Annotated in this window: 39 protein-coding genes, 1 pseudogene and 1 riboswitch (2 of these 41 cut by a window edge); of the genes and pseudogenes, 24 read left to right on the forward strand and 16 right to left on the reverse strand. The window is 65.1% G+C overall.

From position 1 onward, the window contains the following. On the forward strand, nt 1-146 hold the end of the coding sequence (gene leuB / locus XARJCFBP2528_RS11135) for a 3-isopropylmalate dehydrogenase (RefSeq protein WP_016902569.1). 928 nt of this gene lie to the left of the window's left edge; the window shows 146 of its 1,074 coding nt (coding positions 929-1,074); its start codon lies off the left edge, out of view; the stop codon is at nt 144-146. A 1,157-nt stretch (nt 147-1,303) separates the two neighbouring features. Here the strand turns inward: leuB and XARJCFBP2528_RS11140 are convergent. From XARJCFBP2528_RS11140 to ilvC, 5 genes are all read right to left on the reverse strand, one after another. Further along, nucleotides 1,304-2,866 carry a 2-isopropylmalate synthase gene (locus XARJCFBP2528_RS11140; RefSeq protein WP_024940104.1) on the reverse strand — a complete coding sequence of 521 codons (1,563 nt, stop codon included), beginning with the start codon at nt 2,864-2,866 and terminating at the stop codon, nt 1,304-1,306. Then, a complete protein-coding gene (locus tag XARJCFBP2528_RS11145) occupies nt 2,863-3,933 on the reverse strand; it encodes a threonine dehydratase (RefSeq protein ID WP_016902669.1) in 1,071 nt (356 codons plus the stop codon). The genes XARJCFBP2528_RS11140 and XARJCFBP2528_RS11145 overlap by 4 nt, the downstream gene beginning before the upstream one ends. Before the next feature lie 123 nt (nt 3,934-4,056). After that, the gene (locus XARJCFBP2528_RS11150) at nt 4,057-4,314 is read right to left on the reverse strand and encodes an ACT domain-containing protein (RefSeq protein WP_016902670.1); all 258 of its coding nucleotides are present in this window, start codon (nt 4,312-4,314) and stop codon (nt 4,057-4,059) included. Next, the gene (ilvG, locus tag XARJCFBP2528_RS11155; protein WP_016902671.1) at nt 4,298-6,019 is read right to left on the reverse strand and encodes an acetolactate synthase 2 catalytic subunit; all 1,722 of its coding nucleotides are present in this window, start codon (nt 6,017-6,019) and stop codon (nt 4,298-4,300) included. Before ilvG ends, XARJCFBP2528_RS11150 begins: the two co-directional genes overlap by 17 nt. Nucleotides 6,020-6,061: 42 nt before the next feature. Next, a complete protein-coding gene (gene ilvC / locus XARJCFBP2528_RS11160; RefSeq protein ID WP_016902672.1) occupies nt 6,062-7,063 on the reverse strand; it encodes a ketol-acid reductoisomerase in 1,002 nt (333 codons plus the stop codon). 642 nt (nt 7,064-7,705) lie between these two features. Between ilvC and ggt the strand changes: the two genes are divergently transcribed. Together ggt and XARJCFBP2528_RS11170 are read left to right on the forward strand one after the other, a co-directional pair. Beyond that, nucleotides 7,706-9,415, forward strand: coding sequence for a gamma-glutamyltransferase (gene ggt / locus XARJCFBP2528_RS11165; RefSeq protein ID WP_026064361.1), 1,710 nt, complete (start codon nt 7,706-7,708; stop codon nt 9,413-9,415). 79 nt (nt 9,416-9,494) lie between these two features. Next, complete coding sequence (locus XARJCFBP2528_RS11170) at nt 9,495-11,333, forward strand: methyl-accepting chemotaxis protein (RefSeq protein WP_016902674.1); 1,839 nt, start codon at nt 9,495-9,497, stop codon at nt 11,331-11,333. A 9-nt stretch (nt 11,334-11,342) separates the two neighbouring features. Here the strand turns inward: XARJCFBP2528_RS11170 and XARJCFBP2528_RS11175 are convergent, their stop codons facing one another. After that, a complete protein-coding gene (locus tag XARJCFBP2528_RS11175) occupies nt 11,343-13,283 on the reverse strand; it encodes a prolyl oligopeptidase family serine peptidase (RefSeq protein WP_016902675.1) in 1,941 nt (646 codons plus the stop codon). A gap of 336 nt (nt 13,284-13,619) precedes the next feature. Further along, nucleotides 13,620-16,391 carry a TonB-dependent receptor gene (locus XARJCFBP2528_RS11180; RefSeq protein ID WP_026064362.1) on the reverse strand — a complete coding sequence of 924 codons (2,772 nt, stop codon included), beginning with the start codon at nt 16,389-16,391 and terminating at the stop codon, nt 13,620-13,622. 425 nt (nt 16,392-16,816) lie between these two features. Beyond that, nucleotides 16,817-16,914: riboswitch (TPP riboswitch) on the forward strand. Nucleotides 16,915-17,028: 114 nt separating this feature from the next. Here XARJCFBP2528_RS11180 and thiC point away from each other — a divergent pair. The 4 genes from thiC (at nt 17,029) to XARJCFBP2528_RS11200 (ending at nt 25,560) form a co-directional block, all read left to right on the forward strand. Further along, nucleotides 17,029-18,906, forward strand: a complete 1,878-nt coding sequence (gene thiC / locus XARJCFBP2528_RS11185; protein WP_016902677.1) for a phosphomethylpyrimidine synthase ThiC — start codon at nt 17,029-17,031, stop codon at nt 18,904-18,906. 424 nt (nt 18,907-19,330) lie between these two features. Further along, the gene (locus XARJCFBP2528_RS11190) at nt 19,331-21,664 is read left to right on the forward strand and encodes a winged helix-turn-helix transcriptional regulator (RefSeq protein ID WP_047124710.1); all 2,334 of its coding nucleotides are present in this window, start codon (nt 19,331-19,333) and stop codon (nt 21,662-21,664) included. A 110-nt stretch (nt 21,665-21,774) separates the two neighbouring features. Next, nucleotides 21,775-22,668: a helix-turn-helix domain-containing protein gene (locus tag XARJCFBP2528_RS11195; protein ID WP_016902679.1), complete on the forward strand. Its 894-nt coding sequence runs from the start codon at nt 21,775-21,777 to the stop codon at nt 22,666-22,668. 48 nt (nt 22,669-22,716) lie between these two features. Beyond that, nucleotides 22,717-25,560, forward strand: a complete 2,844-nt coding sequence (locus tag XARJCFBP2528_RS11200; RefSeq protein WP_026064364.1) for a TonB-dependent receptor plug domain-containing protein — start codon at nt 22,717-22,719, stop codon at nt 25,558-25,560. Between the two features lie 291 nt (nt 25,561-25,851). On the opposite strand, the gene XARJCFBP2528_RS11205 is transcribed toward XARJCFBP2528_RS11200, so the two are convergent. Further along, the gene (locus tag XARJCFBP2528_RS11205; RefSeq protein WP_026064365.1) at nt 25,852-27,000 is read right to left on the reverse strand and encodes an HDOD domain-containing protein; all 1,149 of its coding nucleotides are present in this window, start codon (nt 26,998-27,000) and stop codon (nt 25,852-25,854) included. 113 nt (nt 27,001-27,113) lie between these two features. Next, nucleotides 27,114-27,650, reverse strand: coding sequence for an inorganic diphosphatase (ppa, locus tag XARJCFBP2528_RS11210; protein WP_002804918.1), 537 nt, complete (start codon nt 27,648-27,650; stop codon nt 27,114-27,116). A 198-nt stretch (nt 27,651-27,848) separates the two neighbouring features. On the opposite strand from ppa, the gene XARJCFBP2528_RS11215 reads away from it, so the two are divergent. After that, nucleotides 27,849-28,331 carry a hypothetical protein gene (locus XARJCFBP2528_RS11215; protein ID WP_016902682.1) on the forward strand — a complete coding sequence of 161 codons (483 nt, stop codon included), beginning with the start codon at nt 27,849-27,851 and terminating at the stop codon, nt 28,329-28,331. Nucleotides 28,332-28,604: 273 nt separating this feature from the next. Here XARJCFBP2528_RS11215 and XARJCFBP2528_RS11220 read toward each other — a convergent pair whose 3' ends face one another. Further along, complete coding sequence (locus tag XARJCFBP2528_RS11220; RefSeq protein WP_047124711.1) at nt 28,605-30,632, reverse strand: sodium-translocating pyrophosphatase; 2,028 nt, start codon at nt 30,630-30,632, stop codon at nt 28,605-28,607. A 249-nt stretch (nt 30,633-30,881) separates the two neighbouring features. Here XARJCFBP2528_RS11220 and XARJCFBP2528_RS11225 point away from each other — a divergent pair, with 249 nt between their 5' ends. Next, nucleotides 30,882-31,406, forward strand: a complete 525-nt coding sequence (locus tag XARJCFBP2528_RS11225) for a hypothetical protein (protein ID WP_016902684.1) — start codon at nt 30,882-30,884, stop codon at nt 31,404-31,406. A gap of 261 nt (nt 31,407-31,667) precedes the next feature. Here the strand turns inward: XARJCFBP2528_RS11225 and XARJCFBP2528_RS11230 are convergent, their stop codons facing one another. Beyond that, a complete protein-coding gene (locus XARJCFBP2528_RS11230; RefSeq protein ID WP_026064367.1) occupies nt 31,668-32,924 on the reverse strand; it encodes a 6-phosphofructokinase in 1,257 nt (418 codons plus the stop codon). 157 nt (nt 32,925-33,081) lie between these two features. Between XARJCFBP2528_RS11230 and XARJCFBP2528_RS11235 the strand changes: the two genes are divergently transcribed. The 4 genes from XARJCFBP2528_RS11235 (at nt 33,082) to XARJCFBP2528_RS11250 (ending at nt 36,985) form a co-directional block, all read left to right on the forward strand. Beyond that, complete coding sequence (locus XARJCFBP2528_RS11235) at nt 33,082-33,645, forward strand: adenylate kinase (RefSeq protein WP_016902686.1); 564 nt, start codon at nt 33,082-33,084, stop codon at nt 33,643-33,645. 345 nt (nt 33,646-33,990) lie between these two features. Beyond that, entirely contained in the window at nt 33,991-35,361 is a 1,371-nt protein-coding gene (mpl, locus tag XARJCFBP2528_RS11240; RefSeq protein ID WP_026064368.1) for a UDP-N-acetylmuramate:L-alanyl-gamma-D-glutamyl-meso-diaminopimelate ligase, read from the forward strand. Beyond that, a complete protein-coding gene (locus tag XARJCFBP2528_RS11245; RefSeq protein WP_016902688.1) occupies nt 35,358-35,954 on the forward strand; it encodes an LON peptidase substrate-binding domain-containing protein in 597 nt (198 codons plus the stop codon). The genes mpl and XARJCFBP2528_RS11245 overlap by 4 nt, the downstream gene beginning before the upstream one ends. Before the next feature lie 146 nt (nt 35,955-36,100). Beyond that, nucleotides 36,101-36,985, forward strand: coding sequence for a bestrophin family protein (locus XARJCFBP2528_RS11250; protein ID WP_026064438.1), 885 nt, complete (start codon nt 36,101-36,103; stop codon nt 36,983-36,985). A gap of 368 nt (nt 36,986-37,353) precedes the next feature. Here XARJCFBP2528_RS11250 and XARJCFBP2528_RS11255 read toward each other — a convergent pair whose 3' ends face one another. Next, nucleotides 37,354-39,429, reverse strand: coding sequence for a bifunctional DedA family/phosphatase PAP2 family protein (locus tag XARJCFBP2528_RS11255; RefSeq protein WP_016903009.1), 2,076 nt, complete (start codon nt 39,427-39,429; stop codon nt 37,354-37,356). A 158-nt stretch (nt 39,430-39,587) separates the two neighbouring features. On the opposite strand from XARJCFBP2528_RS11255, the gene XARJCFBP2528_RS11260 reads away from it, so the two are divergent. The 4 genes from XARJCFBP2528_RS11260 (at nt 39,588) to XARJCFBP2528_RS11275 (ending at nt 43,435) form a co-directional block, all read left to right on the forward strand. Continuing rightward, nucleotides 39,588-40,247, forward strand: a complete 660-nt coding sequence (locus XARJCFBP2528_RS11260) for a serine/threonine-protein kinase (protein ID WP_016903010.1) — start codon at nt 39,588-39,590, stop codon at nt 40,245-40,247. Nucleotides 40,248-40,375: 128 nt separating this feature from the next. Then, a complete protein-coding gene (locus tag XARJCFBP2528_RS11265; RefSeq protein WP_016903011.1) occupies nt 40,376-41,191 on the forward strand; it encodes an SDR family oxidoreductase in 816 nt (271 codons plus the stop codon). Between the two features lie 220 nt (nt 41,192-41,411). Further along, nucleotides 41,412-42,386, forward strand: coding sequence for a YiiG family protein (locus XARJCFBP2528_RS11270; protein ID WP_026064439.1), 975 nt, complete (start codon nt 41,412-41,414; stop codon nt 42,384-42,386). A 107-nt stretch (nt 42,387-42,493) separates the two neighbouring features. Further along, nucleotides 42,494-43,435 carry a YiiG family protein gene (locus XARJCFBP2528_RS11275; protein WP_026064440.1) on the forward strand — a complete coding sequence of 314 codons (942 nt, stop codon included), beginning with the start codon at nt 42,494-42,496 and terminating at the stop codon, nt 43,433-43,435. Nucleotides 43,436-44,465: 1,030 nt separating this feature from the next. On the opposite strand, the pseudogene XARJCFBP2528_RS11280 reads toward XARJCFBP2528_RS11275, so the two are convergent. Then, nucleotides 44,466-45,337 (reverse strand): annotated as a pseudogene (locus XARJCFBP2528_RS11280) (ion transporter). 72 nt (nt 45,338-45,409) lie between these two features. On the opposite strand from XARJCFBP2528_RS11280, the gene XARJCFBP2528_RS11285 reads away from it, so the two are divergent. After that, on the forward strand, nt 45,410-46,636 hold the full coding sequence (locus XARJCFBP2528_RS11285) for an acetylornithine transaminase (protein WP_016903015.1): 1,227 nt from the start codon (nt 45,410-45,412) through the stop codon (nt 46,634-46,636). Between the two features lie 219 nt (nt 46,637-46,855). Here the strand turns inward: XARJCFBP2528_RS11285 and XARJCFBP2528_RS11290 are convergent, their stop codons facing one another. After that, the gene (locus XARJCFBP2528_RS11290; protein ID WP_016903016.1) at nt 46,856-47,473 is read right to left on the reverse strand and encodes an HAD-IA family hydrolase; all 618 of its coding nucleotides are present in this window, start codon (nt 47,471-47,473) and stop codon (nt 46,856-46,858) included. 297 nt (nt 47,474-47,770) lie between these two features. On the opposite strand from XARJCFBP2528_RS11290, the gene XARJCFBP2528_RS11295 reads away from it, so the two are divergent. The 6 genes from XARJCFBP2528_RS11295 to azu all read left to right on the forward strand — a co-directional run bounded on the left by XARJCFBP2528_RS11295 (nt 47,771) and on the right by azu (nt 54,479). Beyond that, entirely contained in the window at nt 47,771-50,053 is a 2,283-nt protein-coding gene (locus XARJCFBP2528_RS11295; RefSeq protein WP_026064441.1) for a TonB-dependent receptor, read from the forward strand. 87 nt (nt 50,054-50,140) lie between these two features. Further along, a complete protein-coding gene (locus tag XARJCFBP2528_RS11300; RefSeq protein ID WP_047124713.1) occupies nt 50,141-51,748 on the forward strand; it encodes a flavin monoamine oxidase family protein in 1,608 nt (535 codons plus the stop codon). After that, nucleotides 51,745-52,170, forward strand: coding sequence for a c-type cytochrome (locus XARJCFBP2528_RS11305; protein WP_047124714.1), 426 nt, complete (start codon nt 51,745-51,747; stop codon nt 52,168-52,170). The genes XARJCFBP2528_RS11300 and XARJCFBP2528_RS11305 overlap by 4 nt, the downstream gene beginning before the upstream one ends. 31 nt (nt 52,171-52,201) lie before the next feature. Then, nucleotides 52,202-52,705, forward strand: coding sequence for a RidA family protein (locus XARJCFBP2528_RS11310; protein ID WP_026064444.1), 504 nt, complete (start codon nt 52,202-52,204; stop codon nt 52,703-52,705). Nucleotides 52,706-52,735: 30 nt separating this feature from the next. After that, a complete protein-coding gene (locus tag XARJCFBP2528_RS11315; protein WP_026064445.1) occupies nt 52,736-53,938 on the forward strand; it encodes a pyridoxal phosphate-dependent aminotransferase in 1,203 nt (400 codons plus the stop codon). Between the two features lie 91 nt (nt 53,939-54,029). After that, a complete protein-coding gene (gene azu, locus XARJCFBP2528_RS11320) occupies nt 54,030-54,479 on the forward strand; it encodes an azurin (RefSeq protein ID WP_016903022.1) in 450 nt (149 codons plus the stop codon). A 212-nt stretch (nt 54,480-54,691) separates the two neighbouring features. On the opposite strand, the gene XARJCFBP2528_RS11325 is transcribed toward azu, so the two are convergent. Beyond that, complete coding sequence (locus XARJCFBP2528_RS11325) at nt 54,692-55,900, reverse strand: FAD-dependent monooxygenase (RefSeq protein ID WP_016903023.1); 1,209 nt, start codon at nt 55,898-55,900, stop codon at nt 54,692-54,694. Between the two features lie 75 nt (nt 55,901-55,975). Next, nucleotides 55,976-57,671, reverse strand: partial view of a winged helix-turn-helix domain-containing protein gene (locus tag XARJCFBP2528_RS11330; protein WP_047124715.1) — the 3' portion only. The gene runs 1,076 nt beyond the window's last position; the window shows 1,696 of its 2,772 coding nt (coding positions 1,077-2,772); its start codon lies off the right edge, out of view — the gene reads right to left on this strand; it ends in the stop codon at nt 55,976-55,978.

The raw sequence follows: 57,671 nt of genomic DNA on the forward strand, positions 1-57,671 counted from the left end.
TTGCGCAATCTGCTGCAGCTGATGCGATCGAGCAAGCGGTCGGCAAGGTACTCGACCAAGGTCTGCGCACCGCCGACATCTGGTCGGAAGGCACGACCAAGGTTGGCACGGTGGCAATGGGCGATGCAGTGGTGGCCGCGCTGTAACAGCGCTTGCTTCCCGAGGCGTGGTGGCTGTACTGGCGGCTATCGTTCTTCTGACGATAGCCACTTTCGTTTGGATGACCGATTCGTGATCACATCATTCGACCGAGGCGCTGGCATGAAATCGGCGGCTGTCGTGCGCAGGACTGGTCGGCACGCGGGGTCGGTCGGCGGCGCGGCGCCGCATCCGGTGTCGCAACACGCCGTGAATCCATCCATGAAGGCTCGGTGGCGGCATCCATGCCGCCACACGGTCCCGCCCCCGGACGCGGCACCACCCTCCCAGCATTGCTACTGCTGATCGGCAAGCCATCTATCTGCTCACGTCGCCAGGATGGACGCTACGAAAAGGACCTACAGCCCAGCATGCCCTCTGCATTTCTTTCAGCAACCGACAACAACCGGTGGTGCTTGCGCGTGTGCCGGTGTGGGACCTTGAGCGGCATGGATGCTGTGCCAGAGCCTACACGGACGTACTTGCGGCGTGTCCCACACCGGCACGCGTGCAAGCGCCCGCAGCAAACCGAAGCATTCGCGTGGAGCTCCGGATGTCGTGCACAAGATTGGTCGGTAGGCAGCGCGGCGCCGCATCCGGTGTCGGGACACGCCGTGAATCCGTCCCTGGAGGCTCGGTGGCGGCATCCATGCCGCCACACGGTCCCGCCCCCGGAAGCGACACCACGCTTCCACCATTGCTATTGCTGATCGGCAAGCAATGCTTCAAGCACGTGTTGATGCCTGCAGACTTCCTAGCCGATGTAATCGGCAAGCCATCTATCTGCTCACGTCGCCAGGATGGACGCTTCGAAGGACCTCCAGCCCAACATGCCCTCTGCATTTCTTTCCGCAACCGATAGCAATCGGTGGTGCTTGCGCGGGTGCCAGTGTGGGACCTTGAGCGGCATGGATGCCGCGCCAGAGCCTACATGGACGTACTTGCGGCGTGTCCCACGCCGATACACGTGCAAGTGCCCGCAGCAGACCGAAGCATTCGCACAAAACCGGCAGATCTCGTGTGCGAGGTTGTTCTGTGTCGGTACGAGTGCGCGCGCCCGCAGCAACCCGACGCACCTGCAAGAAAGTTGGAACACCAAAACCAAAACGGCCAGCAGATCACACTGCCGGCCGTCAGGTTTGCATCGTCCAGCGAATGAGCGGTGTTACGCCACCGCAGCCGTCTTGCCGGCGACCACGCCGCGCTCGCGCTGACGCAGCAGGCGATTGGCCACATCCAGCCATGCCAGGGCGCTGGCTTCGATGATGTCCTTGCTGGTACCGGTGCCTTCGTATTCCACACCGTCGTGGCGCACGCTCAGGCTGGCTTCGCCGCGCGCGTCTGCGCCGATGCCCACGCTATGCACCTGGTAGCTGTCCAGCTCCAGCTTCACACCGGTGGCCGACGCCAGCGCGCCGAAGAGCGCATCCACCGGGCCGTTGCCTTGGGCGGTTTCGGCCACGCGATTGCCTTCCGGGTCGGACAGCTCCACCAGCGCATTGGCACGGCTGCCGACATCGCTGATGGTCATCGATGCCAGGCGATAGCCTTCCTGCACGGTGGCGTCCTGCATCAAGGCCTGCAGGTCCGCGTCGGTGACCACGCGCTGCTTTTCGCACAATGCCTTGAACTGCTCGAAGACCAGCTTGACCTCTTCTTCCTCCAGCAGGTACCCCAAGGCACGCAGGCGCTGTTCCACCGCCGCGCGGCCGCTGTGGCGGCCCAGCACCATCTGCGAGGACTCCCAGCCCACGTCTTCCGGACGCATGATTTCGTAGGTGCCGCGATGGCGCAGCATGCCGTGCTGGTGGATGCCCGACTCGTGCGCGAACGCATTGCCGCCGACCACCGCCTTGTTGCGCTGCACCGGCATGCCGACCAGGCGCTGCAGCAACTGCGAGGTGGAGACGATGCGTGGGGTGTTGATGTCGGTATCGATGTTGTAGAACGCACCGCGCACCTTCAGTGCCATGGTGATTTCTTCCAGCGCGCAGTTGCCGGCGCGCTCGCCGATACCGTTGATGGTGCACTCGACCTGCCGTGCGCCGCCTTCGATCGCCGCCAGCGAGTTGGCCACCGCCAGGCCCAGATCGTTGTGGCAGTGCGCGCTGAAGATCACGGTATCGGCACCTTCCACGCTGGCGATCAGGCGCGAGAACATGCCGCGGATCTCCTCCGGCGTGGTAAAGCCTACCGTGTCCGGCAGATTGATCGTGGTGGCACCGGCAGCGATCGCTACGCGCGCCACCTCGGCCAGGAAATCCTCTTCGGTGCGGGTGGCGTCTTCGGCGGAGAACTCGATGTCGTCGATATAGCCGCGCGCCAGCGTCACATGCTTGTGCACCGACTCCAGCACCTGCTCGCGGCTCATGCGCAGCTTGTGCTCGCGGTGCAGCGGGCTGGTGGACAGGAAGACATGCAGGCGCGGATTGGCGGCCGCCTCCAGCGCACGTGCAGAGGTTTCGATGTCGGCCTGCAGGCAGCGCGACAGCACCGCCAGTGTGGGGCGACGCAGCTCGCGGCCGATCATCGCGACGGCCTCGCGGTCCGAATGCGAACTGGCCGGGAAACCGGTTTCGATGATGTCCACGCCGAGTTCGTCCAGCGCGCGCGCCATCACCAGCTTTTGCTGGGGCGTCATGCTGCAGCCGGGGGATTGCTCGCCGTCGCGCAGGGTGGTGTCGAAAATTCGGATACGCGGGGTCTGGTTGGATACGGTCGTGTTCACCAGGAAGACTCCTCTACGGCGATGGCGGTGACAGGCGTTGAAGCGACTGCGGATGGGCGGGAAAGAACGGGTGTTTCGGGAAGTGACTTGGCGCTGCGTTCGTTGCGAAGTCGCTCGGTATTGCGACGACGCGGCTTGCGTGGCGGCCGCGGCCGCACCTCGGACAAGAGTGTGGCCAGAACAGTTGCGTCGATATTACCGCCAGAGACCACCGCACACTTGCGTTTCCCTGAAACGCGGCGGCCGGCGGCCAAGGCCAACGCGCCAGCGCCCTCGGCGATGACGTGTTCTTCCAGGGCCAGGCGCACCAGCGTTTCGCGTAATTCGGCCTCGCGCACGATCACCACATCGTCGAGCAGGCTCGAGCACAGGCGGCGGGTCAGAAAGCCGGGAATCTTGACCTTCACGCCGTCGGCCAGCGTGGGGACGGGAGTGATTTCGCGCAGATCGCCGCGCACGGCGCGCGCCATCGAATCGACGCCTTCCACCTGCGCGCCGACGATGCGCACGCCTTGCGATTTCAGCGCCAGCGCCACCCCGGAGGCCAGCCCGCCGCCGCCGATCGGCACGATCACCACGTCCGGCGCATGCGCGGCCAGCTCGATGCCGACCGTGCCTTGCCCGGCGATCACATCCGGGTCGTCAAAGGCGGACAGAAAACGGTAGCCGTTCTGGTCGGCCAGCTCGCGCGCGAACGCAAACGCCTCGTCGTAGCTGTTGCCATGCTGGCGGACGGTGGCGCCCCAGTGCGCGACGCCGGCGATCTTGGTCTGCGGCGCGCCGTAGGGCATCACCGTGATGGCCTGCACGCCCAGCCGGTACGCCGACCACGCCACGCCTTGCGCATGATTGCCGGCCGAGGCGCAGATCACCGGGCGCTCGTCGCCGCGTTCCAGCCCCGCCAGCAAGGCATTCAATGCACCGCGCACCTTGTAGGAGCCGGTGCGCTGCAGATTTTCCAGCTTCAACCACACACCGAAGCGCTCAGCGTAATGCAGCGGCGTGGGCGACAGATACTTGCGCAGGCGGGCCTGCGCGGCCAGGACGTCGGCCACGCTGACCGCCACGTCGCCTACGTCTGGCTCCTGCGGGGAGGGGCGGCCGGAATCAGGCATTGCGGCACGCGCACGGCCGATCCGGGAGAAGACACCTCCGGACAGCAGTTTCATGCTCGCGCGAGGTCCGGGCGTTCACGCCGCGACCTCGACCGAGTCCAGCGCGGTGATCACCACCGATTCGCAGTCGTACACCTTCTCCAACTGCAGGCGCAGCGTCTCCGGCGGGCGGGTGCTGTCCACGTCCAGTTGCAGATGCCAGCGGCCGGCATCGTCCGGGGCGCTGGCGCCCTGGATGGCGCAGGGGCGGAAGCCGCGTCGCTCGGTCATGCCGAGCACGCGCACCAATGCGCCTTCGGCCGGCTTCAGCACCAGATCAAGCCGGTAACGCATGCGATGTCTCCTTGGCCGCGTGTGCGGGATTGCTGTCCAGCATGGTGCTGTTGGCGTTGTTGGGCGGCACCAGCGGCCACACGTTGGCACGTGCGTCGATGGCCACATGCAGCAGGCCGGGGCCGGGTTGCGCCAGCAGTTCGGCCAGCGCGGCATCGACATCGCCGCGCGCGATGATGCGCTTGGCCGGGATGCCGAAGACCTGCGCCAGGGCAGCAAAATCCGGGTTGTCGGACAGATCGATTTCGCTGTAACGCTCGGCAAAGAACAGTTCCTGCCACTGCCGCACCATGCCCAGCGAGCTGTTGTCCAGCAGCACGATTTTGACCGGCAGCTTGCAGCGCGCGATCGTCACCAGCTCCTGCACGTTCATCATGAAACTGCCGTCGCCGGAGACCAGCACCACGGTGCGGTCGGGGCAGGCGAACTGCGCGCCCATCGCCGCCGGCAGGCCGAAGCCCATCGTGCCGAGCGCGCCGCTGGTGAGGTGATTGCGCGGATCGTTGAAGCGGCAATGCTGGGCCACCCACATCTGATGCTGACCCACGTCGCAAGCGATGATGGTGTCGGCCGGGGCCACTTCGCTCAGGCGCTTGAGCAGCGCCGGCGCGTAGATATCGGTGCCGGGCGCGTCGTAACGCGCGCCGAATTTTTCGCGGTTGGCAAAGCAGCGTGTACGCCATGCCTGGCAATTGCCACGTGCTGCGCTCAATGCCTTCAGACTGACCGCTACATCGCCGGGCACGGCGATGTCGGCCGTACGCAGCTTGGAGATTTCATACGCATCGGCATCCAGATGGATGACGCGCGCAAATGGTGCGAATTCGCTCAACTTGCCGGTGGCACGGTCGTCAAAGCGCGCACCGACCACCACCAACAGATCGCATTCCTGGATCGCCATATTGGCCGCACGGGTGCCGTGCATGCCCAGCATGCCCAGATAATCCGGATGCGCATGCGGCAACGCGCCCAGGCCGCGCAAGGTCAGCGCGGTGGGAATGCCGGTGGCTTCGACAAAGCGCCGAAACGCCTCCACCGCACCGGCCAGGGCGATGCCGCCACCGCCGTACACCACCGGGCGTTCGGCACTGGCGATGGCCGCCAGCGCTTCGGCCAATTTTGCATCTTCCGGAGCCGGAGGTGGCAACACTGCCGCCGGCACATGATCGGGCAGGTGCGAGGCATCGGCGATCTGCACGTCCTTGGGCAGGTCGATCAGCACCGGCCCGGGACGTCCCTCGCGCGCAATGCGGAACGCTTCACGCACCATCTCCGGAAGATCCTCCACACGCCGCACCAGAAAACTGTGCTTGACGATCGGCATGGTCATGCCGAACACGTCCAGTTCCTGGAACGCATCGGTGCCCAGCAGGGGCGTGGCGACCTGGCCGGTCAGGCACACCATCGGGACCGAATCGAGCATCGCATCGGCGATGCCGGTGACCAGATTGGACGCGCCCGGGCCAGAGGTGGCCACGCACACGCCGACCCGGCCGCTGGCACGGGCGTAGCCGTTGGCGGCGAGGGCGGCGCCCTGTTCGTGACGGACCAGGATGTGCTTGAGCCTGGAATCCACCAGGGCGTCGTAGAACGGCATGATGGTGCCGCCCGGATAACCGAACAGCGTTTCCACGCCCTCGGCTTCCAGGGCCTGCGTCAGCCAGCGCGCGCCGTTGCGGGGCGTGCTGTGTGCGGAGGTGTTCATGCGTTGCGGACCTTCGGTGTTAGCGGTGGGGGTGCGGCGGCATTACGCCGCTTGTTGATTCGCAGGTGTGGCGGCGGCTTGCTGCTGCCCGTTGAGCCACACCATCTTGGCGCGCAGCTTCTTGCCCACTTCCTCGATCGGGTGCTCCAGATCGGCCTGCTTGAACTTGTTGTAGTTCGGCAGGCCGGCTTCGTATTCGGCCACCCAGTTCTTGGTGAAGGTGCCGTTCTGGATATCGGTCAGCACGTCCTTCATGCGCGCCTTGGTGCTGGCGTCGATCACGCGCGGGCCGCTGACATAGTCGCCGTATTGCGCGGTTTCCGACACGAATTCCAGCATGCGGGTGATGCCGCCTTCGTAAAACAGGTCCACGATCAACTTCAGTTCGTGCAGCACTTCGTAGTACGCGATCTCCGGCTGGTAGCCGGCTTCCACCAGCACTTCGAAACCGGCCTGCACCAGCGACGAGGCGCCGCCGCACAGCACGGCCTGCTCGCCGAACAGGTCGGTTTCGGTTTCTTCCTTGAAGGTGGTCTTGATGATGTTGGCGCGCGCGCCGCCCAGGCCGCCGGCATAGGTCAGCGCGAACTGCTCGGCCTTGCCGCTGGTGTCCTGGTAGACCGCATAGATGCACGGCACGCCGCGGCCGATCTCATATTCGCGACGCACCAGCGCGCCCGGACCCTTCGGCGCGACCAGCACCACATCCAGGTCGGCGCGCGGGGTGATCATGTCGAAATGCACGTTCAGGCCATGCGCGAACAGCAGGCAGGCGCCTTGCTTCATGTTCGGGGCGATGACTTCCTCGTAGAGCTTCTTCTGCACCATGTCCGGGGTCAGGATCGCGACCAGGTCGGCACTCTTGACCGCCTCGGCCGGCGCCACCACGGTGAAGCCATCGGCCTGGGCCTTGGATTCGGTCGGGCCACCGGCACGCAGGCCGACGGTGACGTCGAAGCCGGAATCGCGCAGGTTCAGCGCATGCGCGCGGCCCTGGCTGCCGTAGCCGATGATCGCGATTTTCGGTTGGGTGTCGTTGCTCATGGAGTAGTCCTTGCGGGGTTGGCAGTAAGAAAAGGATCAGCCGGCAGCGTCAGGGGCTGGCCGGCCGAGCAAAGCGGGGATGGACGACGGCACCGGCCATGCAGGCACTGCACCAGCGCAGTGGTCGGCGCGGGTAGGGCAACTGGTGGCGATGTCGGTGATGTCGTTCATGTCATTCGAAACTTTTGGTGGTCCCTGAAACGCGAAACCCCGCGCCGTTGCCGGTGCGGGGTCTGATCGAAGCCTTGTGTGTCTGTTGCCTACACGAAGTCCCGTCCCGCACCGGTTGGCGAGGTAATAAGTACGAGCACGAGAAGCGACGCTGCCGACGCGCCGATGGGCGCGGACACTGGGGCGTTCGAGGTGGTGTGGCGGTGCGACATGTGACTGAGATAACCATCGCTGCAGGTGGGGTGTCAACCCTTGCGCATGAAACGGCCGCATCAATCGGCGCTGTGTCGCGCGAAACCGCGTGGCAGCAGTATGGTTGCTGTTGAAACCGCATCGCTGCAGACCGGTAACGGGCGATGCGAGTCACTAAATGCGCGGCATTTGTGCTGGCAGACAGTGCTCACCGAGCGAGGCGGCCCGACCCGCTGGTATGGTTGGCCACTCACCTGTGGTGTCCGGGGATCTTCTGTCATGCGTCGCGTACCTGTGTTGTTGATGTCTGCCTTGGCGCTGCTCGCGCCGCCCCTCAGTGCTGCCGACCGGATCACCGGGCAGCCGTTCGCCACCCGCTCGGAAGTCATCGCCCCGCATGCGATGGCGGCGACCTCGCAGCCGTTGGCCACCCAGATCGCGCTGGATGTGATGAAGGACGGCGGGTCGGCGGTGGATGCGGCGATTGCCGCCAATGCCGCGCTGGGCCTGATGGAGCCCACCGGCAACGGCGTCGGCGGGGATCTGTTTGCGATCGTCTGGGACCCCAAGACCAGCAAGCTTTACGGCTACAACGGCTCGGGCCGCTCGCCCAGATCGCTGACCCTGGCCGAGTTCCAGCGCCGTGGGCTGAAGGACATACCGCCGACCGGCCCGTTGCCGGTCTCGGTGCCGGGCGCGGTGGATGGCTGGTTCGCGCTGCACGAGCGCTTCGGGCGCAAGCCGATGGCGCAGAACCTGGCCCCGGCGATCCGCTACGCCCGCGAGGGCCATCCGGTGGCCGAGACCATCGCCTATTACTGGGACCGTTCGGTGCCGCGGCTGTCGCAGTACCCCGGCTTCAAGGAGCAGTTCACCATCGACGGCCATGCCCCGCGCAAGGGCGAGCTGTGGAAGAACCCGAACCTGGCCAACACCTTGCAGCAGATCGCCGACGGCGGCCGCGATGCCTTCTACAAGGGCGACATCGCCCGCACCATCGGCGCCTATTTCAAGGCCAATGGCGGCTACCTGAGTTACCAGGATCTGGCCAGCCACACCGGCGAGTGGGTGGAGCCGGTGTCCACCAACTACCGTGGTTATGACGTCTGGGAGTTGCCGCCCAACAGCCAGGGCATCGCCGCGTTGCAGATGCTCAATATCCTGGAGGGCTACGATTTCTCCAAGATTCCGTACGGCTCGGCCGAGCATGTGCACCTGTTCACCGAAGCCAAGAAGCTGGCCTTCGCCGACCGCGCGCGCTTCTATGCCGACCCCGCCTTCCAGCCGGCGCCGCTGGCCAGGCTGATTTCCAAGGACTACGCCGCGCAGCGTCGCGCGCTGATCTCCATGGACAAGGCGCTCAAGGAAGTACAGCCGGGCACGCCAAAGCAGCTGGAAGAAGGCGACACCATCTACATGACCGTCGCCGATGCCGACGGCATGATGGTGTCGTTGATCCAGTCCAATTACCGCGGCATGGGCAGCGGCATGGCCCCGCCCGGGCTGGGCTTCATCCTGCAGGACCGCGGCGAGATGTTCGTGCTGAAAAAGGATCACCCCAATGGCTACGCGCCGGGCAAGCGGCCGTTCCAGACCATCATTCCCGCCTTCGTCACCAAGGACGGCAAGCCGTGGCTGAGCTTCGGGGTGATGGGCGGGGCGATGCAGCCGCAGGGGCACGTGCAGATCGTGATGAACCTGGTGGACTTCCATATGAATCTGCAGGAAGCCGGCGACGCGCCGCGCATCCAGCATGAAGGCTCCACCGAGCCGACCGGCCAGGCCACCGCGATGAGCGATGGTGGCGAGGTCAACCTGGAAACCGGCTTCTCCTACGACACCATCCGCGCACTGATGCGCAAAGGCCACCGGGTGATCTTTGCCGATGGCCCGTATGGCGGATACCAGGCGATCGCGCGCGATCCGGCCAGCGGGGTGTATTACGGGGCCTCGGAAAGCCGCAAGGACGGGCAGGCCGCCGGCTACTGAGCAAGCGCCTGCGGTGCGGGGCACCGCTCAATTCCAGCTGCAGCGCGCCGTTAATGATCATGATGGATTAGGAATTCCCATGAGCTCGATGCAACAGCCCGATCCGCCGTCGCAAACGCATGCGGCGCTGCTCCCCGATGCACCGGTCGCGCTGTTGCGGCTATCGGCCGAGGCCTGCGTGGTGGCCTGCAATCGCGCGGGCCTGGACGTCCTGGGAAAGACCGCTGGCGAGCTGCAGGGCGCGCCGGCGTCGGTGTTGTGGGGATTGGGCGCAGCCGATCTGGTCGGCGAAGACGGCGTCTGGGCGGCCCCCGGCGACGACCCGGCTCGGCGCGTGCGCTATGTGCGCGACCGCGAGCACGGTGGCTGGATGCTGTCGCTGCCGCATGTGGAAACCGCGATCCTGCTGCGCGAAGCCACCCGCCTGGCCGAAGACAGCCGGCCGGTGCCGATCTCGCCGCTGCTGCAGCCGTTGGTGGCGCGCCTGCAGGCCGAGCACGAAGACCGCACCGTGCTGGAGCGCACCGCCCAGGCGCTGGCCGGCTGCGAGCTGGAACTGCTGCTGCCGCCCGGTCTGGCGGAGACCGACATGGGGCGCCGGCTGCAGGCCGGCTTCGGCAATCTGGCCGAGGCGATCCGCCAGGCAGTGGCGTTGTCGGTGCAGATCGCCGCCGAAGTGCCGCCGCTGGTGGCCGAGAACGACGAGATGGTGCGTCAGTCGCAGGCGCAGACCGAAGCACTGGATGGCGCCCGCACGGCGGTGGAGCGCCTTGCTTCGAGCCTGCACGACGTCAATGCCGATCTGGCACAAGTGATCGCGCTGGCCGCCAGTGCCGACGACAGCGCACGTCAGGGCGTTGCCGCCGCGCACGCGCTGGGCCAGGCGATGCACGAAGTGGAACGCCGCGCCGCGCGTGCCGGCGAGGTCATCGAAGTCATCGACTCGGTGGCGTTCCAGACCAATATCCTGTCGATCAACGCCAGCATTGAAGCTGCGCATGCCGGCGATGCCGGGCGCGGGTTTGCGGTGGTCGCCACCGAGATCCGCCGCCTGGCCGAACGCGCGGCAGCGGCAGCGCGCGACGTGCGCGCGATCCTGGCCGAAACCAGCGCCGCGGTGGGCGAGGGCGCAGCCTCCGCGCGCGGCACCGAAGCGGTGCTCGACGGCATCACCCGTGTGCTCGGCCAGGCCAGCAGCGCGATGACCACGGTGGCCGGGCGGATCCAGGCGCAGGACGGCGAGATTCGCGGCATCGAAAGCGCCGTCGATGGCGTGGTGGCGCTGGGGCGCAGCAACCTGCAGCACGCCGCGCATGTGGCCGAACGCAGCGAGGCGCTGGAGCGCGGTACCGAGACGCTGCGCGACTGCGTGGGCCTGTTCCGTCTGCCGGCCGACCCGCTGACAGTGCCCCGGCACGCGCGCGTCAAGGAACTCGCGGTGGCGACCGCCGCTCGTATCGGCACTGCCCTGGCGCAGGCCATCGCACGCGGCCAGATCGACGAAGCGGCGCTGTTCGCCCGCACCTATACACCGATTGCCGGCGTGGAGCCGGCCAAGTTCAGCACCGACTTCGATGTACTTTGCGACGAGGTGTTACCCGCCCTGCAGGAGCCACTGCTGGATGCGCATCCGTGGATCGTGTTCGCCATCTGCGCCAACCCCGACGGCTATGTGCCCACGCACAATCTGCGCTTCACCCAGCCGCTGACCGGCGATCCCAAGCGCGATCTGGTCGGCAACCGCACCAAGCGCAAGTTCACCGACCGCGTCGGCCGCAGCGTGGGCGCGCACACCGACCCGTATCGCCTGCAGGTCTACCGCCGCGACACGGGCCAGATCATGTTCGACCTGTCGGCCCCGATCTTTGTGGGCCGCAAGCACTGGGGCGGTTTGCGGGTGGGCTACACGCTGGACTAGCTTGCGTGGTTATTGCGGCGCGGCAGATACGGTACCGGGTGTCGTTGCCGCGGTGTTGCCACCCAACTGCTCGGCAAGAAAGCGTTCGAGGGTGCGATAGAAGGTGACCTGGTTGGCCTCCTTGTAGAAGCCGTGGCCTTCCTTGGGAACGGCCATCCACTGCGGCGCGTTGCCGCTGCGTGTCAATGCCGCGCGCAGGCTCTTTGCCTGTGCAAACGGGGCGCGTTCGTCCTCTTCACCGTGCACGAGCAGCACCGGCACCTTGATGCGCTCGGCCAACATCACCGGGGAGTGTGCGGCCAGTTCGGCGGCATCACGGCCGATGGCGCGCTCCAGATAATTCAGGCCGTACTCGCTGCGATTGATGTCGCCCTTGCTGTACATCATCTGCAGATCGTAGATGCCGGCCACGCCGACCGCGCAGCGGAACAACTCCGGCGCCTTGACCTGCACCATCATGGCGGCATACGCGCCGAAACTGGCGCCATAGCTGCAGATGCGCGTCTGGTCGGCCAGTCCCTGGCCCACCGCCCAGCGTACGCCGTCGATCAGATCGTCCTGGATGCGTTCGCCCCACTGGCGATACCCGGCGCGCTCGAACCGGTTGCCACGACCCAGGCCGCCGCGGTAGTTGACCTGCAGCACCAGATACCCGCGGCTGGCCAGGAACTGGGCGTCGGTATCGAAGGCCCAGCCATCGCCATCGGCATGCGGGCCGCCGTGCGGCAGCAGGACCATCGGCAAGCGCACCCCGCTTGCGGCATTGCCGGGAACGGTGAGCACGCCGTCCAGGGTCAAGCCGTCGCTTGCTTGAAAGGTCACCATGCGCCGCTCGCTCATCTGCGCCGCCTGCAATGCATTGCGTGCCTTGATGACGAGTTTGAGCGTATTGCTCGGCCGGTCGAAGATGTACCAGGCTCCGGCATCGCGGTCGCTGTAGGCCCTCAGCAGCAGGCCATTGCCGTCCTCGGTGAAATTGATGAAGTCCACGTACTGGCCGGCCAGGGTCTGGCTCAGGCTCCGGTGCAGTTGCGTTTCGGCGGTGTCCTGCTCGAAATAGCGCAGTGTCGGCCGCCCTGGCCCCAGCCGTGCAGCAAACGGCGTTTGCGGCGCCGGACTCCATTGCAGGTCATCCACGCTGTAGAACGGGTCCGACGCAAGCACGCTGCGCTGCTGGCCATCCGGATCGGTGGCCACCAGGACTGCAGGGCCACCCGCGTCGCTGTACCAGCCATAGAGGCGGCCCGGCTGTCGCGCGAATGCGATCGGTCGCCAGCTGGCCTGGACCTGGGTCATCGGCGACCAGCCATTGCCCGAGCGGCGGAACAGCAACGGGTTATCGTTGTTGTCGGTGCCGTACGCGTAGTGCGCCACGCCATCGTGGTCGAGCACGAACCGCAGATCGGGGACGTCGATGTCGGCCATCAGCCGATGGGTGGTGGTGTTGGCGTCGACGTCGTAGAGCATCGAGTGGCGTGAGTCCAGCGACAGACGCCGCATGTAGAAGTGCCCGTTGCGGCGACTCGGCAGGCCCTCGATATAGCCGAATCCGCGCTCCAGACCGGCATTGCGGGTGCTTTGCAGGTAGCCATACACATAGCGCTGATTGCTACCATCCAGGTCGGTGGCAATGATCTCGCCCATCGGCATGGGCTCTTCCAGCGAGCCGAGTTTGCGCCCCTTGCCGATCACCAGCCGGCGGTCGCTGACCCAGGCAATGCGCACCGGCAATTCATAGCGCGGCAAGCGCAGCATGGTGGTGGATTGCATGCCGGCGATGCGGTAGACCACCAGCGCGTAGTTGCCATCGCCCAGATCCGCGCTGACCGCCAAATGCTTTCCATCGGGTGACATCGCCGGCGAGGAGATCGGACCGGATTCGACGAACGCCTCGACAGGCGGCGGGGAGGCGGCCTGCGCGGTCCCTGCAAACAACCCCATCAGCAGCATTGCTGCCCAGCCAAACCCGTGCATCCCCTGCATCTGCGTCGTCCATTCCCTGTTTCACGGAACGATAACGAACCGGCAATGGCTGTGGCAAGTAGGTCACAAAAAAAGCCGCCGAAGATCGGCGGCAGGGAGAGAGAGCGGGTTTCTTGTTGTAGTGACTGCAGGCTAGCGGGGTGATGTGCCGTGGAAATGTCCCTGCATGGCGCCGCTGGCGTGCTGCGTGCCAGGCGGCCGCCTGCGTGTCAGCCCTGGCACATGCACAACGACCTCCCGAGGGAGGCCGTTGTGACAACCGGCGTATCCAGCCAGCGGGCCCGGCGGCCCAAGGGCGCGCGATCAGAAGCGCTGGGTGTACTGCAGGTAGCTGTAGCGTCCCGGGATGGCATAGGCCGAATCGAACGAATTGGCAGAGGCGCTGAGCGCCACCGGCGGGTCGCGGTCGAAGACGTTGTTCAAACCCACGCGCACGGTTGCATTCCACGGCAGCTGGTAAGACACCTGCAGGTCGTTGAACGCAGTTGCCGCGACGTGGCGATAGTTGCCGGCGTCGTCCAGTTCCGAGTCGTAGTCCTTCATGCCCGAGTAGTAACGCACGGCCCAGTTGGCGGCCAGGTTGCCGTAGCTCCAGTCCAGGGTTAGCGTGCCGCGCGTGCGCCAGTTCGGGTTATCGGTGTGGTAGATGCCGTTGTAGCTTTCCCAGGCCGAATTGTCGTCCTGCTTCTGCTCGTTGACCGCCACGTAGGTCGAATCCAGCGTCAGCATGAACTGGCCGATCGCGGTCTGCGGCAGCTTGTAGCGCGCGGTGAAATCGTAGCCCTGCATGCGTTGCTCGCCGACGTTCACCGGCTGGATCACCAGGCCGGTGATGGCGCCGGTGGCATCGCGGGTGACCAGGTCGCAGAACGCCGAGACATTGAACTGATAACACTGCGACAGGATCTGGTTGGCGCTGAATTCGGTGATGGCGTCGGTGATCCTGATCTTCCACCAGTCCAGCGACACATCCAGGCCTTGCACCGAGGCGGGGCTGTAGACGAAACCGAGCGTAGCGTTCTTGGATTTTTCCGGCTGCAGGTTGGCGTTGCTGGTGTAGGTGAACGGATAGATGGTCTGGCCGGAGTTGCCGCTGGCGCTGTTGTACTCGGCCACGTAATTGGCCGGTACGCCGCCGGCCGCGCACGCGGCAGCAGTCGCGCCGGTGTAGGAGGTGCTGTTGGTCGAGCAGGGATCGGAATAGGTATCGAAGCTGTCCGATGCGCCCAGGTACAGGTTTTCGATCGATGGCGCGCGGAAGCCGGTAGCGTAGTTGCCACGGATCAACAGGTCGGCGACCGGTTTCCACTTGAAGCCGAATTTGCTGTTGGTGGTGCTGCCGAAGGTGTTGTAGTCCGAGTAACGCACGGCTGCGCTCAATTCCAGCAATTGCGCACCGGCCACATCCTTCAGCAGCGGAATCGCCACTTCGGTGTAGTAGTCGTTGAGCGTGTACGAGCCGGAGGTGGGCGTAAACGAATTGCCCGAGGTGTAACCGGCCGAAATCAACGCATCCGGCGAGGAAAAGCCGCTTTCCTCGCGATGCTCGACACCGGCGGCAAAGCTCATCCAGCCGGCGGGAAGCTCGAACAGATCGCCGGTGAGGTTGGCAGTGAAACTGCTGTTCTTGTACTGATAGGTGTTGTGCGCGGTGAACAGGATGTAGTCCAGCATCTCCTGGGTCACGCCACCGGCCGGCGACAAAGGATTGAACGGCACGCAGCCGGCAATGACGGCGCCGCCGCTGTCCAGGCACGACAGGGTGCCATTGACGATGCCAGATGCACCGAGCGCGTTGCCCAGGTTGAGCAGGTTGACATCGCCGTACTGGGTTTCGGTCTGGTCGGTCTGATTGTGCGCAAAGCCCACATCCCAACTGAACTGCCTGTCCGCAAACTGGAAGTCGCCTTCCAGCCCGGTATACACGTGCGAGGTCTTGACGTCCTGCTGGTAGGTGCGCGCGAATTCGGTCAACCGGTGCGACCAGCCCACGTCGCGCCCGTCGCCGCCGTAGGCGCTGTTGTACGGGCTGTAGTAGCTGTCGCCGCTCATCAGAATGCCGGTGTTGACCGAGGCCAGCGGAAAGCCGGCCAGCTGCTGTGACGATTGGCGGCGGTTGTAGAGCCCATCGAACTTGAAGCGCACGTTGTCGGTAAGTGCGTAGTTGCCTTGCACGTACAAGGCATCGCGCTTCTGCGGCGTGACCAGGTAATTGTCCTTGGCGTAGTTGTAGCCGTAATCGGAGGTATTGAAGGCGGTGTACTGGTCCAGACCGTAGCGCGGATAATTGCTGTCGCCGCTGGCCGTTGCGCTGCCGGGCAACACGGTCCAGGCACCGCTGTTGCCACCTGCACGCAGACGGCCACTTGCCGAGTAGCTGCTGTATGCCGACGACCCTGCGCCATACACCGGCTCGGCCGAGATCTCGCGGTCGCCTGCCATCACCGCATCTTCCTTGACGCTGGACAGCCCGATCACCAGATTGCCGCGCTCGCTGGTGGCGCCCACGGTGGCGTCGAACGAGGTGCGCTGACCGTCGCCCTGGCCGTACTGACCGACGTAGGCATTGACTTCGGCACCATCGAAATCGCTGCGGGTGATGATGTTGACCACACCGGCGATGGCATCGGAGCCGTAGATCGACGAGGCGCCGTCCTTGAGCACTTCCACGCGCTCCACGATGGCCGACGGAATGGTGTTGAGATCCACCGAGCCGGACAGGCCCGATACCCAGCGCCGTCCGTTGACCAGCACCAAGGTGCGCGAGGCACCCAGGTTGCGCAGGCTCACGGTGGCCGAGCCGTCGCCGCCGTTGTTGACGGTGGAGTTCATCGTGGCGCCATTGGAGGGGATGCGCTTGAGCACGTCGGCCACCGAGGTCAGGCCCTGCTTTTCGATGTCCTGGCGCGTGAGCACCAGCACCGGTTGCGAATTTTCCACATCGACCGAGCGGATGCGCGAGCCGGTGACTTCGATCTTGTCCAGATTGGTCGGACTCTTGTCGGTCTGTTCCTGGGCAACGGCACTGGTGGTGATGCACAGGCCGATGGCGATCGCGAGCGAGCCCCGACGCATGGTCGGGTGGAGCGTGGACATAGTCATGTGTACGGCGATTCCCGATAGAGGAGGAACGACAGCGCGATCCCCGTTGGATGGCACCTGCACGCGTGTGTTCATCGACACGACACGCAGGCTTAGCGGGAATTTAACGAGCGGGTGTCGCCACCGTTTTTCGCCAATCGGCGCGTTGTTGCGGCGCGGCGCGCGCTGTGCGTGGACGCGCCATGCAATGCCGGTGCGCCGCTGCGCGTGTGCGGTGCCGACCTGTGATGCCAGGCGCGGACACATGTCGCTGTCGAGCGCGACAACACTGCTGTGCTCACCGCGGGCGGACGTGGGCCCACCCGAAGCGACGGGCGTCACCGTGCACCTCGGTGCGAAGCGTGTTGCTGGCAGCCGCGACATTTTTTAGCCGCGCACGGTGCGATGTGGTTTAATCGCGGCCGAAGTGGGGGTACCGCAGTACGCTGCGGTTGAGATAGTCCCTTCGAACCTGATCCGGCTGATACCGGCGTAGGGAAGCTTCGTTAGATGCGATGGTCCGTGCCTGCACGGGTGCATCGCCATTGAGCGCCGCCGCTTCGTCCGCCTGCGAATCCTTCGCAGAGCCAGCGCCGTGGGTGCTGGTCTTCCAGCACACAGGACGAACGCCATGAATGCCGCGCCTACCGTTTTGCAGCAACAAGCCCAATCGCTGTCCGAGGCTGTGACCCAGCCGATTCCAGGCTCCCGCAAGATCTTCGTGCAGGGCTCGCGCGCCGACCTGCAGGTGCCGATGCGCGAGATTGCATTGACCCGCACACCGACCCTGTTCGGTGGCGAAGACAACGCGCCGCTCAGCGTCTACGACACCTCCGGGCCGTATACCGACCCGCATGCCGCGATCGATCTTGTCGCCGGTCTGGCGCCGCTGCGCGCGCGCTGGATCGCCGAGCGTGGCGATACCGTGGCGCTGGACGGCCTGAGTTCCAGCTTCGGCCGCGGCCGCGAGCACGATGCGCGCCTGGATGCGGTGCGTTTTCCTGCACGGCGCCTGCCACGCGTGGCGCGCGAGGGTGCCAATGTCACCCAGATGCATTACGCGCGGTGCGGCATCATTACCCCGGAAATGGAGTTCGTGGCGATCCGCGAAAACCAGCGCCTGGAAGCGGTGGCCGACGCGATGCTGCGCAAGCAACATCCGGGCGAAGCCTTCGGGGCCGCGATCCAGCAACGCATCACGCCGGAATTCGTGCGTGACGAAATCGCACGTGGCCGCGCGATCCTGCCCAACAACATCAATCACCCGGAAAGCGAGCCGATGATCATCGGTCGCAATTTCCTGACCAAGATCAACGCCAACATCGGTAACAGCGCGGTGTCGTCCGGCATCGCAGAGGAAGTCGAAAAGCTGGTGTGGTCGATCCGCTGGGGCGGTGACACGGTGATGGACCTGTCCACCGGCAAGCACATTCACGAAACGCGCGAATGGATCATCCGCAACTCGCCGGTGCCGATCGGCACGGTGCCGATTTATCAGGCGCTGGAAAAGGTCGACGGGCGTGCGGAAGAGCTTACCTGGGAGATCTTCCGCGACACCTTGATCGAGCAGGCCGAGCAGGGCGTGGATTACTTCACCATCCACGCTGGCGTGCTGCTGCGCTATGTGCCGCTGACGGCCAAACGGGTCACCGGCATCGTCTCGCGCGGCGGGTCGATCCTGGCCAAGTGGTGCCTGGCTCATCACAAGGAAAACTTTCTCTACACGCATTTCGAAGACATCTGCCAGATCATGAAAGCCTATGACGTGGCGTTTTCGCTGGGCGATGGCCTGCGCCCGGGCTGCATTGCCGATGCCAACGATGCAGCCCAGTTCGGAGAGCTGGAAACGCTGGGCGAGTTGACCAGGATCGCCTGGAAGCACGATGTGCAGACCATGATCGAAGGTCCGGGGCACGTGCCGATGCAGCTGATCAAGGAAAACATGGACAAGCAGCTGCGCGAATGCGGCGAGGCGCCGTTCTATACCTTGGGGCCGCTGACCACCGATATCGCGCCCGGCTACGACCACATCACCAGCGCCATCGGTGCGGCGATGATCGGCTGGTTCGGCACCGCGATGCTTTGCTATGTCACCCCCAAGGAACATCTGGGCCTGCCCAACCGGCAGGACGTACGCGACGGCATCATGGCCTACAAGATCGCCGCGCATGCCGCGGACCTGGCCAAGGGGCATCCTGGCGCACAGGTGCGCGACAACGCCTTGAGCAAGGCGCGTTTCGAATTCCGTTGGGACGACCAGTTCCATCTCGGGCTGGATCCGGAAAAGGCCAAGGAGTTCCATGACGAAACCCTGCCCAAGGACGCGCACAAGCTGGCGCACTTCTGCTCGATGTGCGGGCCGCATTTCTGCTCGATGAAGATCACCCAGGACGTGCGCGATTACGCGGCCGAGCACGGTATGGGCGAGGCGCATGCATTGTCGGCGGGAATGGAAGAGAAGTCGGCCCAGTTTCTGGCGCAAGGCGCGCAGGTGTACCGCGCCACGTGACATGCGGCACCATCGTTGCGTTGCAACAAATCGACTGCCTGCTTAAGAAAAATTCAGCTTCGGCTTAGTCAGATCGCAGCGCGGTGCGCAAGTGCCGCGCTGCGACTGCATTGCAAGCGGTTACAGCCCGCAAGCACTTCGCGGCATTTTCCTGAATCGCAGATAAAAAAATCGCGCCAGAGGCGCGAAGGAGACATCGTAATTATTTGAATTCGTCGGCGAGAGAGAGAGAGCCTGACGTCGCCACCTGTCGTAGGGAAGCAACGAGGCATAGAGTAAAATTTGCACCAAATGGATGCATGACACAGTTGGTTGTGGTCCTTTGCTGAATTTGGCGTTTCGCGCGAAGTGCGTGTTGCGTTCTTTGTAGTCCTTGCATGCCGATGCGTGTTTCTTGCCGATGAGTGTTCCTCCCGCTAATGCGATGCCATCGGGCCGGTTACGTGTCGGCCAGTGCGTGGTCGACGTCGCCTCGCGCGAAGTGCATGCGCCCGGCGTTAAGCGCGCCGCGCGTCTGGCACCGAAATCCCTGGCGGTATTGCTGACGCTGGCGCGGCAGCCGGGCCAGGTGGTGACGCGCGAGCAGCTGTTGGCCGAGGTCTGGCCCGACACCTTGCCGACCAACGACGTGGTGACCCAGGCGGTCACGCAACTGCGCAAGGCACTGGCCAGTAACGGCAGCCAGCGCTTCGAGCATATCGAGACCATTGCCAAAACCGGCTATCGGCTGCTGGCACCGGTCGCGTGGGAGCAGCCGTCGGACGGTCCAGCCGATGTTGCCGCGCCTGCAACGGCGGTGACCGCATCGGAAAACGAGCCCGACGAGCGCAATCGCACCGCCGGCGTCACGGTCACTACCGCGTTGGAGCGCAGCCCTGCAAACCAGCAGCCTCCAGTATCGGTTCGGCCTGCGTCGGCTGCAGTGCGGCAGCGCCGATGGATGGCCCTGGCGTTGGCCAGCGTGGCTTTGCTGGTGGTGCTGGCGCTGGCGGCGCGGACGCTGTGGATGCGCGCGCCAGATCGCGATGCGGCAGCTGCCTCGGCAGTGCTCGGCAGCCCCAAGCGCCCATATCAGATCATCACCGCAGGCGGTGGTTTCGATCTCACGCCCAGCCTGTCGCCGGACGGGGCAATGGTGGCCTATGCCTCGCTGACCAGCGATCGCGCAGGCACCTCGATCCTGGTCAAGACCACCAACAATGCTTACCCGCGCGTGCTCGATACGCCGGCAGCCGGCATCTCCGATCGCCTGCCGGCCTGGTCGCCGGGTGGGCGCGAGATTGCCTTCTCACGGCAGGCGCCCGATGGCAGCTGCCGCATCATGATTGCCGCCGCCAACGGCCCGGCTGCTGCACGCGAGGTGGCACGCTGCGACGGTGCGGACATGCTGAGTTTCAGTTGGTCGCCTGACGGCCGTGCCCTGCTGTTCGGCAGCATGACGGGCACGCACGGGGCGCCGCGCATGCGGCGGCTGGATCTGGAAACCGGCCAATGGCAGCCGCTGAGCTACAGCGCGCAACCGAGCGACTTCGATTACACGCCGCGCTATTCGCCGGACGGGCACTGGATCGTGTTTCTGCGCAATCCGCAGCTTGGTGATCTGTGGCGCATCCCGGCAAACGGTGGAACCGCCGAACGGCTGACCCACGACAACGCCGATATCCGCGGCTGGAGCTGGTTGCCCGACGGCAGCGGCCTGATCTTCGGGCGTCGTGTGGACAGCGAGGCGCGGCTCTACCGGCTCGATCTGGTCGACCACAGCCTGCATGACCTCGGTGTGGACGATGCGCAGGCGCCGGATGTGGCGCACGGCCATCTGGTGTTCGTGCAGCGCAAACCGCAATTTGGTGTCTATCAGGTCATTCACGACCCCATGAATGGCGGCTACATTCGCCGCCGGCTGTTTCCTTCCAGCGGGCGCGACGACCAGCCGATGATCGCGCCGGACGGGCGCCAGTTGATCTTTGCCTCCAATCGCTCCGGTGCGTACGGCCTGTGGTGGGGCGATGTCGGCAAGCCTGGCTCGGTGCGGCTGATCGAAGGCCTGCGGCCGGATGCGCGCCAAGCCGCCGACTGGTCGGCCGACTCGCAACGCGTGCTGGTCAGCGGCAGCGACGCGCAAGGGCATGCGGCACTGTTCGAAGTGACGCCAGGCACGGGCAAGGCGTTGCGGCTACCGGTGCCGCAGGCGCGACCGTTGCAGGCGATCCATGTTCCCGATCCCGATCGGTTGTTGGTGGTGGCTGCCGCCGATGATGGGCACACCTTCGCCACGCTCTACGACAGACGCAGCGCTCCATGGCGCGCGCTGGCGTCGTTGCAGGACGTCTCGCAGCTGCGGCTGGACCGCGTCAGCGGCCAGGTATTGCTGACGCGTCTGACCGGCGGCGGGCTATGGCAGGTCGCCCCGTCGCTGGCGGCCGACACCTTGCAGCCGGTCGATCCGCAGCAACCGTCGCGCTGGCGCTATCGCAGCTGGGCGCCCGGTGCGCGTGGTCAGGTGCATTACCTGTCGTCCACCGACACCTGCGCCACCCATGACAGTGAGCTGCGCGGGGGTGACGGGCGCTGCCTGGACGTTGCCAAGTACACCACCATCAACGGTTTCAGCGTGGATCAGCGCAGTGGTGCGCTGTATGTGGCACTGGCGGAGGAAGATGGCAGCTCGATCGCCTTCATGCCATTACCGGAACGCCTGGCAACGCCCCTGGGTGTGATGTCCAACCTGTTGATCGTGTTGAGGAAAATCGCCTCGTAAGTTCTTCGGAAAGACTTCGTGGCAATTTCGGCAGACCTTCGTCGGAACTTCCTGACTCACGCCAGATTCGGCAAAACACTACGCCCTCTTTTGTACAGGGGGCTGCCACCATGCAACAGGTCATCACCGCAGATCGCGGACTCGCACTCTCATTGGACGGTGCCAGCGAGCCGACGTCGACGACCTGTCTGGCGGTCTCGCGCCTGGGCAGCATCCGGACCGCGGCCACCACCTTCACGCTGTGGGTGCAGCTGCGCGGCCGCGCCTGGGTGGAGGCCAAGGAAGGGCGCTTCCGTCTGCGCGCCGGCGACTGGATCGCCTTCGACAAGGAATCGCACCCCACCGTGCAGGCCGACCGCAGCGCGCTCTGTGTCGGCGTCAGCCTGGATGGCGACAGCCTGCAATCGTTGACCGAATTGACCGACGCTACGCTGTATCCGGGACGCAGCCAGCTGTCGCGTGGCGATCTGCGCATTGCACTGCGTCTGTGGCGCAACGCGGCCGCACAGAGCGGCAGTGCATCGGCACGCCCGTTGTTGCTGCATCTGGCTGCGATGCAGCGCGACTTCATCGCGCAGGAGCAGCGCTGCCCGGGGCGCTCACGCAGTCGTCGTCGTCAGGTCTTCGGTCGCATGCAGCGCGCGCGCCTGTATCTGGAAGGCAACAGCGACCGCGTGGTGCGCATCGCTGAGCTGGCGCAGCTGACCAACTTCTCCAGCTGGTATGTCTCCAAGACGTTCCAGAGCCTGTACGAGGAAAGCCCGCAGGCCCTGTCGGCACGGTTGCGGCTGGAGCGCGCCTCCGATCTGCTGCGCGATACCTCGATGATGATCGGTGAGGTTGCGGCGGCAAGCGGGTTCGACAATTGCTGCAGCTTTGCGCGTGCATTTCGTGCGCGTTTCGGTGTCTCCGCATCGCATTACCGCGACCAAACGACAAATCCGCCAGATTCGGCAAAGCCACGGAACGTGACGCGCAAAGCGACGATGTTCACGCAATCGTAATTTGCACAGGGGCGCTTAACGCGCCACTAACGAACCCTGGAGAGATTGATGAACCTTCGCACCTCCGCAGTGCGGCTGGGCCTGTTGCCCGCCGGTATTGCGATCGCGTTGACGCCGGCATTTGCCGTCGCGCAAGAATCGACCACCACGCTGGACCGTATCGAGATCACCGGTTCGCGCATTCGCAGCGCCGATGTCGAGACCCAGCAGCCGATCTTGACGCTTGACCGTCAGGCACTGGAAAAGCAGGGTCTGACATCCGTCGCCGACGTGCTGCAGAACCTGACCTCCGCTGGCTCGCCGGCGATTTCGCGTGCTGATGCGTTGTCGTCGGGCGAAGACGTCGGCGGTTACTACGTCGATCTGCGTAACCTCGGTGCGCAGCGTACGTTGGTGCTGGTGAACGGTAAGCGTCTGGGTGCATCGACCTCCGGTCTGCAGGATCTCAGCCAGATTCCGATGTCGGCAATCGAGCGTATCGAAGTGCTGAAGGATGGCGCCTCGTCCATCTACGGCTCCGATGCCATTGCCGGTGTGGTCAACGTCATCACCCGCAAGCGTTTCGATGGCGCTGAAGCCAGCGTGCAGTTCGGCCAGTTCGGTCAGGGCGACGGCGATACCACGCAGTACTCCTTCACTGTCGGCTCGCAGGGGGAGCGCGGTGGCGTGACGTTGTCGGCTGAGTATTCCAAGCAGGATCCGGTGTTCGCCAAGAACCGCTGGTTCAGCCGCGATGGCTCGCGTGGTCCCAACTCCACCCCGAACAGCTGGAGCCCGATCAGCCAGAATGGCTCGTGGTGCAATCCGCTGCAGGTCGACTGTGCGGATCCGGACACCGCGGTGTGGCAGACCCTCAATGCTGGCGGCAACCCGAACAATCCGGCCGACTATCACCCCATCACCCCGGCCGAGTACGCCAACTCGAACCAGCAGATGATGGTGCAGACCGGTATCGAGCGGAAGTCGGTGTTTGCCAACGTCAACTATGACGTTGCCGATGCCATCACTTTCAACGCCGACATCGCCTACAACGAGCGCACGACCGACGGACAGATCGCGGGTTATCCGTACCAGTCCGGCTCGTTCGGCACGCCGCTGGAAGCCGGCAGCGCATTCAACCCGGTTGGCCAGGACGTCGATTTCCGTCGCCGTCTGTGGGAAGTGCCGCGCGCCACCGAAAACCAGCTCAAGACCCTGCGCTTCGCGCCGACCTTGAGCGGTTACTTCGATCTCGGTGGCAAGACCTGGGACTGGGACGTTGGCGCGTTGTGGAATCGCAACGAGAACACCAAGCGCAGCCGTGGCGACATGAGCCTGATCGCATCGCGTCAGGCACTGGGCCCGTCCTTCATCAACGGCCAGGGCGTTGCACAGTGCGGTACCGCTGCCAACCCGACCTCGCTGTCGGCTTGCCGTCCGTGGAATCCGTTGCTGCCGTATAACGTTGCAGGTCAGGGCTCGCTCGCCGATCCGGCGTTGCAGGAATTCCTGTTCCCCACCTTCACCGATACCGGCCTGACCAAGACCACCAGCTTCACTGCCAACCTGTCCGGTTCGATCGTTGAACTGCCGGCTGGCGACCTGGGCATTGCCGTTGGCTATGAACACCGCAAGGAAGAAGGCCGTTTCTCTCCTGACGCATTCGCGCAGTCGGGCGAGAGCACGGGCCTGGGTGCCAAGACCACGCAGGGCGAGTACTCGCTGGACGAGGTCTACCTTGAATTGAATGTGCCGCTGCTGAGCGACGTCGCATTCGCCAAGGAACTGACCTTCAACGCTGCGACGCGTTATTCGGACTACAGCAACTTCGGTGACACGCTGAACTCGAAGTTCGGCCTGACCTGGCGTCCGCTGGAAGACCTGCTGGTGCGTGCGACCTATGCGGAAGGCTTCCGCGCTCCGACCATCAGCGATCTGTACGGCGGCCTGAGCAGCAGCTTCGAGGATTACATCGATCCCTGCGGCGTCGGTGCTCCGAACAGCGTCAACGGCAATGCGGCCTGTACCAATGCTGGTGTACCGTTGGGCTACACCCAGCTCGGCCAGGGCTTCGTGCCTTGCACGACCTACCCGTGCCAGACGCCTGACGAATTCGTCAGCGGTGCCAACCCGAACCTGAAGCCGGAAACCTCCACCAGCAAGACCGCTGGTCTGGTGTGGAGCCCGCGTTGGGTGCAGGGCCTGGATATCTCGCTGGATTGGTACCGCTACGAGATCAACGACATGATCATCGCCGATAGCGTCGACCGCATCCTGCGCGACTGCTATGTGCTGGGCAACTCGGAGCGCTGCGCAGGCGTGACGCGTGCAGCCGACGGCCATATCTCGTCGATGACCTACGGCGTGGCCAACCTCGGCCAGATGGAAACCGAAGGCTACGACCTGGGCGTGAAGTATCGTTTGCCGGAAACTGCAATCGGCTCTTTCACCCTGGATTGGCAGACCAGCTACGTCAGCAAGTACGACGAAGCCGGCCAGGACAGCGCGGGCAACGCCATCATGATCGGCCGCGTTGGCGAGCCGGGTATCTTCCGCGTGCGCTCCAACGTTGGCGTGAACTGGGCGCTGGGTGATTTCGGCGTCAACTACACCCTGCGTTACTACTCGGGCATGAAGGAAAGCTGCATCACGCTGGCCGAGGGCTATTGCGATGCACCCGACCATTTCGCCAACGGCGAATCCGATCCGCTGCGCCACACTGGTTCCAACACCTTCCACGACCTGCAGGTCAACTGGAAGGCACCGTGGGACGCAACGATCGCACTCGGCGCGAACAACGTGTTCGATCACCGCGGTCCGCTGCAGTACTCGGCACCGAACAGCAGCTTTGCCTATTACGGCGGCTTCGAAATCGGTCGCTTCGTGTACATGAAGTACACCCAGCGTTTCTGATCCATCGACGCGCTGTAACACAAGAGGACGGGCCGCAAGGCCCGTCCTTTTTTTATGGTGAGGCGGATGCGATAAAGGCATCGCCGGCTTTCTTGATCGTCCGCTCGTCAAGCGACTGTGCTGACGCTCAGCCGACGCGACAGCCATCACTGATGACATCTGCGTGGATGTGACAATCCGTGGAATGAAAGGGAAACGCCAGGCGCACTAGCTGTCTTCCCAGTGCAGCTTTGTTGCAGCACAGGCAAAAAAAAACGCGGCTTTCGCCGCGCTTTTTTACTTGCCAGCAGTTCAAGCCTCGGCAAGCCCCAGCAAAGTATCGGCCTGTTCGCGCCAGGTTGGCAGACGTGTGAGCACGCCAACCTTGGACAGGTACTCTTCGTCCACGGTTTCGCCGCTGGCCAATGCGGTCGCCACATGCACCGCGCCGGTCACCCAGAAACTGCGCAGGCTGGAGCGCTGGGGGTGGCGATGGAAGGCCACCGCTTCGATGATCGGCATCGGCAGGCCCCACAGGCCGAGCAGGTACGCGCCGGCTTCGGTATGGCCCAGGCGATCGTCGCCGCCTTCCAGTGGCGGCTCGCGCTCGTCGCGCACGCCGGGCAGCAACAGGCCGATATCGGCCAGCAGCGCGGCGGTGGAGCCGAGTTCTGCGCTGGTCGGCGGCAACACCTTGGCTGCCAGCCGCGAGGAGAGCAGGGCGCGGCGCTGCATCGCATTGCGCTCGGCTGGTGTCAGGGTCTGCACCGAGAACACTTCACTGGCCAGGACCAGGTCGCGCAACGTGGCCACGCCCAGGCGGGTCACTGCCGTGCGCAGATCGGTGATGCTGCGGCCGCCGGAGAAGAACGCGGAATTGCACAGCTGCAGCACCTTGGCCGCAATCGCCGGATCGCCGGCAATCAGCTTGGCGATATCGGCCGCGTCGGCGCCTTCGTCTTCTTCCAGCGCATGCATCAGGCTCAGATACAGATGCGGCGGAGACGGCAGTTTTTCGATCCGGCCGATCGCCGCGCGCAGGCGCGGGTTGCCGAGCAGATCGCGCAGTTCTTCCAGGCTGGTGATGGCTTCGAGCAGGACTTCCGGGGCCAGCGGCATCGGCAGGAAGCGGTGCGCCACGCCAATGATGCGCGCCGGCGGCGTGCGCTGACCATCCTGGGCATCGATTAGGGCGATGCGGATGGTGTCCGGGCGCAGCGTACGGATCTGCCCCAGCAACGTGGCGGACGTGAGGTCAGGCAGGACGGGGGCGACGATGACCGCATCGAACGGCGACAACGCAGCCGCTTCGATCGCCGAATTGCCGTCGGCCACCTGCTGTACCTGCCACTGATCACCCAGATCGGCGACATAGTCGCTCAGTTCGGACGGAAGACTGGCTTCGTCCCCAACAAACAGAATACGCAAGACACTTCCCCAAGAGTCACCGGTGGCAGACACCGGCCAAACGCTGTCGGCAATGTACCCAATCTGCCGCCGGCGGTCACCGGGATCACGCCGGAAGCGTGATCCCGATCGCCCCGCGGTTGCGGGGCTGCATCACGGTCGTTGGATCAGGGTGCGTCGGAATTATAGCGTTCCACCGACTCCACCAGGATGCGCTTGGCCTCTGCCGCGCCGCCCCAGCCATCCAGCTTGACCCACTTGCCCTTCTCCAAGTCCTTGTAATGCTCGAAGAAATGGCCGATGCGCTCCATCCAGTGGCTGGACACCTGGTCGATATCCTCGATATGCGCGTAACCGGAGAAGATCTTCTCGATCGGCACTGCCAGGATCTTTTCGTCGCTGCCTGCCTCATCGCTCATGCGCAGCACGCCCACCGGACGGCAACGCACCACCGAACCGGGCACCAACGGCAGCGGCAGCACCACCAGCACGTCGGCCGGGTCGCCGTCGCCGCACAGGGTGTTGGGCACATAGCCGTAGTTGCAGGGGTAACGCATCGGGGTGGACAGGATGCGGTCGACGAAGATCGCGCCGCTGGCCTTGTCCACTTCGTACTTGACCGGCTCCGAATCCTTCGGAATTTCGATGACGACGTTGATTTCTTCCGGCAGATTCTTGCCGGAGGTGACCAGTTCAAGACCCATGCGCGTAACTCCCGAGGCGTCATCTAGTGTGTGGAGCGCGATTCTACGCGTTCGGCTGTTGCGGTGCAGCGACACTGAATGGGCAATGTTCTGACCGCCGCGTGCGGCATAGCCCGCATTCATCCCGGGAAGCTCCCCGATCGTCGCGGCCTGCGGCGCGGCGCACGCTGCAGACTCATCCACTGCTCGGGAACTGCCATGTTCAAGCCTGTGCGTTTGCTCGTTGTGCTGCTGCTCTCCGGTGCCACCCAGTTCGCCTCTGCGGCGACGCCAGCGCCGACCTTCGTCGATGCGGTGGACTGGCCCGCCAATGGCGAAGGCTGGGAAGCCTTTGTCGATCTGGAGCAGCGGCTGGAACAGGATTTCGACAACATCTGCGGCGACACCTTTTGCGGCGGCGAGTTCAGCGACTACCAGCCGCTGCGCTTGCGTTGCTCGGTGCATCGGGTCAGCGGGGTGGTGCGCAGCTGCATCTGGACCTTCGGTGCCAGCGAGGTCAGCGTCGATCCCAGCAGCGGGTACCTGCGTTCGGACAGTCGGGTCTGGCGCTGCACGGTACCGCTGAAGGCAGGGACGCGTCTGGACGAGATGTACCGCACCCTGGCGGTGAACAACCCGCTGTTCGAGCCGCTGCCCGGTGGGGCGCCGCCGATCTATGACGGCTTGATTGGTTGCCTCTGAGGGACGTGCCACAGCGCAAGCTGTGGCGCGGTGTGCTGCCCGGTGCAGCGATTGCGTGCGGGCGCGGGGCCTGCCCCGCGTCGGCCGCTGCGAGCCGATGCGGCACGCGGACCTCAAGGCCACAGACCTATCGCCTGCCCGTAGCGGGCCGACAAGCGGCGCAAGCCGGCGCAGGGACCGGCGCGGTGCCTGGGACCCGGAACGTGAGCCGGCACGTTCCGGGTCCCGGCTTCCATCACCTTCGATCGGCCTGCGGCTTGCGAAAAGTCGGCCTCAAAGCAGCGGCACCAGCAGCAGGGCCACGATGTTGATGATCTTGATCAGCGGATTGATCGCCGGCCCGGCGGTGTCCTTGTACGGGTCGCCTACCGTGTCACCGGTGATGGCGGCCTTGTGCGCCTCGCTACCCTTGCCGCCAAAGTGGCCGTCTTCGATGTACTTCTTGGCGTTGTCCCAGGCCCCGCCGCCGGTGGTCATCGAGATCGCCAGGAACAGGCCGGTCACGATCGTGCCGATCAACAAGCCGCCCAGGGCACGCGGGCCGAGCAGCAGCCCGACCACCACCGGCACCACCACCGGCAGCAGCGAGGGCAGGATCATTTCGCGGATCGCCGAGCGGGTCAGCATGTCGACTGCGCGGTCGTATTGGGGCTTGGCGGTGCCGGCCATGATCCCGGGAATCTCGCGGAACTGGCGACGCACTTCTTCGACCACCGCGCCTGCCGCGCGCCCCACTGCTTCCATCGCCATAGCGCCGAACAGATAAGGGATCAAGCCGCCGATCAACAAGCCGATGATCACGCTGTGGTCGGACAGGTCGAAGGCGAAGACCTCGCCGGGATTGGCCGCCTGCAGGTTGTGCGTGTAGTCGGCAAACAGCACCAGTGCGGCCAATGCGGCCGAGCCGATCGCATAGCCCTTGGTGACCGCCTTGGTGGTGTTGCCCACCGCATCCAGCGGGTCGGTGATGTTGCGCACTTCCGGCGGCAGCTCGGCCATCTCGGCGATGCCGCCGGCGTTGTCGGTGATGGGCCCGTACGCATCCAGCGCCACGATCATGCCCGCCATCGACAGCATTGCGGTCGCTGCGGTTGCAATGCCGTACAAACCGCCAAAATGAAACGCGCCCCAGATTGCCGCGCACACCGCTATGACCGGCAGCGCGGTGGATTTCATCGAGACGCCCAGGCCGGCAATGATGTTGGTGCCGTGGCCGGTGGTGCTTGCGGCGGCCACGTGCTGCACCGGCTTGTATTGGGTGCCGGTGTAGTATTCGGTGATCCAGACGATCAGGCCGGTGAGGACCAGGCCGATCAATGCGCAGGCATACAACGCCGTGGCGCCATGGATGTTGTCGCGCATCAGCGACTGGGTGATCGGCCAGTAGGCGAGTGCGGCCAATACGCCGGAAACGATCACGCCTTTATAGAGCGCGCCCATGATCGAGCCGCCCGCTTTGACCTTGACGAACGAGGCGCCCAGGATCGAAGCGATGATGGAGACACCACCCAGCACCAGCGGGTACAGCACCGCGTGCGGCCCGGTTTCGCTCAGCGTCAGACTGCCGAGCAACATCGTGGCGATCACGGTGACCGCATAGGTTTCGAACAGATCCGCCGCCATGCCGGCGCAGTCGCCGACGTTGTCGCCCACGTTATCGGCGATCACCGCCGGGTTGCGCGGGTCGTCCTCGGGAATGCCGGCTTCCACCTTGCCGACCAGATCGGCGCCCACATCTGCACCCTTGGTGAAAATACCGCCACCCAGGCGCGCGAAGATCGAAATCAGCGACGAGCCGAATGCCAGCCCTACCAGCGCATGCAGGTTGCGCTCCAGCGGCAGTCCCATCGCTTGCAGCACCGCGTAATAGCCTGCCACCCCGAGCAATCCCAGCCCCACCACCAGCATGCCGGTGATGGCGCCACCACGGAACGCCACATCCATCGCAGGGCCGATGCCATGGCGTGTGGCCTCGGCCGTGCGCACGTTGGCGCGTACCGACACGTTCATGCCGATATAGCCGGCCAGCCCCGACAGCACCGCACCGATCGCAAACCCGATGGCGGTATACCAACTCAGAAACAGCCCGACCAGGACAAACAGCACGCCGCCGGCAATCGAAATGGTGAGGTATTGCCGGTTGAGATACGCGCGTGCACCTTCCTGGATCGCGGCGGCGATCTCCTGCATGCGTGCGTTGCCGCTCGGCTGCGCGATCACCCAGCGTGCCGATACACCGCCATAGACGATTGCCAGGACCGCACACCCCAGCGCAAGTGATAACCCGTAGTGTTCCAGCATGACCCCTCCCAGAGAATGGATGTCGTCCGGTCGGGACGAACCAAGGGCGATGCACGCAGCGAGTGGGGTGGCGAATACGGACTCGATGGCCATGGAGGCCGTAATGCGCGTCGCGATGTTCGGGTGGCCGGATTGCGGGCGAGTATGCGCCCCGGCCTGCACCGCTGCCACCACCGCGGCTTTGGCGCGTCGTTCAGTCGCGGCATGACAGCCTGCGGCCAACGTGATCGAGCCGATCCAGGAGTGACTATGTCGAACCATGCCGCATCAAAATATGCCGTGACGATCGCTGCAGTACTGCTCAGCGCCCATGCGCTCGCTGCCGAACCGACACCCGAATTGAAACAGCGCCCGGCCGGCACCGCGCAAGCGGTCGGCGCCGTGCACACCCTGCGCCAGATTCCCGAAGCCTGTGCGCGCCTGGAAGGCGTGTTCACCGGCAATGCTGCACAGCCGTATACCTTGTCGGTGGTGCGCAGCAGTCCCACCTGCCAGCCACGCGCCCGCTTCGTGGATTACGCCAAGGCCACGCCCAGCGTCGCATCGGGCTGGATCTACAACGACGTGATCCGCGTCCCCAGCGCGGCCTGCCCCGCGCAGCAGGCGGTGGTGCGCATCTGGCGCAAACCGGTGGATGCCAAGCCGCAGCTCGACGGGCAAGGCCAGTCGCGCATCTACCTGGAAGACGCCAAGCAACAGGCTGCCGCCGGAAAGATTCCGCAGGTGCCGATGTTTGCTGCGCAGCAGACGATGGAAGGCAAGGCCTGTCAGTAACGCAGGCGTTCGCTTCAGTCACGCTATCGACGACAAACCCCGGCCAGGCCGGGGTTGTTTATATGACGCTTCGCAAGACCGCGATCTACCGTCGCAGCGGCGCATCCATCGATCAGTGCCGCAAAAAAACTGGACGATGAAGGTAAGCGCTGTATCGATGGCCGCATCCCGTGTCGCGGTGCATGAGCACGGAGGCAGATGTGCGAGCGGGCGTATGGGCGTGCAGTGTCCATTACCCCTTCCGATCGCCCACGCCGACGTTCATCCCGCCCACGTCGGCAGTTTTTTCGCCACTGCCACGTTCTTCAGCGTCACATACTTCGGCAACCCGTCGCTGCCGTAGGCCAGCGGCGCTTCGCCCTTGATCAACGGGGCGAAATAACGGCGGGCGCGCTTGGTGATGCCGAAGCCGTCCTTGCGCAGGAAGCTGGGCGGCATCTTCTTTTCGTGGTTGGCCACCTTGTGCAGCGGGGCCGGCACGATCTTCCAGCGGTACGGCGCGTCGCTGACGCGTTCGATCACCGGGATCACCGCGTTCATGCCCTTGAGTGCGTATTGCACCGCGGCCTTGCCGACCGCCTGTGCCTGTTCCCAGTCGGTCTTGGACGCCAGATGGCGCGCGGAACGCTGCAGGTAATCGGGCAGGGTCCAGTGCACCTTGTAGCCGAGTTCCTGCTTGACCTGCGCAGCGAGAAACGAGGCAACGCCGCCCAGTTGCGCATGGCCGAACGAATCGGCCGCGCCGCCGGCATCGGCGACGAAGCTGCCGTGTGCGTCCTGGATGCCTTCGCTGGCCACGACCACGCACCAGCCGACCTTTTCCACCACCTGCTTGACCTTGGCCAGAAACGCGGCCTGGTCGTAGGCCCGCTCGGGCAGCAGGATGATCTGCGGCGCGTCGTCCGGGCCCTGGCCGGCCAGGCCTGCGGCAGCGGCCAGCCAGCCGGCGTGGCGTCCCATCGCCTCGTAGATGAAGACCTTGGTCGAGGTGTCGGCCATGGCGGCGACATCCAGTGCGGCCTCGCGCACCGACACTGCGGTGTATTTGGCCGCCGAGCCGAAGCCGGGGCAGGTATCGGTCACCGCCAGATCGTTGTCGATGGTCTTGGGCACGCCGATGCAGTGCAGCGGGTAGCCATAGGCCTTGGCCAGCTGCGAGACCTTCCAGGCGGTATCGGCCGAGTCGTTGCCGCCGTTGTAGAGGAACCAGCGCACGTCATGCGCACGCAGCACATCGAGCAGGCGCTCGTACTTGGCGCTGTCTTCTTCCAGCGATTTGAGCTTGTAGCGGCACGAGCCGAACGCGCCACCCGGGGTCTGCGCCAGTGCGGCGATCGTGGCGGCGGACTCCTTTGAGGTGTCGATCAGCTCCTCGCGCAATGCGCCCAGGATGCCGTTGCGTGCGGCCAGCACCTTGATCTTGCGTGCGCGCGCCTCGGTGATCACGCCGGCGGCGGTGGCGTTGATGACGGCAGTGACGCCGCCGGATTGGGCATATAGCAAGTTGCCAGTAGACATAGGGGGGCGGGCTCCTCGATGGGACATGGCGCAGGGGACAGTGCCGGGACATTCCCCGGATGCGGTAAGCTGCACGACCATATGGTCAGCGCTGGCGAAGACCTGAGTCTAACGCCGCCCACCGCAACGCGTTTTTATTCGAAAGTGGAGTCCACTGATGCGATTGGTTCTGTTGGGACCGCCCGGTTCGGGCAAGGGTACCCAGGCGACACGTCTCAAAGACAAGTTTGAGATCCCGCATATTTCCACCGGCGATCTGCTGCGTGCCGAAGTGGCCGCCGGCTCGCCGCTGGGCCTGAAGGCCAAGGAAGTGATGGCACGCGGTGATCTGGTCTCCGACGAGATCCTGCTCGGCATGCTGGAGGCGCGGCTCGGTCAGGCCGATGTCGCCAAGGGTTTCATCCTCGACGGCTATCCGCGCAACGTGGCGCAGGCCAATGCGCTGGACGACCTGCTCGGCAAGATCGGTCAGCCGCTGGATGCGGTGGTGCAGCTGGATGTGGCCAGCGAATTGCTGGTCGAGCGCATCGCCGGCCGCGCCAAGGCCGAGGGCCGCGAAGACGACAATCCCGAGTCGGTGCGCAAGCGCCTGCAGGTCTATACCGACTCCACGGCACCGGTGATCGGTTTTTACGAGCAGCGCGGCAAGCTGGCACGCGTGGACGGCGTGGGCTCGCTGGATGACGTGCTGCAGCGTATCGGCACCGCGCTCGGTCGCTGAGCCGGTTGTGGGCCGGGCAGGGCGCCCGGTCCACCCGCCGCGTGCTGGCAGCTGGCGCGGCTCGCGCAACGCATTGATTGCACAAAAGAAAAACCCCGGACGTACAAGACGCCCGGGGCAGAATAACGCCAGTAATGAGCTTGCTCAGAGCCCCACAGCATGAGCTCCCTGGGGATTTGGCCTCTTGGGGAGTAGGACCAAAGGGGTGCTGCGACTGGCGTTCAGCATAGTGATGGATGTGACGCAGTTCGCATATCGGGAAATTCCCGACAGTACGGTAGGTGTTTCCTGACACTGCGCTCCGCAGCGAGGTGGAATGGCCGGCAACTCCGGCGATCGGCGACAATGCGTTCCATGACCAAACTCCACATCCTCGGCATCGCCGGGACTTTCATGGGCGGTGTCGCCGCCCTTGCGCGCGAGCTGGGCTGGCAGGTAGAGGGCAGCGACCAGGCCATCTATCCGCCGATGTCCACGCAGTTGGAAACCCTCGGCATCGCGCTGGCACAGGGCTACGCGCCGTCCAATATTTCGGCCGATGCCAGCGATGTCGTCATCGGCAATGCCTTGTCGCGCGGCAACCCGGCGGTGGAAGCGGTGCTCGATGCCGGCCGTCGCTACAGCTCCGGTGCGCAGTGGCTGGCCGAGCAGGTGCTGCCGAGCCGCGACACCCTGGCCGTGGCCGGCACCCACGGCAAGACCACCACCACCACGATCCTGAGCTATCTGCTGGAGGCCGCTGGGCGCGCGCCGGGCTTTCTGATCGGTGGCGTGGCCGAAGATTTCGGCGTATCGGCGCGGCTGGGCCAGGGACGCGAATTCGTGGTGGAAGCCGACGAATACGACACCGCGTTCTTCGACAAGCGCAGCAAGTTCGTGCACTACCGGCCGCTGGTGGCGATCCTCAACAACCTCGAGTACGACCACGCCGACATCTTTCCGGACGTGGCCGCGATCCAGCGCCAGTTCCATCATCTGGTACGCACGGTGCCGGCGCGCGGGCGGCTGATCGTCAACGGCGAGGATGCGCGCCTGGCCGAGGTGCTGGCGATGGGCTGCTGGACGCCGGTGGAGCGCTTCGGTTTCGATGCCTCTCTCGAGTGGAGCGCCCGCTTGATCGCCGCCGACGGCAGTGCGTTCGCGGTGTTGCAGCGTGGGCTGGAGATCGGCCAGGTGCAGTGGCCGCTGGTCGGGCGGCATAACGTGCTCAATGGATTGGCGGCACTGGCCGCCGTGCATGCGGTGGGCGTGGATCCGGCGACGGTGATGCCGGCGCTGGCGCGCTTTCAAAGCGTCAAACGGCGGCTGGAGCTGTTGGGGCAGGCGCGCGAGATCACCGTGTACGACGACTTCGCCCATCACCCCACTGCGATTGCGACCACCTTGCAGGGCTTGCGTGCGAAGGTTGGTGCGGCGCGCGTGCTGGTGGCAATGGAGCCGCGCAGCAATTCGATGCGGCTGGGCGCACATGCGCAGGCGTTGGCGCCGTCGTTGCGCGATGCCGATGCGGTGGTGTTTCTGCATCGCCCCGAACTGGCCTGGGATGCCGCACCGATCATCGCGCAGGTGCGCGGTGACGCGCACGTGGCGCATGACGTGGAGGCGTTGCTGCAGACACTGGGCGAGATTGCGCAGCCGGGCGACCATGTGGTGTTCATGTCCAATGGCGGTTTCGATGGCGCGCCGCGTCGCTTCCTGGCGCAATTGTCCCGATGACCGGCCTCACGACCACCGCCGACACCAGCGCCTTGCCGCTGTTTCCGCTGCACAACGTGCTGTTGCCGGGTGCGGCAATGGGCTTGCGCGTGTTCGAACGCCGCTATCTGGATCTGGTGCGCGAGAGCGGCCGCACCGGCAGTAGTTTCGGTGTGTGCCTGATCCTGGATGGCACCGAAGTCGGCGTGCCGGCAACACCGGCTGCGTTCGGCACCGAAGTGCGTATCGAGGATTTCGATGTCGGTGCCGACGGCGTGTTGGTGCTGCGCCTGCGTGGCACGCGTCGCTTCCGTGTGCAGCGCTCGCGCATCCGCGACAACGGGTTGGTGGTTGGCGAGGTGAGTTGGTGCGAGCCCGACAGCGACGACGAACTGCGGCCCGAGCATGGCCTGCTGGCAACCGTGCTCGAGCGCATGCTCGAACAAGTCGGCGGTGAATTCGCCTCTGCCGGGCCGGAGCTGCTGGACCAGGCGGCATGGGTCGGCTGGCGTCTGGCCGAACTGCTGCCGCTGACCGAGCAGCAGCGTCTGTCGCTGTTGCAGCTGGACGATCCGCATCGGCGCCTGGACCAGTTGCTGGCCTGGATGCCGTGACGCGGTGAGGCAGGCGCGCGCGTGACCCATCACCGCGCTTGCACCCTTGCAACGGCACACTCGCCACGCTTGAGTGCGCTCACGATGGCATCCATGCAGTGGATGCGCGCATGGGCGTCACTCGTTTTCGATCCACGGAGTGTGCCTTGATCATCGATGTCAAACCGCGTGTGGCGGATGTGTTCAGTCAGGTCTGGCGGACCCTGGCGGTGTTGTTCGTGTGGGACGTGTTGATCACGATCATCTACTACGTGCTGCCGTTCCGCGCGCCTGCGTTGCCGTTGACCATCTTCGGTTCGGCGCTGGCGTTGTTCCTGGGCTTTCGCGCCAACTCGACCTATCAGCGCTGGTGGGAAGGGCGTGTGCTGTGGGGCCAGATGATCAATGCATCGCGCAATCTGGTCCGCCTGAGCATCAGCATCCTGTCCGCACCGGAGGCGGCAGCGCTGGGCCGCACCATCGCGCTGCGCCAGATCGCCTACGTCAATGTGTTGCGCTGCCAGCTGCGCCGGCTTCCGGTGGCGATGGCGCTGGAGCCGCGTTTGCATGCCGACGAAGTGGCCGCGGTGATCACGCGCACCAATGTCGCCAATGGCCTGCTCGACACCACCGGGCGCAGCGTCGAACAGGCGCGTCGCGATGGCTGGATCGACAGCATTCAACAAGCCAGTGTCGAGCGCATCCTGGTGGATATCGCCAACGCGCAGGGCGGCATGGAACGGCTGAAAAATACGCCGTTGCCGTATCAATACCGCTTCTATCCGAACCTGTTTACGCGGCTGTTCTGCGTCTTGCTGCCGATCGGCCTGGTGGAGACGCTGCAATACGCAACGCCGGTGGGGTCGACGGTGGCGGGCCTGATGTTCCTGGCGGTGCTCAAGATCGGCGACGAGTTGGTCGACCCGTTCGCCAATACCATCCACGACCTGCCGCTGGACAGCATGTGCCGCACGGTGGAAATCGACGCGCTGCAGGCCATCGGCGAACAGGCGCCCGAGCCGATGCAGCCAGTGGATGGCGTGCTGTGGTGAGTGCATTGCGCCTGCACCGAAGCGGTTTGTACGTATCCAAACGGCGCTGAAGCGTAATCGAACGCTGCGGATGCGTCGGTTGCAGAGCGGCTGATCTGCGGCCTAGCTACAGGGGCCCTTGCCCGCCCATCGTCGCGGGATGCTGCCACCGAGCCTCCACGGACCGATGCACGGCGTGTCCCGCGAGCGGTGAGGACGCCGCGCGCTCGACCAACCAGGCTGGTGGCCTAGACATTCGGCTGCATCCACGCGATGCGGACACGTTGCCGCCATCGGTACAGCGTTCAAGAAGTTTTATTGGCAGTTCTTATCTACAGGACAACGCGTTCGTTGACCGATCGCTGTTGCCCGATCGATCAACGGCGCTGTTATGACGGACCCGATGCAGCTGGATCGGATGCCGTGGTGTCCGTCTGCGGTGCAGCGTTGTCTTCGTCCTCTCGCCGCAGCGCATTTCCCGACGTGCTGTCGATCAGGATCACCGGCACCTGCGAGCGGCGGCGCTGTTCCAGGCGATACGGCAACGGGTCCAGTGCCTGGCGCAAGGCGCTCAGTGCCGGGTCGACCCCACGCAGCGGATACCACAGGCCGATCAGGCTGAAGTGGCGGCTGTAGCGCAGCGTCTGCGTGCTGCCCACCCATAACGGTTGCGCGCCGGGCTGCAGGCGTGCGGCCGCTGGCCACAGGCGCAACACATGCACGTGGCCGGGCGCAGCATGACGCACCATCAGCAGGGCTTCGACCTGCGTGTCCAGCGTGGCCGGCAGGATCGGCACCTCGTCCGGGCGGCCGCTGACATCCAGCAGATGCAGCGCCTGTTCCCAGCCGGCTTGCGGTTGCACCCGCCAGCCGCGTGCTTCCAGCTGACGCTGCAGCGGTGCCAGCGGGCCGGCCAGTTGCACGTCCAGCGGCCAGCGCTGGTCGTCGTCGAATTCGTTGCGGCGTGCGGGCAGCAGGCGCCACTGGCCATTCCACCAGTCGCTGGCGGGCAACTCCATCAGCAACGGCGGCGGCGGTTCGAACCTGGCCAGCTTGGTGCCCAGGTTGCGCGGCGCGAACACGACCGCGCAGGTCAGGAAAACGCCGTAGAAGATCCACGAGACCGGCTTGACCCAGAACGCGCGGGTGGCGCGACGGCGATAGGCGATGCCCAGCACCAGCAGCCAGAAGATGCCGAACAGCATGCCGCCGACCACGTCGCTGAGCCAGTGCGCGCCCAGATACAGGCGCGCGAAGCCGATCAGCGACACGATCGCGCCGCTGACCAGGTACGGCCATACCCGGCGCCGGCCCGGCAGCTCGCGCGCGATCAGCAGCGCGAAGAAGCCAAAGCCGATCGTGGCCATGGTGACCGCTACCGACGGAAACCCGAAACCGTTGCTGGCCGCAGGCGGGCGTACGACCTGCACGGTGGCGCCCAGCAACTGGGTCAATGCCAGGCCGAAGGCCAGCGCGATCACCCAGTGCGCCACCGCCATCCAGCGGCGCCGCCAGGCCAGATAGCCCATCGCCGCCGCAATCGCCGGCAGCAGCACCTGCCAGTCGCCCAGCGACGCCAGCGCCACCATCGGGTAGTCGGCCAGCGGGTTGCGCAGCGCCAGCATCAGGTCGTGCACGGCCAGGTCCACGCGCAGCGGCTCGCCATGCGCCAGCACCACCATCAGCAACACGAACCAGCCCCAGCCCAGCAGCAACAGCATCAACGCCATCATCGCCAGCGGTACCGACTCGCGACGGCGCGGGTCGAATACGCTCACCGACCAGTTGCCCAGCACCGGATGCCGATGCGACCACTCCAGCAGGCGCGCCAGCAAGGCGTCCAGATGGCCGGCCGACCAGCGGTACGAGTACAGCACCATCGCCCAGGCCAGGCCGATCACTGCGGCCAGCAAGGCGACCACCACGAACAGGCGGCCGGCGACCGCGGCCACCGCGTCGTAGGCGGTGCCCAGCACCCAGCCGGGCACCAGGAACAGCAGCGCCCACGAGATGCAGGCCAGGCCGCTGGCGATCAGATAGCGTTTGAACGGCATGTGCGACATGCCGGCGATGGCCGGCACGAATGGCCGCACCGCGCCCACGTAACGTGCGATCAGGATGCTCTTGAAGGCATTGCGCCGGAACAGCAGCTCGCCACGCTCCAGCAGTTGCGGGTAACGGCGAAACGGCCAGTAGGTGTGCAACTGGTGGCCCCAACGATGGCCGACCCAGAAACTGAGCGCATCGCCGATGAAGGCGCCCAGGGTGGCGCAGGCCACCGCATACGGCCCGTTGATCTGACCCAGCCCGATCAGCACGCCGATGGCGAACAGCAACGGCAGCGCCGGCACGATGGCGCCAAGCACGATCACCGCATCGGAAAATGCGATGGCAAAGATCACCACGCCAGCCAGGGTGGGGTGGTGTCCGATCCACTCCAGCGTGGCGTCGATCCATGAATTCATCCCGCGATTATAGGTGGGCATGGCGACGAGGTGACTTGCGCCCTCGTCACATCGCTCGGTCCGCTTCACCTCGGGTTGCGGGCGGATCAGAGCGCACGCGAGCTTGACCGCAGGCAACGCCCGCTGTGGCGATGCAGGCGCCCCGCCTACAATGGGGGATGAGTGACGAACCCGCCGGCAACCTGCCGCTGAAGTCCGATACCTTCGGGCGCATCCTGCTGATCCGCGACGCCGATCGCCTGTTTGTGCGGCGTGACCTGAGCGCGGCGCCATGGCTGCTGCGCGGGGTGGCCTGGTGGCTGGCGCGACGCGAAGCCCTGGCCCTGCGCCAGCTCGATGGCCTGGCGCGGACACCGCGTCTGTTGCACTGGGACGGACGCCATCTGGACCGCAGCTATCTGGCCGGCGACGCGATGTACCAGCGCCCGCCGCGCGGCGATCTGGCCTACTTCCGCCGCGCGCGCAGGTTGTTGCAGCAACTGCACCGCCGCGGGGTGGCGCACAACGATCTGGCCAAGGAAGCCAACTGGCTGGTGCAGGACGACGGCAGCCCGGCGGTGATCGATTTCCAGCTGGCGGTACGCGGCAATCCGCGCGCGCCCTGGATGCGTCTGCTTGCACGCGAAGATCTGCGGCACCTGCTCAAGCACAAGCGCATGTATTGCCCGGCCGCGATCACCCCGGTGGAACGCCGCGTGCTCAAGCGCACCTCCTGGGTCCGCAAGCTGTGGTTCGCCACCGGCAAGCCGGTCTACCGCTTCGTGACCCGCCGCGTGCTGCATTGGGAAGACAACGAGGGGCGGGGGCCGAGGCCTTGAGGGGCGGGGAATCGAGAATCGGGAGTAGGGAATCGTTAGAGCACATCGCGGCAGCTGATCGTTCGTCGGCTACTGAACGTTCAAGGGGCTAAGCTTTTGCGATTCCCCATTCTCGATTCCCAATTCCCATGACCTTAAACGGCAAAACCCTCTTCATCACCGGTGCCTCGCGCGGGATCGGCCTGGCGATTGCGTTGCGGGCGGCGCGGGAAGGGGCAAATGTGGCGATTGCGGCCAAATCGGCAGTGGCCAATCCCAAGTTGCCCGGCACCATCCACAGCGCGGCCGCGGCGGTGACTGCGGCCGGTGGGCAGGCGCTGGCGCTCAAGTGCGATATCCGCGACGAAGCGCAGGTGCGTGCGGCGGTGGCCGCCACGGTCGATGCGTTTGGCGGCATCGATATCCTGGTCAACAACGCCAGTGCGATCTGGTTGCGTGGTGCGCTGGAGACGCCGATGAAGCGCTTCGACCTGATGCAGCAGGTCAACGCGCGTGGCAGTTTTCTGTGCGCGCAGGCGTGCCTGCCGCATCTGTTGCAGGCGCCCAATCCGCACATCCTCACGCTGGCGCCGCCACCGTCCTTGAACCCGGCGTGGTGGGGCGCGCATACCGGCTACACGCTGGCCAAGATGGGCATGAGCCTGGTGACGCTGGGGCTGGCAGCCGAGTTCGGCCCGCAAGGCGTGGCGATCAATGCGCTATGGCCGCGCACCGTGATCGCCACCGATGCGATCAACATGATCGATGGCGTGGATGCGGCCGCGTGTCGCCGGCCGGAGATCATGGCCGACGCGGCACATGCGGTGCTGACGCGCCAGGCGGCGGGATTTCATGGCCAGTTCCTGATCGACGACCAAGTGCTGGCCGAGGCCGGCGTCACCGACCTGAGCGGCTACGCGGTCGACCCGTCGCGCGCGTTGTTGCCGGACCTGTTTCTCGACTGAGCGCGGCCAACGGCCCGCGCGCGCAGCCGGCCTGGTATGGGTACGCCGTCAGCGGCGCATGCGGCCAGCGCGATTCGAAAAAATCGATACGGCGGACCCCAGCGGCCACGCCCCGGCGTGCAATCCAGGCCGTCGGCGCCCGGGCGTGAGCACAGGGAATTCACAGTCGTGTTTGCTATCGTGCGCGGCTGAAACCGTTTCCAACAGGGATGTACAGCGCGTGGCTTCGATGTTCCGTGTAGTCGTTCTGGCGGCGTCCGTGTCCGTCCTGGTGGCCGCTTGCGGCGGCAAGTCGCCGCCGCCTGCAAGCGATGCCAAGACGAGTGAAAAACAGCCGGACTCCCTGCAAGGCGTGACCGCAAAGCTCGGCGCCTACATCGACTGCTTCAACCGCATCGATGCGAAGGTGCACGCCGGCGCCAGGCAATACACCGGCTGGATGCAGGACCCATTCGCCGGCCCGACCGGTCGCGAATCCGGCATGACCGGTCCGTACGATATCGACGCCTACGACATGAAGCAGTGCGATGCGCCGGTCAACGCGGCCGCTGCGGCGAACCCGTCGCTGCCTGCATTGGACAAGGCGGCACGCGACTACCGCGCGGCATTGAAGGCGCTGCAGCCGATCAGTCACGCGGTAGCCGACTACTACACGCGTCAGGACTACGAAGACGACCAGTTCGCCAAGGGCAAGCAGCTGCACCCGGAGCTGATGGAGGTGCTGGCCACCTATGCCGATGCCAGCACCGCCTTCAGCGCCGAACTTGACACCCAAAACGACGCGGCGCAACGCGAAAAACTCAAGATGCTGGAGCAGGGCGAGGGCCGCACGCGCGAATACTACCGGCTGGCGATGATGCTCGACGCCAAGGAGATCGCCGATGCGCTGGAACAGGAGCAGTTCGACGTGCCACGGGTCAATACGCTGCTGGACGGCTTCAACCGCCTCTCCGACGAGGGGCATGCCAAGGTGGCCGATCAGGAACCGGGCAAGCTGGACTGGAATAGCTTCGAGACCGCTGCGGAGACCTTCCGCAGACAAGCCAAGGCGCGGGTGAAACGCGTGGTCGAAAGAACGCCCTATAGCAAGATGGAACAGGGCTGGCTGGATAACCCCTCGCTGGCGCCGGAGGGTTCGCCACGCGAGTTGCTCAACACGTACAACGCGCTGGTGTTCGAAAGCAATCGTCAGTAATTGCCGCGCTGCACCCGCCGCGCGCGTGCCGAGGGTGCGCCGCGCCAGATGTCATTCGGCCGCACGCTGCGGCAGCCACCTCGTTCAACCCATCACTGGAACCCAAGATGACCCTTCGACTTCGTTATGCGCCGCTCACCGCGGCGATGGCTTTCGCCGCGCTGCTTGCCGGCTGCCAGAAAGACGCACCCGCCGCCGCAGTGGAAGGCGCCGACAAGATCAATGCCTACATCACGTGCTTCAACGGCGTCGAGCAGCCGATCCATGAGAGCTACCAGCAATATGTCGAGTGGATGCAGGACCCCGAGGCTGGCCCGACCGGCAAGGAAAGCGGTATCCATGCACCGGGCACGGTGCTGTCGCATCACGTGGACGAATGTGGTGCGCCGATGACTGCGGCGCTGGCGCAAACACCGGCCAACCCCGAGCTCGATCCGGTGGCCAAGACCTATCAGGAACGGTTCACCGCACTCAACGAGCGTATCGGCGAAGCGGTGCGCTACTACGACCGCGAGGATTATCTGCGCGACGACGGCAAGGGCATGAAGGCGCTGCACGCGCCGCTGATGCAGGCCTATCAGGCCTTCTTCGAAGCCGGTGAAGCCATGAATGCCGCACTCGAACGTAACGAAGACATGCGTCGCCAGGCGCAGATCGATGCGATCGAAAAGGAAGAAGGTCGCAGCGCCTCCTGGTATCACCTGAAGATCATCGGCGAAGGCAAGCAGCTGGTGCAGGTGCTCGACAGCGATACGCCGGATCTTGCCGCAGCGCAGTCCCAGCTCGCGCGTTACCAAGGCATTCTGGAAGAGGCGCAGAAAGCCAAGGTCGGCCAGGGCGATGCGATGTGGGGCCACATGGAACGCTCCGCCGACAAGCTGGCGCGCGAGTCCGGGCGACTGGTCGAACGTATCCGCACCAAGACACCATTGAACCAGAGCGAGCAGATGCTGCTGGAGAGCGGCTCCATGCCGCCGGGCGGCACCCGCCAGGCCGTGCTCGCCAGCTACAACGATCTGATCGACATGAGCAACCGCATGTCGCATTGATGCTGTGCAGGCACTCCTGTCGCGTTGTGTAAGCGCATCGCGCACTGCTCTTACCGTGCACACCGACTATCTCGACAGGTCCTTGCCCGCCCATCGTCGCGGGACCTTACGCGGCATGGATGCCGCGTAAGAGCCTACAGGGACGTACTTGCGGCGTGTCCTGCGATGGTGGGCGGGCAAGGACTCTGCAGTAAAGTCGCAGATCCGCAGCTATCCAACTGACCTATCCGTGCTGACCACGCCTTCGGAGCACGACACCCAAAGCAATCGAGACTTGAAACGTTGGCGTCGTTTCGTCGTGATCAGATGCTTAAGTCAAAAGCCTGGTCAGTCGAGAGCGCGATGCCCTCACCGCTTGCGGGACACGCCGTGAATCCGTCCATGGAGGCTCCTTCGCGGCATCCATGCCGCCAAGGGTCCCGCAACCGGCAAGGGCGCCGCACCGGAGAGTTTGGTCGGTGGCCGCTTGAAAGCGGCTTGCCGCGTGGCATGCATCGGACGTTACGCCAGCGCATCAGTAGCGAACAACGCGCATCACGCACTGCTCTTGCCGCTCTTCACTGTGCACACCGAGCATCTCGACAGGGTCCTTGCCCGCCCACCGTCGCGGGACCTTACGCGGCATGGATGCCGCGTAAGAGCCTACAGGGACGTACTTGCGGCGTGTCCTGCGATGGTGGGCGGGCAAGGGCCCTGCAGCAAAGCAACAGATCATCCGCTTTACGACTGATCTATCAGCACTACCCAAGTCCATCGAAACACAACACATAAAGAAATCAAGACCTGGAAGCGTGACCGTGTTTAGGCGCGATCAGATGTTCAGATCAAAAGTTCGGTGAGTCGACGGAGCGATGCCCTCACCGCTCGCGGGACACGCCGCAAATCCGTCGCTGAAGGCTCTAGCGGCAAGCGTCCCACAATCGGCAAGGGCATCGCGCCTGTCAGCCTGGTGGTGTGCCGATTGGAACCGCAAAGCCGCCTGCGGCACCTTCTCGGCGCGCAGGCGTTGCGTCAAGTCCGCAGCACCGCTTCAGCCGTTGGAGATCTCCGGTAGCGGCTCGGCACACTGGCGGCAATAGCGTGCATCGGGCGCGTGGCCTTCCAGCCCGCAACGTGGGCAAGTGCGCGTATCGCGCTTGCCGGTGTGGCCACCTTCGCGCAGCGTGCTGGCCAGTTCGGCGGTATAGATGCCGGTGGGCACGGCGATGATGCTGTAGCCGATCAGGATCAGGGCCGAGGTAATGAAGCGGCCCAGCGTGGTCTGCGGCACCATGTCGCCAAAACCCACGGTGGCCATGGTCACGATGGCCCAGTACATGCTGGTCGGGATGCTGGTGAACCCGTGTTGCGGGCCTTCGATCACATACATGGTGGCGCCGGCGATCACGGTGATGGTGAGCACGCTGAACAGGAGCACCAGCACCTTGCGCCGGCTGCGCCACAGCGCGTCCACCAGTTGCCCGCTTTCTTCGATGTAGCGGGTGAGCTTGAGGATGCGGAACAGGCGCAGGATGCGCAGCACGCGCACCACCAGCAACGTCTGCGCACCTGGCACGAAGAACGACAGATAGCTGGGCAGGATCGAGAGCAGGTCGATCACGCCCCATACGCTCAGTGCGTAATGCAGCGGGCGCCGCACCACCGCCAGGCGCAACGCGTATTCGATGGTGAACAGGACCGTGAACGCCCATTCCAGCGGCACCAGCCAGTGCGCCGAATGCGAATGGATGCGCGGCACGCTGTCAATCATGATCACCACCACGCTGGTGAGGATCGCCACCACCAGCATCAGGTCGTAGTGCGCGATGGGCCGGTGTCGTGCCGGTAGATGATGTCGAACCATTGCCGGCGCCAGCCGTGGTCGGTGGCGGGAGTGAGCTGAGGATCGGAGAAGGGGCGCATCCGCGCATTGTGCCGCAGGCCGGCGAATGCGCGAGAATGCGCGTTCTCCCTCCGCTTCTGTGACCCACCATCATGAGCACCGCTGCCGATTCGCCCCTGTCCCTCGCGCATTACTACCTGCCGGTGTATCGCCCGCGCCAGGTGGTGCTGGAGCGTGGCCAGGGCAGTCGCGTGTGGGACGACCAGGGCCGCGCGTATGTGGATCTGTCCGCCGGCATCGCGGTCAGCGGGCTGGGCCACAACGATCCGGACCTGATGGCCGCGCTGACCGAGCAGGCCGGCAAGCTGTGGCACACCAGCAATGTGTTCTTCAGCGCACCGCCGCTGAAGCTGGCCGAAGAGCTGGTCACCGCCTCGCGCTTCGCGCACAAGGTGTTCCTGTGCAATTCGGGTACCGAGGCCAACGAAGCGGCGATCAAGCTGGTGCGCAAGTGGGCCAGCAGTCAGGGCCGCCCGGCCGACAAGCGCGTGATCGTGACCTTCCGCGGCAGCTTCCATGGGCGCACCCTGGCGGCGGTCACCGCCACCGCGCAGCCCAAGTACCAGGAAGGCTACGAACCGCTGCCCGGCGGGTTTCGCTATGTGGACTTCAACGATGTCGCCGCGCTGGAAGCGGCCATGGCCTCGGGCGATGTGGCCGCGGTGATGGTCGAGCCGATCCAGGGCGAGGGCGGGGTGATGCCGGCGGCGCCGGGCTTCCTGGGCCGCGTGCGTGCGCTGTGCGACCAGCACGATGCGCTGCTGGTGCTGGACGAGATCCAGTGCGGCATGGGCCGTACCGGCACGCTGTTCGCGCATTGGCAGGAGCAGGTGACGCCGGACATCGTGACGCTGGCCAAGGCGCTGGGTGGCGGCTTCCCGATCGGCGCAATGTTGGCCGGCCCCAAGGTGGCCGAAACCATGCAGTTCGGCGCGCACGGCACCACCTTCGGCGGCAACCCGCTGGCCGCGGCGGTGGCGCGCGTGGCGCTGCGCAAGCTGGCTTCGCCGCAGATCGCCGAGAACGTAGCGCGTCAGTCTGCGGCGCTGCGCGCCGGCCTGGAGGCGCTCAACGCCGAGTTCGGCCTGTTTGCCCAGATCCGCGGACGTGGCTTGATGCTGGGCGCGGTGCTGGCGCCGGCGCATGCCGGGCAGGCCGGCGCGATCCTGGATTTTGCCGCCAAGCATGGCCTGCTGTTGCTGCAGGCCGGGCCGGATGTGCTGCGCTTCGTGCCGGCACTGAATCTGACCGATGCCGAGCTGGCCGATGGGTTGGAACGCCTGCACCTGGCCATTGCCGAGTACGTGGCGCAGAAGTGATGGAGTCCTGCGCTTTCTGCGCCGTCGTGGCGGGTGCCGCGCCGGTGAGCGTGGTGGGGTAAGAGGCGCGGGCCGTTGCGTTTCTTCGACGCGTTCAACGCTGCGAGCAGCGTCTTGCGTCATCCTTGAGGGTGATCAGTGCTTCGCGATGCTCAACGATTCCCGATTCCCGATTCCCGATTCCCCAATCCCCAATCCCCAATCCCCAATCCCGGCTCTTCACCCCAGCCCATACCGCTTCAGCACCCGCCGCAAGGCTCGCGCATCGCGCACCGTGTCCGCATGCAGGCCGGCAGCGCGGGCGCCGCGGACGTTGACGAATAGATCGTCGACAAACAACGTGCGCGCAGCACTAGCATCCAGTTGTGCAAGCGCGCGCTGATACACCTGCACATCGGGCTTGCGGCCGCCGAGCGCGCCGCTACACAGCACGCGGCCCTGCAATAACGGAAACAGCGGCGGCACGATCCGCTCAATCGCTTCCGCCATCAATGGCCCGTTGTTGGTGAGCACCGCCACCGCGGTGGTTGCCGCCACCGCCAGCACCTGCGTCAGCACCGCCGGGTCGGCGCGGCATGCCGCTACGCGTGCGTCGATCCAGATGGCGCGATCGATCGCGCAGCCAAGGCCGTCGCTGAGCTGCGCCAGATAGGCCGGCGTGTCGATCACCCCGGCGTCGTAGGCGCGCTCCAGGCCCTGCTCGAACAACACCTGTTGCACACGTTGCGGCGTGCACGCCGCCGCATTGGCAAGCGCCGCCACACGGCGCGGCCGCGAATAGCTGGCCAGCACGCCGTCGAAATCGAGCAGTAACAGGGACGGTGCTGCAGGCGGCATGGGCGGACTCGGGATGTGGCGGGGCAGCGTTGTCGATTCGCCGCGGCATGGCAAGCGTGCAAGACCTGGTATGTCCGGATCCACGCAGGTGGGTGGGGATAGTACCTATTCAGATCGTTGAATTCGGCAGCAACCTACCCACCCACGCCGCCCCTACCCTCCGCGCGGCACTTGCGGTGGAACTGTGCTGGGTATGGTCGATGCATGCCGCATCCGCGGTGTCAGCCGGTCTTGGGGAGCGGGCCCGGTCACTCAGCACGTCACACCATCCAGGGGGTCGATTGCATGCGCAAGCGCTTGAACACCGATCAACTGGCGGCGTCGGTCGCCGCCATTCTCACCACTGCCACGCGTGGTCGCACGCTGGCTTCGATGACCTTGGTGCTGGCTGGCGCACACAGCCTGCCCGTCCTGGCACAGGAAGCGCGCACGCTGGACGCGGTTAGCGTGGTCGGTACCGGCTCCACGCGCACCACGGCCTCGATCTCCGTTGCCGAGATCCAGGCCCAGGTGCCCGGCGTGGCACCGCAGCAGTTACTGGCGAGCCTGCCCGGCGTGAATGTGCAGACCACCGATCCGTTCGGGCTGTACGAATTCGGCGACTCGATGACCATCCGCGGCTTTTCCGCCAACCAGATCGGCGTGACCCTGGACGGCATTCCGATCGAAACCTTCGACACCCGCGAAGGCGGCCCGATCACCCGCTACGTGTCCAGCGAGAACCTGCTCGACGTCACCGTGTCGGCCGGTTCCGGCGATGTCACCCAGCCTTCCTACCACGCACTTGGCGGTGCGATCCGCTACACCAGCCTGCCCCCGAAAGGCGGCGACAGCTGGAGCGGCAATCTCACCCAGACCATCGGCTCGGACGATCTGGTACGCAGTTTCGTGCGGCTGGATACGCCGGATTGGTGGGAAGGCGGCCCCAGCGCCTATCTGTCTGCCTCGCGCACGCAGGGCGGGGTGTGGGACATGGAACCGGCCACGCAGAAGAGCGATCACTTCGAAGCCAAGATCCGCCAGGCCTGGGACGTGGGCCACCTGACCCTGGGCTGGATCTACAACAACCGCAAGGACTACGACGTGCAGTCGTACAACTCCGACGGCTCGGTCGCATGGGATCTGCACGAACGCATCACCGGCAATCCGGAAGTGGATGCCGAGCATTACAGCGAATGGCAGAACGGCCGCCGCGACTCGCTGCTCAGCCTGCACGGCGATTTCCTGTTCAACGATGCGATCGGTTTCACCTTCACCGGCTACTACGAGAACAAGCATGGTTACGGCGTCGGCGGCACGCCGCCGAGCACGGCTACTGGCCTGTACAACGATGCCATCGCTGGTACGCCGGGGCGCACCGACATCGCCATCAACGACCCGCAGATCGTCGATGCCAATGGCAATGTCACCCGTGTCGGTGCGATGACGCGGCGCGAGGAAATCATGGGCGGCGATCGCTACGGCGTGACCACCGCGGTGTCGTGGGAGACCGAGCACAACAAGCTCGAAGTCGGTGCGTGGTACGAGAACTACGACTTTGACCAGGTGCGCCCGCTGTACAACCTGGATCCGGCCACCGGTGCATTGCTCAAGGGTTCGCTGCCGATCGTCATCTACTACGACAACCATTTCTCCACCGAGGTGAAGCAGCTCTACATCAAGGACACGCTGCGCCTGCTCGATGACCGGCTCACCATGGAGTTCGGTGCCAAGGGCCTGGATGTCAAACGCGACTACAACGGCATCGCCAATCTCGATGACTTCAATGTCGGTGTGCGCCGCGATGTCACCATCAAGAACAGTGACTGGTTCCAGCCGCAGGTCGGCGCCAGCTTCCAGCTCGCCGAGGGCGTGCAGGTATTCGCCAACTACGCGGAGAACTTCAGCTCGGCGCCGCGGCTGGCGTTGACCTCGGGCGCATTCAATCCGGATATCGCGCCGGAGGAATCCACCAATATCGATATCGGCATCCGCGCCGAATCCAGCCAGTGGAGCGGCTACGTCGCCGCCTACAAGATCGATTACGAAAACCGCATCATCGCGCTGACCGACCCGGATCCATTGGTGGTCGCGCCCACGATCTACGCCAACGTCGGCGACGTGCAGACCTATGGCGCGGAAGTGTCCGGCATGTGGAAGCCGGCTCCGGGCTGGCGGCTGGGGGCGTCGCTGACCTGGAACAAATCCGAGTTCCAGGACAACTATTTCGGCCCGGTCAGCGGCAATCTGGTGCAGGTGGAAGGCAACGAAGTGCCGGACTCGCCCAAGGTGATGTTCAGCCTCAACGGCGGTTGGGAGGGCGAGCATTTCTTCGCCAACCTCGATACCAAATACACCGGCAAGCGCTACGGCGACACGCTCAATACCGACCAGGTGGATGCCACCTTCATCGTCAACGGCAGCCTCGGCTATCAGGGCGAGGATGCCGGGTTCCTGGCCGGTGGGCGGCTGCAGTTGTCGGTCTACAACCTGTTCGACAAGGACGATGCGATCGGTGCGGTGTTCCCGAACGAGAGTTCCGGCTCGTACCAGTTGATCGCACCGCGCCAGCTGTTCGCCAGTCTGTCCTACAAGTTCTGAGGCGGTGATGCGGCCGGCGTCACTGCCGGCCGCGTTATGCGTTTTGTCAGTCGCACTCGTTCCACGACATGCAAGGACTACGCGTTGATGCAAGGCAATCATTCTGGGGCGATGACGCGGCGGCAACTGCTGGCGCGCATCGGCATGACCGCTGGCGGCGCGATGATGTACCAGGCGATGAGCAGCCTGGGCATGGCCGCCGAATCAAATTTCAAAGGGCCGCTGAAACTGGATGGCGACCCGAAGGGCGCCTCGGTGCTGATTCTGGGGGCGGGACTGGCCGGCATGGCTGCGGCCTTCGAACTGCGCAAGGCGGGGTACCGCGTGCAGGTGCTGGAATACAACGACCGCCCCGGTGGGCGTAACTGGACGCTGCGCGGCGGCGACCGTTATACCGAACTCGGCGGGGCGACCCAGCATTGCCAGTTCGACGACGGGCTGTATCTCAATCCGGGGCCGTGGCGCATTCCGCATCACCACAAGGCGGTGCTGAGTTACTGCAAGCAATTCGGTGTGGCCCTGGAGGCATTCAACCAGGTCAACTACAACGCGCTGTTGCACAGCCAGCAAGGCTTTGGCGGCAAACCGCAGCGCTTTCGCGCCATCGATGCCGATTACAAGGGCCACGTGTCCGAGCTGCTGGCCAAGTGCACCCAGCAGCAGGCGCTGGACAAGAGCGTGAGCCGCGAAGACCAGGAAGTGCTGTTGGAGTCCTTGCGGACCTGGGGCGCGCTCGACCACAAGTTCGGCTACGTCAAAGGCAAGGACAGCAGCGAGCGGCGCGGCTTTGCGCGGTATCCCGGCGGCGGCCTGTCGGGCAAGCCGGAGTTCTCCGATCCCTTCAGCGTGCAGGACGTGTTGCGCTCGCGCTTGTGGACCACGCTGGCGGCCGGCAACAACTACGAAATGCAGACCACCATGTTCCAGCCGGTGGGCGGCATGGACCAGATCGGCAAGGCGTTCGCGAAGCAGCTTGGCGATGCCATCACCTACAACGCCAAGGTCACCAGGATCGATCAGGACGGCAACGGCGTGCGTGTGTCCTGGCAGGATGCCGCGCACGGCGGCGAAGAACGCATCGCCAGCGCCGATTGGTGCATCTGCACGATTCCGTTGTCGGTGCTCAGCCGCATTCCGGTCACCGCCGGCGACGCGATGACTACCGCGATCGGCCAGGTGCCGTATGCGGCATCGGTGAAGGTGGGCCTGCAGTTCAAGCGCCGCTTCTGGGAAGAGGACGAGGCCATCTACGGCGGCATCAGCTACACCGATCTGCCGATCACCTTGATCAGCTATCCCAGCACCAACTATCACAGCCCCGGCAAGGGCGTGCTGCTCGGTGCCTACGTCTGGGGACTGGACGCCTACCAGTTCACCTCGATGCCCCCGGAGCAGCGCGTGCGCAAGGCGGTCGAATACGGCACGCAGCTGCATCCGCAATATCCACGCGAGTTCGAGAACGGCATTTCGGTCGGTTGGCACCGCGTGCCGTTCACGCATGGCTGTTTCGGCATGTGGAGCGAGCAGGCGCGTGCCGAACACTACACGCCGCTGTGCCAGATCGACGGGCGCCTGGCGCTGGCCGGTGAACACGTCTCCTATATTCCGGCCTGGCAGGAGGGCGCGATCTTGTCCGCGCACGATGTCGTCGGCCGTCTGCATCGCAAAGTGCTGGCCGGAGGAGGTCGCGCATGAGTCTGTTACCACGATTGGCCGCGGCCAGCTTCGTCGTTGCGATGGCTGCCTTGCTGGTGCCGCCGGGCGCATACGACGCGCGGGCGCAGAGTTCCGATGCCACCCAGCTGTTCCCGCAGCAGGGCTTTGCCAAGGCATCCGGCCAGGACGTCTACCAGGCGATCTGCCAGGGCTGCCACATGCCGGCCGGGCACGGCGCGCAAGGTGCCGGCGAATACCCCGCGCTTGCCGGCAATCCCAAGCTGGCCGCTGGACCCTACGTCACCATGATGGTGCTCGACGGCCACGCTGGCATGCCCGGCTTCGGCGAGATGCTCAACGACCGCCAGGTGGCCGAAGTGGTGAGTTATGTACGCACGCACTTCGGTAACGACCACGCCGAGCGCGTCACCGTCGACGACGTCAAATTGCTACGTCACTGATGCCCCTTTCCCTCTCATGCAAGGAGTTGCCATGTCCCGTCCAGTGACAGCCGTCCTCACCGCTGCCCTGTTGTGGTCTGCGGGCCTCACCGCTGCGCACGCCGCCGAGGTGATCCGCCACAAGATCCCCAACAGCGATTTCCCCATCGCTGCCGCCGTGGAAATTCCCGCCGGCAAGGCCACCGTCTATGTCAGCGGCAAGGTGCCGGCGGTGGTGGATGCCAGTGCGCCCAAGGATTCGGCTGCCGCCTATGGCGACACCAAGGCGCAGACGGTCAGCGTGTTGACCCAGATCAAGCAGCAACTCGCAGCGCTCGGCCTGGGGATGAGCGATGTGGTGAAGATGCAGGTGTTTCTGGTCGGCGATCCGGCCATGGGCGGCAAGATGGATTTCAACGGATTCATGGAGGGTTACCGCCAGTTCTTCGGCACCAAGGAGCAGCCCAACCTGCCGGCACGCTCGGCCTTCCAGATCGCCGCGCTCGGCAATCCGCTGTATCGGGTGGAAATCGAAGTGGTCGCCGTTCGTCCCTGAACCCGTCGTGCCGTCCTGCTGGAGGTTGTCATGAAAACTGCTCTTTCGCGCCGCATGTTTCTGCGCGATTCCGCGCTGTTTGCCGGCGCTGCCGGTGCGAGTGCGCTGCCGCTGCTGGCCAGTGCCGCCGAACGTTCTGCCGCCATCGCGCCGATGCCGGCCAGTGCGCTGTCGCCGGTGATGATCGGCTCCAACGAATTTCCCGATGGCCCGTCGGCGGCCGCGGTCAAGGCCATCGCGCAGATCGCACCGCAAGGCGGACGCTACCTGCGCGATGTGCAGATGGAGCTGATGGATACCCTGGCCGCCGAGCTCAAGCTGCCGGTCAATCACCTGATGGCCTACGCCGGCTCCACCGAGCCGCTGGACTACACCATGCTGGCGTTCACCTCGCCCAGCGCCGCGCTGGTCACTGCCGACCCCACCTACGAATCCGGTTGGCGCGCCGCCACCCGCAATGGCGCAAAACTGATCAAGGTGCCGTTGCGCAAGGACTTCTCGCACGATGTGCAGGCGATGTGCGCCGCCGACGCCAGCCCTGGCGTGATCTACATCTGCAATCCCAACAATCCCACCGGTTCGGTCACCGCACGCAAGGATCTGGACTACGCATTGGCGCACAAGCCCAAGGGTAGCGTGCTGGTGGTGGACGAGGCCTATATCCACTTTGCGCAGAGCACCAGCAGCGTGGTCGACATGGTTGCCGCGGGCGAGGACGTGGTGGTGTTGCGCACCTTCTCCAAACTCTACGGCATGGCCGGCATTCGCCTGGGCTATGCGGCCGCGCGCCCGGACCTGCTGGCCAAGCTGATGTTCTACAGCGTCAACAGCCTGCCGGTGACCGCCGCCGCCGCAGGCCTGGCCAGCCTGCGCGATCCCGCACTGGTGCCGCAGCGGCGCGCACGTACCGCGGCCACACGCAAGGACGTGATGGAGTTTCTCGTCAAGCAGGGCTACGCCTGCACCGCCTCGGAGAGCAACTGCTTCATGGTCGATGTGAAGCGCCCGGCCGCCGGCTTCAAGGACGACATGGCCACCCATGGCGTGTTCATCGGACGCAGCTGGCCGGTATGGCCGACCTGGTCGCGCATCACCGTCGGCACCGACGCGGAGATGGCGCGCTTCAAGCAGGCCTTCGTGCAGGTGATCGCCGGCAAGCGCGGCCCGTTGCCGCTGCCGGACGCCACGGCAGCGGTGCATGATCCGATGGATGCTTTTTTCCGTTACGCATGAGGCGTTACTCTGGCATCACCGGCGCATGCGAACGCGCTGGTGTGGCCAGGCGCGCTGGGCGTCGCGCATCCCTTAACGCAGGAGTGTTCCCTTGAAAGTGTTTTCGACATTTGCCGTGCTTGGTCTGGTGCTGCTGGCGCCTTCGGCATGGGCGCGTACCTGCGCCGTCACCATCACCGGCAACGATCAGATGAAGTTCGACCAGAGCGCGATCAAGCTGGCGCCCGACTGCACGCAGGTGGACCTCACGCTCAAGCACTCCGGCAAGATGGCTGCCACGGTGATGGGGCACAACTGGGTGCTGACCAAGTCCGCCGACTTCCAGGCAGTGGCCAATGCCGGCATACGCTCCACCATTGCCGACAGCTATCTGCCCAAGGCCGACGCGCGCGTGATCGCGCACACCAAGGTAATCGGCGGCGGCGACAGCACCACGGTGAGCTTTCCCACCAGCAAGTTGAGCAAGGGTGGCGATTACACTTTTTTCTGCTCGTTCCCCGGCCACTGGGCGATGATGAAGGGCACGCTGAGTTTCGGTTGAGCTGTCACGTGCCGCAGGTGTGCGTGGCCGCGGCAGGAGTGAAGTGTGAGGGAGCTGGCACGCGGTTGCGTCGCGTGCTCCAGAGCGATCGCGACCGGAGTGGGTGGCAGGCGCCAACCAGCGTCGTGGATGCTGCTTCTAGTTTCGGCTTTGGCGCATCAGCGTCTTTCGCCGAACGCGATGTAGTCTGCGTTTTTAACGGGCTTTCCCGGTCAATCGGTTGGTCTACTCGTATCGTAGCTTGGCAAGGCGATGGCATTGGCGTCCCGTGCAAAATGGTTGTTGATGAACGACCTGAGTGCGGGCCGGCTGGCCAGGCGGATGGCGTTGCGCAGCACTGCCAGGCCGAAGCGGGTATGCGGCCACAGCAGGCGCGGAACCAGCTTGGGAATGTTCTGCCCCTGTTTGACGAAGGGGCGCATGATGCGTTCGTAGTGTGCGAAAGCGGTCGCCGGCGTCTCCGACCTGGCAAGCTCTCCGGCAAGGACATAAGCACCCACGATCGCAAGCGTGGTGCCGATGCCGGACAGTGCGGTCGGGCACCATGCCGCATCGCCGGTCAGGACCACCCGACCGTTGGACCAGCGGTCCATGCGTACCTGGCGCAGCACATCGAAGTAGAAGTCGTCGACGTCCATCATCGCATCCAGGATGCGCGGAAACTCCCAGCCTAGCGCGGAGAACTGCGCGTGAATGAAGGTGCGCTGCTGCGCCACGCTCCAGCTGTTCTCGTGACCGGGTCGCTTCTGGATGCCGAGATAGACTCCCAACTTGCCGTCGCGCGCAGGTTTCACCACCGCCCCCCGGCCGCCCAGCGTGTTGTATTGCCGCGCATAGACGCCGTCACTGGCGATCTGCGGAGTGCTGAAATAGGCAATCGTCAGGTCCATCCAGCGCGGCCGATTCTCTGCAGGGAAAACCAGCTCCCTGGTGTGCGAGCCGACGCCCTCGGCGATCACTACAAGTGCATAGGTTTCCTGATGGCCGCCGGCAAAGGTGACCTGGACGCCGCCGTCGTGCTGCTCAATGTGTTCGATGCTGTCACCGAAGCGGAAGCGCACTCCTTGCGCCGCTGCGGCCTCGTAGATGATCCGGGCGATATCGCCGCGGCGGATTTCCATCTCCGCGGTCGGGCCGCCGTCGGTGTCGGAGTGCGCCGCTTCGAAGCGGCCGACCACGTGATTGTCTTCGGTGACCCAATCGGTGCCGCGCTCCCGGGTGCTGCGTTCGAGCAGCAGCGCTTCCAGGCCCATCCGGCGCAGCACGTCTCGCGCAGTGCCGCGCACGTCCACGTTCTGCCCGCCGTCGCGGAACGCCGGCGCGCGCTCCACGACTTCAACATCGCGGCCATACCTGGCAAGCCACCAGGCCGTGGTGGTGCCGGCAACGCTGGCGCCAGTGACAAGGATGCGAGCAGCCATGCTGTGAGCTCCCGATAAAAATACATCATACATGATGTATTTTTATCGGGAGGAGGCTAGCGCCGACGCTGGCGGTCAGCCTGGCGACGTCTCCGCACTGCCGGGCGGATCCGCTGCGCGCAACAACCCGCGTTGCAAGGCCTGCGCCAACGCGCTTTCGCGGCTGCGTGCATCGAGCTTGCGATAGAGGTTCTTCAAGTGGAACTTGACCGTGTTTTCCGACAGGTGCAGGCAGCGCGCGATCTGCTTGTTGGAATACCCGCGTGCCAGTTGCGCGAGCACTTCCAGCTCACGCTCGCTGAAGATGTTGCCGGCCGGGTCCTCGTCGCCGCTGAGGCGTTCGAGCAGGGCCTGGATGGTGAGTGCGCGGGTGGTGCCGCCGACGGTCTGCGGGTCGTGTTGACGCAGCGAGCGCAGCATTGCCTTGGCAGGCAGTCCGAGTTCGACGATCGCCTGCCAGCTCTGCGTCAGCGCTACATGATCGAGCGCGCTGTACAGATGCGGCAGCGCCGCGGCCAGTTCGCCACGCTGCTGCAGCACCAGTGCGATGCGTGCGCGGGTGCGCGCGAGGTGGCACAGATTGTCATTGGCCAGGCAGGCCTGTTCGATCTGGCCCAGGATGGTCAGCGCGGCACTGCTGCGTCCGGCCAGCCGGTGCCAGCGTGCCAGCGCAAAGCCCATCGCCGCACGATCGCGCCAGCGGTGGGGCGAGCGCAGCATATGCGCCAAGCCGGATTCGCCGCCGGTACGGGCGATCACCACATCGATGGCGGCATTGCCCGGATGTTCCAGCAACAGCATCAAGCGCCATGCTGCCGCCAATTCCGACAGGCGCGTCAGCTTGCGCCCGTGTGCGATCTGTTCGACGTGTTCGAGCAGCGCCAATGCACTGCGCCCGCTGTGGTCGCGCACACGCTCCAGTCCCAGCGCGGTGTCGTAGGCGGCAGCCAGCACGTCCATGCCGCCGTCGTGCTGTTCCAGCAGTTCCAGCGCCGGATGCAGCAGGTCGGCCGCATCGTCGTGGTGGCCGCGTTCGTAATGCAGTTGCGCGAGCAGGCACTGGCCGGCGGCCTCCAGCACGCGATCCAGTTGCGGGGTGCGCGCGCACCAGTTCAGGGCCTGCCGGTAACAGGCTTCGGCGTCGCCGAGTTGCCCGCGGTAGAAAAAGCTCTGGCCCAACGCCAGCAACGCCTGGCTTGCGCCCGGTTCGCTGCCACCGCGCTGCATCGCGTCGCGTGCGTTCAGGGCGTAGCGTTCGGCCAATGCAAAGGCGCCCTGCGCAATGGCGGTGGTGGCGCAGATGCACAGCAGCATGCCGCGGCCCAGATGATCGTCTTCGTCCAGCGCGGATGCCTGCGCGGCGATCTGGGTCAGGCCATGCGGATTGCCGCAGATTTCGTCGAGGCGATCGCGCAACAGCGCCACCACCACCGTGTAGTCGCGCTGCAAGGGCTCACGCAGCGCAGCTGGAAAGTCGCGGAAGCGTTCCAGCAGCAGGCGCGCATGGCTGAACTCGCCGAGCCTTGCGTGCAGATGCGCCTGGGTGAGATTCAGCGCCGGGGTGTCGCGGATGGTGCGGTGTTCGAAATGCCGGAGCAATGCGCGCACCTCGTGCGTGCCGTGGGTCAGCACCAGTTGCCAGGTGCCGGCGCGCGCGATGTAGCTGGCGGCCAGGTCGCCGCACTCGGCGCGCGATGCGTGCCGCACCGCTTCGGCCAGATGCCGATGCTCGCCAAACCAGCGTGCGGCCCGTTGATGCAGGTGCGTGGCC

The organism is Xanthomonas arboricola pv. juglandis, from assembly GCF_001013475.1.
In the GTDB taxonomy this organism is placed as follows: Bacteria; Pseudomonadota; Gammaproteobacteria; order Xanthomonadales; family Xanthomonadaceae; genus Xanthomonas; species Xanthomonas arboricola.

What these genes read in the sequence shown, in the direction of transcription:
- XARJCFBP2528_RS11150 (WP_016902670.1), bottom strand. Translation starts at nt 4,314, where the DNA reads ATGCGTTACCGGCTTGATCTGGTGCTGAAGCCGGCCGAAGGCGCATTG.
- ilvG (WP_016902671.1), bottom strand. Translation starts at nt 6,019, where the DNA reads ATGAACACCTCCGCACACAGCACGCCCCGCAACGGCGCGCGCTGGCTG.
- ilvC (WP_016902672.1), bottom strand. Translation starts at nt 7,063, where the DNA reads ATGAGCAACGACACCCAACCGAAAATCGCGATCATCGGCTACGGCAGC.
- ggt (WP_026064361.1), top strand. Translation starts at nt 7,706, where the DNA reads ATGCGTCGCGTACCTGTGTTGTTGATGTCTGCCTTGGCGCTGCTCGCG.
- XARJCFBP2528_RS11170 (WP_016902674.1), top strand. Translation starts at nt 9,495, where the DNA reads ATGAGCTCGATGCAACAGCCCGATCCGCCGTCGCAAACGCATGCGGCG.
- XARJCFBP2528_RS11175 (WP_016902675.1), bottom strand. Translation starts at nt 13,283, where the DNA reads ATGCTGCTGATGGGGTTGTTTGCAGGGACCGCGCAGGCCGCCTCCCCG.
- XARJCFBP2528_RS11180 (WP_026064362.1), bottom strand. Translation starts at nt 16,391, where the DNA reads ATGCGTCGGGGCTCGCTCGCGATCGCCATCGGCCTGTGCATCACCACC.
- thiC (WP_016902677.1), top strand. Translation starts at nt 17,029, where the DNA reads ATGAATGCCGCGCCTACCGTTTTGCAGCAACAAGCCCAATCGCTGTCC.
- XARJCFBP2528_RS11190 (WP_047124710.1), top strand. Translation starts at nt 19,331, where the DNA reads ATGCCATCGGGCCGGTTACGTGTCGGCCAGTGCGTGGTCGACGTCGCC.
- XARJCFBP2528_RS11195 (WP_016902679.1), top strand. Translation starts at nt 21,775, where the DNA reads ATGCAACAGGTCATCACCGCAGATCGCGGACTCGCACTCTCATTGGAC.
- XARJCFBP2528_RS11200 (WP_026064364.1), top strand. Translation starts at nt 22,717, where the DNA reads ATGAACCTTCGCACCTCCGCAGTGCGGCTGGGCCTGTTGCCCGCCGGT.
- ppa (WP_002804918.1), bottom strand. Translation starts at nt 27,650, where the DNA reads ATGGGTCTTGAACTGGTCACCTCCGGCAAGAATCTGCCGGAAGAAATC.
- XARJCFBP2528_RS11215 (WP_016902682.1), top strand. Translation starts at nt 27,849, where the DNA reads ATGTTCAAGCCTGTGCGTTTGCTCGTTGTGCTGCTGCTCTCCGGTGCC.
- XARJCFBP2528_RS11220 (WP_047124711.1), bottom strand. Translation starts at nt 30,632, where the DNA reads ATGCTGGAACACTACGGGTTATCACTTGCGCTGGGGTGTGCGGTCCTG.
- XARJCFBP2528_RS11225 (WP_016902684.1), top strand. Translation starts at nt 30,882, where the DNA reads ATGTCGAACCATGCCGCATCAAAATATGCCGTGACGATCGCTGCAGTA.
- XARJCFBP2528_RS11230 (WP_026064367.1), bottom strand. Translation starts at nt 32,924, where the DNA reads ATGTCTACTGGCAACTTGCTATATGCCCAATCCGGCGGCGTCACTGCC.
- XARJCFBP2528_RS11235 (WP_016902686.1), top strand. Translation starts at nt 33,082, where the DNA reads ATGCGATTGGTTCTGTTGGGACCGCCCGGTTCGGGCAAGGGTACCCAG.
- mpl (WP_026064368.1), top strand. Translation starts at nt 33,991, where the DNA reads ATGCGTTCCATGACCAAACTCCACATCCTCGGCATCGCCGGGACTTTC.
- XARJCFBP2528_RS11245 (WP_016902688.1), top strand. Translation starts at nt 35,358, where the DNA reads ATGACCGGCCTCACGACCACCGCCGACACCAGCGCCTTGCCGCTGTTT.
- XARJCFBP2528_RS11255 (WP_016903009.1), bottom strand. Translation starts at nt 39,429, where the DNA reads ATGAATTCATGGATCGACGCCACGCTGGAGTGGATCGGACACCACCCC.
- XARJCFBP2528_RS11260 (WP_016903010.1), top strand. Translation starts at nt 39,588, where the DNA reads ATGAGTGACGAACCCGCCGGCAACCTGCCGCTGAAGTCCGATACCTTC.
- XARJCFBP2528_RS11265 (WP_016903011.1), top strand. Translation starts at nt 40,376, where the DNA reads ATGACCTTAAACGGCAAAACCCTCTTCATCACCGGTGCCTCGCGCGGG.
- XARJCFBP2528_RS11275 (WP_026064440.1), top strand. Translation starts at nt 42,494, where the DNA reads ATGACCCTTCGACTTCGTTATGCGCCGCTCACCGCGGCGATGGCTTTC.
- XARJCFBP2528_RS11285 (WP_016903015.1), top strand. Translation starts at nt 45,410, where the DNA reads ATGAGCACCGCTGCCGATTCGCCCCTGTCCCTCGCGCATTACTACCTG.
- XARJCFBP2528_RS11290 (WP_016903016.1), bottom strand. Translation starts at nt 47,473, where the DNA reads ATGCCGCCTGCAGCACCGTCCCTGTTACTGCTCGATTTCGACGGCGTG.
- XARJCFBP2528_RS11300 (WP_047124713.1), top strand. Translation starts at nt 50,141, where the DNA reads ATGCAAGGCAATCATTCTGGGGCGATGACGCGGCGGCAACTGCTGGCG.
- XARJCFBP2528_RS11305 (WP_047124714.1), top strand. Translation starts at nt 51,745, where the DNA reads ATGAGTCTGTTACCACGATTGGCCGCGGCCAGCTTCGTCGTTGCGATG.
- XARJCFBP2528_RS11310 (WP_026064444.1), top strand. Translation starts at nt 52,202, where the DNA reads ATGTCCCGTCCAGTGACAGCCGTCCTCACCGCTGCCCTGTTGTGGTCT.
- XARJCFBP2528_RS11315 (WP_026064445.1), top strand. Translation starts at nt 52,736, where the DNA reads ATGAAAACTGCTCTTTCGCGCCGCATGTTTCTGCGCGATTCCGCGCTG.
- XARJCFBP2528_RS11325 (WP_016903023.1), bottom strand. Translation starts at nt 55,900, where the DNA reads ATGGCTGCTCGCATCCTTGTCACTGGCGCCAGCGTTGCCGGCACCACC.